Genomic DNA, 54,905 nt, shown 5'->3' with positions numbered 1-54,905 from the left:
CGGTATGGCTGGGTTTCAAGGGCGGCAAGGGCGTCGCGACTTATCTCGGCGTGCTGATCGGCCTTGCCTGGCAGGTGGCACTGATCTTCGCCATCGTCTGGCTAGTGATGGCATTCCTGTTCCGTTATTCCTCGCTGGCGGCGTTGACGGCAGCCGTCGTCGTGCCGATCGCCCTCTATCTCTTGAGCACGCCGCAGAATGCCGCCCTGTTCGTGGTGATGAGCATCATCGTTTTTATCAAGCACCGAGAAAACATTTCACGCCTGCGTGCCGGCACCGAGGGCAAGATCGGAGCTAGGGAGTGAGCGAGCCGGCTGCCGGGCCGCGCCTCAGCGACCGGCAGCGGCTGAGCTGGCTGCGGCTTATCCGCACCCAGAATGTCGGTCCCGCCTCCTTTCGCGACCTGATCAACCGCTTCGGTTCGGCCGAAGTGGCGCTCGAAATACTGCCGGAGCTGATGATTTCAGGCGGCGCCCGCCGAATCGCCCGAATTCCTTCCATTGCCGAAGCCGAGGCCGAATTGGAAACGGCCAGAAAGGCTGGCGCGCGCTTTGTCGGCATCGGCGAAACAGACTATCCGCCGCTGTTGCGCAACATGGACCATCCGCCGCCGCTGCTGGCGGTCAAGGGCAATGCCGCAGTGTTCCGGCTGCCGGGGGTCGCCATCGTTGGCGCCCGCAACGCATCGCTGGCCGGCATCAAGATGGCGCGCATGCTGGCGACGGATCTTGGCCGCGACGGCTATGCAATCGTCTCCGGCCTGGCGCGCGGCATCGACACCGCGGCGCATCAGGGCAGTCTTGCGACCGGCACAATCGGTGTGCTGGCCGGAGGCCTCGACCTGCCCTACCCGCCTGAAAATGCCGGGCTCTGCGAGGAAATTGCCGAGCGCGGCGCCATCATTTCGGAAATGCCGTTTGGCTGGCAGCCGCGCGCCCAGGATTTTCCGCGTCGCAACCGCCTTGTCGCGGGTGCGGCCCTTGGGCTGGTGGTGGTCGAGGCAGCGCAACGTTCGGGATCGTTGATCAGCGCCAGGCTTGCAGGCGAAATGGGCCGGCTGGTCTTCGCCGTGCCGGGCTCGCCGCTCGACCCACGCGCCGCCGGCACCAACGGCCTGCTCAAGGATGGCGCCACGCTGGTCACCGAGGCATCGGACATTTCCAGGGCGATCGCCCCGCTGACCGGCATGCGGGCGCCCGACGTGCCGCCATTCGAAGAGCCACCCGACTTCTCGGTCACACCGCCGCCCGGCGAAAGCGACCGCGCCCGCGTCATCGAGACGCTCGGCCCAACGCCCGTGCCGATCGACGAGATCATCCGCCACACCGCCTTGCACCCGGCCCAGGTCTTCATGGTGCTGCTGGAACTCGACCTCGCCGGCCGCCTCGAACGCCATGCCGGCGGACATGTATCGCTGGTATTTGGGGATTCTTCCATCTGACTCGAGACACCTTCGGTGCGACGCTGTTCGCATCCCGGAAAGAGAACTCGGTATCTATGCGATGGGCCAGAAAAACGCATCAACCCAATTTACAACTGACATGTTAGTGAGCTATCACTGCCTTCGAACATCCTTTCGGAGACGTCCCGGTGACATCACGCTTTGGCCTTTCAGCCGCACTCGCCACGCCTTTTGATGCCTCCGGGCAGATCGCCACCGCCCCCATGGTTGCCCAGGCCAGGCGTTGTCTGGCCGAGGGGTGCAGCAGCGTTACGCTTTTCGGCACCACCGGCGAAGGCGCGTCGGTGGGCGCCGTGGAGCGGCGATCGGTGACCGAAGCCATGCTGGCTGCCGGCATCTTGCCGCATCAGCTTGTTTCCGGCGTGCTGGTCGATGCGGCCGAAGATGCCGCCGAACAGGCACGGCATGCCTTGCAGCGCGGCGCCCGCAACATTCTGCTTGCGCCGCCGAGCTACTTCAAGAATGTCGGTGAGGACGGTCTTTTCGGCTGGTTTTCCGCCGTCTTCGCCGCGCTTGGCCCCCTCGCCCGCGGCGTGCTGCTCTATAACATTCCGTCGGTCACGATGGTGCAGCTCTCGCTTGGCCTGATCGGCCGTTTGCGCACCGCTTTTCCGGATGTCGTTGCAGGGGTCAAGGATTCCGGTGGAGACTGGAGCTACAGCGAGGCCCTACTCGGCGCTCATGGCGATCTGGTGATTCTGATCGGTGACGAGCGCCATCTGGCCCGGGCGGTGCGAATTGGTGCTCAAGGCGCGATCTCGGGCATGGCCAATTTCGTTACCGGCGAAATCCGCGCCATGGCCGAGGACGGGCGCGATGATACCCGCGTCGAGCGTTTCGTGCTCGAATTGCTCAAATACCCGGTCACGCCGGCGGTAAAAGTCATGGTGGCGCGCAAGACTGGCGACGAACGCTGGCTGGCGGTCCGCCCACCGCTGGAGCCGATCGCTTCGCAGGGGCGCCAACAGCTTGCCGCCGCCTATGACAGTCTGTTTGCCAGGGAATCGGCCTGACCGGCAAAGGAAATGCGCTGAAATGGAAGACGGCAGCGAACCGACCACCCTTAGGGAAAAAGCCTATGCCAGCTTCACGCGGCATTTACTGGCCCGCGATCTGCTGCCGGGCCAGTTCGTATCGCAGCGCGAGCTGGTTGCCTTCACCGGATTGCCGCTCGGCGCCATTCGCGAAATCGTGCCGCGTCTCGAGGCTGAAGGGCTTCTGACGACGATCCCGCAGCGCGGCATGCAGATCGCTCATATCGACATCAGCCTGATCCGCGAGGCTTTTCAGTTCCGCCTGTTCATGGAGCGCGAAGCGGTGGCGCTGTTCACCACCAGCGCCTCCGATGAGGAACTTGGCCGCCTGCGGCGCGAACATGAGGAAATGCTGGCGCAAGCCCTTTCGCAGGCGCCGACGCCCGAAATGGAAGCCAAGGCCCAAAGCATCGACTGGGCGATGCACGACACCTTCATCGATGCGCTGGGCAACGAGATCATCGCCAAGGCCTATCTGGTCAACTCGGTGAAGATCCGGCTGATCCATCAGGAGCGCTTCCGCATCGACGGGCGCGTCGTGCCGGTCATGCGCGAGCACCTCGCGGTCATCGAAGCCATGGAGAGCCGCGACCCGCAGAAGGCGGTCGAGGCGATCAGCCTGCACATCGACAAGGCGCGCCGGCTGGCGCTGCAAATCTGAGGAACCATGAGCCGCGCCGCGGTCGCGGCGCAATCGATAACGACAGCAACCGGGAGGAAGAAATGTCGTCCAATCTGTTCAACCCAACCAGGAGGCAACTCCTTCAAGGAACCGCGGCACTTGCCGCCGCCGGCATTGCGGGCGTCCGCCCGGGCTTTGCCGCCGGCGTCGACTGGAAGCGCTTCGCCGGCACGACGCTCGACGTCAATCTGGTCAAAAGCCCGCGCAGCGACACCCTCATAAAATATCTCGCCGAGTTCGAGGAACTGACCGGCATCAAGGTCAATGCCGAGGCGACGCCCGAGCAGCAGCAGCGCCAGAAGACGGTGATCGAGCTGAGCTCCGGCAAGCCGAGCTTCGACGTCGTTCATCTGAGCTACCATGTGCAGAAACGGCAGTTCGAAAAGGGCGGCTGGCTCGCCGACATATCAGGCTATCTTACCGATCCTACCCTTACCGATCCCGGGCTGGTCGAAAGCGATTTCGCCGATGCCGGCATGCTGTTCGCCAAGGATGGTCAGGGCGTGCTGCGTTCGCTGCCCTTCTCGGTCGACTACTGGATCCTCTACTGGAACAAGGAACTGTTCGAGGCCAAGGGGCTCAAATACCCTGAAACCTTCGAGCAGTTGGTGGCCGCAGCCGAGGCGCTGACCGACCCGTCGACCAACACCTACGGTTTCGTCGCCCGCGGCATCAAGAACGCCAACACGCCGGTGTGGACGTCGCTCATGCTCGGCTACGACATGACGCCACTCGATGGTCAGGGGAAGCTGCGCACGACGTCGCCCGAGGCGATCGAGGCCGCCGGCCTCTACCAGCGATTGATGACCAAGTCCGCGCCTCCAGGCGTCACCGGCTTCAACTGGGCCGAAGCACAGTCCGCCTTCCTGCAAGGCAAGATCGGCATGTGGTTCGACGGCGTCGGCTTTGCCCCGCCGATGGAAAATCCGGAAAAATCACGGGTGGTCGGCAAGGTCGGCTATGGCGTCATGCCCAAGGGTCCCAAGGCGCACGCCGCGGGCACCTTCGGCGACGGTATCGGCGTGACGGCCGCCAGCGAGAAGAAGGAGGCCGCCTATCTGTTCTGTCAGTGGGCAGTGTCGCCGGCCATGGGCGCGCGGCTGCTGCAGGCAGGCGCTGGCGTCCCGTTCCGCAAATCGGTGCTTGAAGATCCGAAGGTGCGCGAAGGCGTCACCATGCCGGCGAGCTGGCTCGATGCGGTGGTCGGCTCCGGCAATGTCAGCCGGCTGTCGCTGCCGGTCATCATCCCGGTCACCGAATTCCGCGACATCTATGGTGTCGCACTGACCAATTTGATCGCCGGCGCCGATCCGGCAGAGGAACTGAAGAAGGCCACCGAGCAGTTCCAGCCGGTCCTCGACAGGAGCGAGCAAGGCTGATGTCCGCCACCGCCCCAGAACGCACCGGGGTGACGACGCAAGCCATCGAAGGGAGCCAGACGATCCGGCTGGCTCCCAACTACTGGCCTTTCGTCGTTCCGGCGCTCGTCGTCGTCGGCGCAGTGATCGTCTTTCCCTGGGCCTTCACGCTGTGGATGAGCGTCAACCGCTGGACGCTCGGCCAGTCGCGGAGCTTTGCCGGGATGGAGAATTATCTACGGCTGGCGGTCGACCAACGCTTCTGGGAATCGCTGCTCCATACCTTGAGCTACACCTTCCTCTCGGTTGCCGCGCCGATGCTGCTTGGCACCATCGCCGCCCTGATCTTCGACGCCAGGTTTCCGCTGCGCGGCCTGTTGCGTGGTGTCTTCGTGATGCCGATGATGGCGACGCCCGTCGCCGTGGCGCTGGTCTGGACGATGATGTTCCATCCCCAGCTCGGCGTCCTCAACTACCTTTTGTCGCTGGTCGGCATCCCGGCGCAAGAATGGATATTCAACGCCAACACGGTCATTCCGTCGCTGGTCGCGGTCGAGACCTGGCAGTGGACGCCGCTGGTGATGCTGATCGTGCTGGGCGGCCTGGCGTCCGTGCCGCGCGAGCCCTTCGAGAGCGCCGAAATCGACGGCGCCAATGCCTGGCAGCAATTCAGTTATCTCACTCTGCCGATGATCGCGCCGTTCCTGATGATCGCGGTGATCATCCGCACCATCGATGCGCTGAAGAGTTTCGACATCATCTACGCCATGACCCAGGGCGGACCGGGCACGGCCTCGGAAACCATCAACATCTATCTCTACAACACCGCCTTCTCCTACTACGACATCGGCTATGGCTCGGCCATGGCCGTGGTGTTCTTCATCGTTATCGTCGCCCTGTCCTTCATCCTCTTGATGCTGCGCCAGCGCTCCCAATGGATCGGCGTGGAGGGCAAATAGATGAGTTCACGCCTGCTCAACCAGGTCGGGCTGTTTTTCGCGGCCCTGGTCTTCGTCTCGCCGGCGATCCTGTTCTTCCTCTGGATGATCTCGCTGTCGCTGAAATTCGAGATCGACAACGGCGCCTATCCGCCGATCCTGATCCCCGAACATCTCGCCTGGTCGAACTATGCAAAGGTGTTCGAGGAGAACAACTTCCTGCTCTATCTCTGGAATTCGGTTCTGGTGACCGGCACGGCGACACTGCTGGCGCTGCTGATCGGCGTACCGGCCGGCTATGGCATCGCTCGGCTCAAGGCCGAACGGTCGGCGGTCGTTATCATGATCGCCCGCATGACGCCGGGGCTTTCCTATCTCATTCCGCTGTTTCTGCTGTTCCAATGGGTCGGGATTCTCGGCACGCTGTGGCCGCAGATCATCATCCATCTGGTGGTGACGGTGCCGATCGTGGTCTGGGTGATGATCGGCTATTTCGAGACCACGCCGATGGAGCTGGAGGAAGCGGCCAACATCGACGGCGCCAGCTCCTGGCAGGTGTTCCGGCTGGTCGCCTTGCCCATCGCCAAGCCGGGCATCGTGGTCGCCTTCATCCTGTCCGTCATCTTCTCATGGAACAATTTCGTCTTCGGCGTGGTGCTCGCCAGCCGCGAGACGCGCACGCTGCCGGTCGCCGTCTACAACATGCTCTCCTACGAGCAGGTGAGCTGGGGGCCGCTCGCCGCCGCGGCACTAGTGGTGACGCTGCCGGTGCTGGTTCTGACCATGTTCGCTCAAAGGCAGATCGTCGCGGGACTGACCGCGGGTGCCGTCAAGGGCGGCTGAATGCTGCCCGACATCAAACTTTTTTCGAGGAAACCCAATGGCTTCGGTAACAATCAACAACGTGCAGAAGGCTTTCGGAACGGCCAAGATCATTCACGATGTCAGCGTCGATATCGCCGATGGCGAATTCGTCATCCTGGTCGGCCCGTCGGGCTGCGGAAAGTCGACGCTGCTGCGCATGATCGCCGGACTTGAAACGATCTCGGGCGGCAGGATCGCCATTGGCGATCGCATCGTCAACAATCTGCGGGCACGCGACCGCAACATCGCCATGGTGTTCCAGAATTACGCGCTTTATCCGCATATGACGGTGGCGGACAATATGGGCTTTGCCCTGAAGATCAAGAAAGCCGATCCGGCCGATACCGCCAGCCGCGTCGGCAGGGCCGCCAGCATTCTGGGCCTGGACAAGCTGCTCGACCGCTACCCGCGCCAGCTTTCCGGCGGCCAGCGCCAGCGCGTCGCCATGGGCCGCGCAATCGTGCGCGACCCGCAAGTCTTCCTGTTCGACGAGCCGCTGTCCAATCTCGACGCCAAATTGCGCGTCCAGATGCGCGGCGAGATCAAGGCGCTGCACCAGCGGCTGGGCACCACCACCATCTATGTCACGCACGATCAGATCGAAGCCATGACCATGGCCGACAAGATCGTCGTGCTGCATGACGGGCTTGTCGAGCAGATCGGCGCACCGCTCGATCTCTATGACCGTCCGGCCAATCTCTTCGTTGCCGGTTTCATCGGCTCTCCGGCCATGAACTTCATCACCGGCCGCATCGAGGAAGGCGTGTTCCGCAGCACCGGTGGACTGACCTTGCCTCTGCCGGAAGACATCAACTTGGCAAAAATTCCCGCGGGTGAACTCATCTACGGCATCCGTCCCGAACATATCCGAGCAACGACCTCCCGGGGTATTGCCGGCACGATCGTGCTTCTGGAAGCCACGGGTTCGGAAATCTTCGCACGGGTCGATTGCGCCGGCGAAGAAATCTCCTGCCTTTTCCGGGAACGGCTTGCGCTGAAGCAGGGCGAGCAGATGCGGATCGAGATCGATCGCGCCTGTGCTCACCTGTTCGATGCCAAGACCGGCCGGCGATTGTAGGGCAAAGGTCCGATATCCCCGCGCAAAGGTCTCAAGCAACGGGTTAGCTCTTGCCACTCGCGTCGCTTGGCAGCAGTCTCGGCTCAAAAGAGCCGCTCATCGGGTGGATGCCGGTGCGACAGGATTTTGCCATGACCCGCGATCAGATGCTCACCCACCTCCGCGCCGCCGGTGATGTCGCACGCGAGGCGGCGGCGCATGGGCACCATCCCTTCGGCGCCGTCCTGGTCGGGCCCGACGACCGCATCCTCATGCGCCAGGGCAATCTCGATACGGTGCGCCATGCCGAGACCGAGATCGCCCGGCGTGCCGCGGCGGCCTACGAGCCGGAGTTCCTGTGGCAATGCACGCTGGTCTCGACCTTTGAGCCGTGCGCGATGTGCGCTGGCACGATGTATTGGGCGAATATCGGGCGGTTGGTCTACGGGTGCGATGAGACCAAGATCCTTGCGCTGACCGGGGATCACCCTGAGAACCCGACGATGAGCCTCTCCTCGCGCACCGTGTTCGGCTCCGGCCAGAAAAAGATCGAGGTCTTTGGCCCCTTCCCCGAAATCGAGGACGAGTTGCACGAGCCGCACCGCGATTTCTGGAAGCGCTGACGCTTCGTGCCAGTCGGCAACCGGTCGATGGCAACAGCCGTCGGATCGATCGGAGCCGTAATGCTGCTGCCGTGCGCGTGGGAAAGTCTCCCCGCAGGCTATGGTGGATTTATTGCGATTTGGTGAGCGCGATGGGATTCGAACCCATGACCTACTGATTAAAAGTCAGTTGCTCTACCGGCTGAGCTACGCGCTCCCGCGGGCTCAAAAGCCGCCCTCGAAATTGCGCGGAACATAGGGAGAGTGCCTCGACCGGTCAACCGGAAAAAGAGGGTTCGTAAACATGGCTTCGCCCCGTCGCGGCACTCTCTCGCCGCATCAGCGGAGAGAGCAACTAAGGAGCTCAGTCGTTTTGCCCGCAGCGGCATCCTGTCCCCGGAACAATTGCATAGGCCACTCGTTTTTCCAGCACGGGGACGTCCGCTAACCCTTGAGGAGAAGAGCAATGAACAGAATCACAGTGGGTATGCTGGCAGCCACGCTCTCGGCCACATTCGTTACGGCGGAGGCGCTGCCCGTCAACGCCCAACCGAACTATGTGCCGCAATCCCAGGTCGCGGTGCCGGATGTGCAGACAGTCCAGTACCAGGAGTGGCGCAAGAACCGCTACAATCGCAGCTTTTCGCGTGACCGCAATTTTTCCCGCAATCGCGTGATCTATTGGAACGGCCATCGCGGCTATCGCGAATATCGCCCCGGCTATCGCCGCCACGGCGATTATTGGTTCCCGCTCGCGGCCTTCGCTACCGGCGCGCTGATCACCGGCGCCATCATCAACAACGAACGCAATCGCGTCTATGAGGGCAATTCGCATGTGCAGTGGTGCTACGATCACTATCGCAGCTACCGTGCTTCGGACAACACGTTCCAGCCGAATTATGGCCCGCGCCGTGAGTGCCGTTCGCCTTACTGATTGAGTGAGTGGGAGCGATAGCGCTCCATTGAAGACCCGTGCCAGAAGTGGCGCGGGCCTTTCTTTTCGGTCAGCCCGCCCAACTGATGCCCTTGATGATGTAATAACGCGCATCGCCTTCCGCGCTCGGTGATCGATATGCTCCAAGGGCATCGCAAATTCGAACCGCTACTGCGCTCAGTTCCCACCCAAGCACCTCCAAGTCATCATCCACATCCGTAACGTAAGTCTGGGTCAGTTCGTCGATGCTGTTCGTCTCGCCGAAGGATCGAACCCGCTTTGCACCGATCATGACATTGTCGGGCCAATTTGAATTTGCCCAAGCCCAGAGCCAACTCTGTGACTTAGCGCTCGTGGAACCGGCAATCTGGACCTCTGCGGTCACTTTGACATCCCCGTCTTTGGCAAACAAAAGCCTTCTGGTGGCTATGTCATAGTCATAGTGCCGAGGCGGAATTCCTTTTGCAACCGGTCATTCTTGGCATTCAGCTGTTCGATAGCCTCGTCGCGCCACGCAGGATACCAGTCTGGCTTCATCCCCTCGCCCCATCACTCATCACCTCACGGGTGCTTATTGCACGCTCAGCGTTCTGCGAACAGCATCGCGCCAGCCAGCAAGCTTGGCTATGCGCACGGAGCCATCCATGTCCGGCTGGAATCGTCGCTCCAGTGCCCAGCTTTTCGCGAACTTCTTGGCATCCGGCCACACACCTGCCTTCGAGCCAGCCAGCCATGCGGCGCCCAGCGCGGTCGTCTCGAGAATGGTCGGACGGTCGACCGGCGCATCGAGGATGTCGGCCAACCGCTGCATGGTCCAGTCCGACGCCACCATGCCGCCATCGACCCTGAGCACTGTCCTGGCTGAGGCGCCCTTCCAGTCCTTGCGCATGGCGTCGAGCAAATCGCGTGTCTGGTAGGCCACGGCTTCCAGCGCGGCGCGAGCGAACTCTGCCGGACCGGAATTGCGGGTCAGCCCGAAAATGGCGCCACGTGCTCCGGCGTCCCAATGCGGTGCGCCGAGACCGACGAATGCGGGCACCAGATAGACGTTTTGCGTCGCATCAGCCTCGGCCGCCAGTCTGCCGCTCTGCTCGGCCTTGCCGATCACCTTGATGCCATCGCGCAGCCATTGGACCGCAGCACCGGCAATGAAGATCGAGCCTTCGAGCGCATAGGTCGTCTTGCCGTTCAGCCGGTAGGCAATGGTGGTCAAAAGCCGGTTTTTCGAGCGCACCAGGTCGCTGCCGGTGTTGAGCAGCGCAAAACAGCCGGTGCCATAGGTGGATTTCATCATGCCCGGCTCGAAACAGGCTTGGCCGATGGTCGCGGCATGCTGGTCGCCGGCGACACCGAGGATTTTTATCTCGGCGCCAAAGAGGTTTTTTTCCGTGATTCCAAAATCATCGGCACAGTCTTTTACCTCGGGAAGCATTTTTGCCGGGATGTTGAGAATGGCCAGCAGCTCGTCGTCCCAGGCATTCTCAGCGATGTTGTAGACCAGCGTGCGCGAGGCGTTGGTGGCATCGGTGGCGTGGACCTTGCCGCCGGTCAGCCGCCAGATCAGAAAACTGTCGATGGTGCCGGCCAGCAATTCGCCCTGCTCGGCGCGCTTTCTGGCGCCCTTCACCTTGTCGAGCATCCAGGCGATCTTGGTGCCGGAGAAATAGGGATCGAGCAGCAGGCCGGTCTTGCGGGTGAACTTTTTCTCCAGCCCCTGCTTCTTGAGTTTCTGGCACAGCGGCGCGGTGCGCCGGTCCTGCCAGACGATGGCGTTGTGGATCGGCTTGCCGGTCGCCCTGTCCCAGATGACGACGGTTTCGCGCTGGTTGGTGATGCCAAGCGCAGCCACTTCGGAAGCATTCCGGCCGGCCTTCTTCAGCGCCGCCTTCACCGTCGCCACCACACTCGCCCAGATTTCCTCCGGATCATGCTCGACCCAGCCGGAGGCCGGATAATGCTGGGTGAATTCCTTCTGCCCGCTGCCCGCGACTGTCATCTTGTCGTCGAACAGGATCGCCCGGGTCGATGTCGTGCCCTGGTCGATTGCCAGCACAAAACCGCTCATTCCAGCGCCCTCCGCCTCGATGCAAAGAGGGGAGACGGCAACGAGCCGTCTCCCCCGATTTCACACGGGCGCGCGAACGCCCGCATAGACAATGCTACTTCTGCCAGCTCTTCACCAGTTCGTCGTAGTTGATGGTGATCGGCTTTTCCTTCTCGTTCTCGATCTTGAGCTGAGGAGCGAGATTGCCCTTTTTGACCGCGTCGGCGTTCCAATAGGCGAGGTCATGCTCTTCGGCCATCTTCGGGCCGATATCGCCCTGGACGCCCGACTTCTCGATACGGCTCATCACCTTTTCCTGCTCGCTGCAGAGCGAGTCCATCGCCTCCTGCGCCGTCTTGGCGCCCGACGATGCATCGCCGATCGCCTGCCACCAGAGCTGTGCCAGCTTCGGATAGTCCGGCACGTTGGTGCCGGTCGGCGACCACTGGACGCGCGCCGGCGAGCGGTAGAACTCGATCAGGCCGCCGAGCTTTGGAGCGCGCTCGGTGAAGCTCTTGTCGTGGATCGTGCTCTCGCGGATGAAGGTCAAGCCGACATGGCTTTTCTTCACGTCGACGGTCTTCGAGGTGACGAACTGCGCGTAAAGCCAGGCAGCCTTGGCGCGGTCGGTCGGGGTCGACTTCATCAGCGTCCAGGAACCCACGTCCTGATAGCCGAGCTTCATGCCGTCCTTCCAGTAGACGCCATGCGGTGACGGTGCCATGCGCCACTTGGGCGTACCGTCGTCGTTCAGCACTGCCTTTGCGCCGGCGTCGACCATCGAAGCCGTGAAGGCGGTGTACCAGAATATCTGCTGCGCGACCGCACCCTGAGCCGGCACCGGGCCGGATTCGGAGAAGGTCATGCCCTGGGCTTCGGCCGGAGCGTAGGCCTTCAGCCAGTCGAGGTACTTCTGGATCGAATAGACGGCCGCCGGGCCGTTGGTGTCGCCGCCGCGCGCCGTGCAGGAGCCGACGGGCCGCGAATTCTCGTCGACCTTGATGCCCCATTCGTCGACGGGCAGGCCGTTCGGGAGGCCTTTGTCGCCGTTGCCCGCCATCGACAGCCAGGCGTCGGTGAACCGCCAACCGAGCGACGGATCCTTCTTGCCGTAGTCCATGTGGCCATAGACCTTCTTGCCGTCGATCTCACGGCCGGTGAAGAACTCGGCGATGTCCTCATAGGCCGACCAGTTGACCGGAACGCCGAGGTCGTAGCCGTACTTGGCCTTGAAGTCGGCCTTGTTCTTCTCGTCGTTGAACCAGTCGTAACGGAACCAGTAGAGGTTCGCGAACTGCTGGTCGGGAAGCTGGTAGAGCTTCTTGTCGGGCGCGGTCGTGAACGAGGTGCCGATGAAGTCCTTCAGGTCGAGGTTCGGATTGGTGACGTCCTTGCCGTCGCCCGCCATCCAGTCGGTCAGGTTGCGCACCTGCTGGTAGCGCCAGTGGGTGCCGATCAGGTCGGAATCGTTGACCCAGCCGTCATAAAGGTTCTGGCCGGTCTGCATCTGGGTCTGGATCTTCTCGACGACGTCGCCTTCCTGGATGACGTCATGCGTGATCTTGATGCCGGTGATGGCGGTAAAGGCCGGCGCCAGCACTTGCGATTCATACTGGTGCGTGGCGATGGTTTCCGAAACGACCTTGATGTCCATGCCGGCGAAAGGCTTCGCGGCATCGATGAACCACTGCATTTCGGCTTCCTGGCCGGCGCGGTCGAGCGTCGAAAGCGGACCGATTTCCTTGTCCAGGAAGGCTTTCGCCTCGTCCATACCGGCATAGGCGTTGCCAACCCCGAGCAATAGGACAAGCGCAGTCGTTGATGTTAAAAATTGCCGTCGCATTGTGTTTCCTCCACTGTTTTAAGGTTTCAAGTGCGATCTGGAGCGGCCGCCGGCACGCGGTCGCTCCAACAGTTTCCCCCTCTATACGTAGCGGAACACGCCAACGGCGTAGACCACGGAGAGAGCGAGAGCCCACCACAGGTTGGGTCCGACAAGACCCAACCAAGCGAGATGGATAAAGGCGCTGCCAAGCAGCGACAGGAAAAGACGGTCGCCACGCGTCGTCTCGAAGCGCAGGAGGCCGATGCGCGGATTGCCGCCCGGCGAGGCATATTCCCACGCCGCCATGCCGCACAGCAGCAGAAAGATTGTCCCGAAAAAGGCCGCCGTCGGCCAGGTCCATGCCATCCAGGTAAGGTCGAAATTCATCAGTGCTTCTCCATCACCGTACGCTTCACAAAGTCACCGCTTTCGGCAGAGTAAGCGACAAAATTCATCAAGCCGGAGAGATGCATAAATGCGTGCCATGCGATGGCATCGCTGTTTGAGCCTTTAACCTCTGCCCGCAAATCGTTGAGATCGTCGTAGACGTCTCCCATCACGAGGCTCGGAGGGCTGAGGTTGAATGCGTCAGCGAAATAGACCTTCCAGTACTGACTTTGCTTGACGTCGATATGGTCGACGCCTTGAGCTTCGAGACGATCAAACAAGCTGCTCGCGAAATCGCGCAGTTCGGAGATTTTGATAACCGCTTCCGCCATCAAACCCTCCCCAGGGCAAAGCCCTTGGCGATGTAGTTGCGCACGAACCAGATGACCAGCGCGCCGGGGATCAGCGTCAGCACACCGGCGGCGGCGAGCAGGCCCCAGTCCATGCCGGCGGCCGAAACCGTACGCGTCATGGTGGCGGCGATCGGCTTGGCGTCGGTCGTGGTCAGCGTGCGGGCGATCAACAATTCCACCCACGAGAACATGAAGCAGAAGAAACAGGCGACGCCGATGCCGCTCGCGATCAGCGGCATGAAGATCCTGACGAAGAAGCGCGGGAACGAATAGCCGTCGATATAGGCGGTCTCGTCGATTTCCTTCGGCACGCCCGACATGAAGCCTTCGAGGATCCACACCGCTAATGGCACGTTGAACAGGCAATGCGCCAGCGCGACGGCGATGTGGGTGTCGATCAGGCCGAAGGCCGAATAGAGCTGGAAGAAGGGCAGCGCGAACACCGCCGGCGGCGCCATGCGATTGGTCAGCAGCCAGAAAAACAGGTGCTTGTCGCCGAGGAAGCGGTAGCGCGAGAAGGCGTAGGCCGCCGGCAGCGCCGCAGCCACCGAGATCACCATGTTCATCACCACATAGGTGATCGAGTTGACGTAGCCCGAGTACCAGGACGCATCGGTGAAGATGGTGACGTAATTGGCGATCGTCGGTGCATGCGGATAGAGCGTCAGCGAGGAGACGATCTCGGCATTGGTCTTGAAGCTCATATTGATGAGCCAGTAGATCGGCAGCAAAAGCACGATGATGTAGACCGTCGGCACGATCCACCACCAGCGCGATTCCTCGCCGCGGCGGCGCATCAGCCGCGCGATCTGGTCCTGCGACATAGCACTGGCGAGCCCTTCCGAAGCCGTCGTTTCGCTCACTCTGTCCTGCCTCGTCGTTCTTTCGTTGGCGCCGCCCATCTCAGCGCTCCGCGTCGTAATTGGTCATCACGGTGTAAAACACCCATGACAGCAGAAGGACGATGAGGAAGTAGACCAGCGACATGGCCGCGGCCGGACCGAGGTCGAACTGGCCGAGCGCCGTCTTGACCAGGTCGATCGACAGGAATGTCGTCGAGTTACCCGGTCCGCCGCCCGTCACTACGAAAGGCTCGGTGTAGATCATGAAGCTGTCCATGAAGCGCAGCAGCACGGCGATCAGCAGCACCCGGTTCATCTTCGGCAGCTGGATGTAGCGGAACACCGCCCAGCGCGAGGCACCGTCGATCTTGGCCGCCTGATAGAAGGCATCCGGAATGGAGACCAGGCCGGCATAGCAGAGCAGCACGACGAGGCTGGTCCAGTGCCAGACGTCCATGATGATGACGGTGACCCAGGCATCGAACGAATCCTGCACGTAGTTGTAGTCGATGCCGAGCGCATTGACGTAATAGCCGAGCAATCCGATGTCGTTGCGCCCGAAAACCTGCCAGATAGTGCCGACGACGTTCCACGGGATCAGCAGCGGCAGTGCCATCAGCACCAGGCAGACCGGCACACCCCAGCCCTTTTTCGGCATGTTGAGGGCTATGAAGATGCCGAGCGGCACTTCGATGGCAAGGATAATGAAGGAGAAGATCAGGTTGCGGACCATCGCTTCCCAGAAGCGGCTGGAAGAGAGCAGTTCCTCGAACCACTCGGTGCCGGCCCAGAAGAAGACGTTGTTGCCGAAAGTGTCCTGCACCGAATAGTTGACGACCGTCATCAGCGGGATGACCGCCGAGAATGCCACCAGCACCAGCACTGGCAGCACCAGGAACCAGGCCTTGTTGTTCCAGGTTTTTTCCATCTATGCCCCCATCTCGACGCGAGCCATCTCAACCAGCCAGGAATCGGCATAAATGTTGATGCCGGCCGGGTCGAACCGCACCTTCGGATCGGCGGGTACGGCTTCGTCCTCGCCGATCACGGCAGCGATGTCGCGGCCTTCAAGCTTCGCGCGCACCACCTTGTGGCGGCCGAGATCCTCGATCTTGCTGACCTGTACGGCCATGCCGTCACGGCCGAGCCGGACATATTCGGGACGAATGCCAAGCTCTATGGCGCCGGTGGCTGCCTTGGGTGCGCCTGGCAGTTCGATCCGCTGGGCCCCAAGCATCGCCGTCTTGCCCTCGATCGCCACCGGCATGACGTTCATGCCCGGCGAGCCGATGAAATAACCGACAAACGTATGGCGCGGTCGCTCGAACAATTCCGCCGGCGTGCCGATCTGCACGATGCCGCCATCGTACATGACCACGACCTGGTCGGCGAAGGTCAGCGCCTCGGTCTGGTCGTGCGTCACGTAGACCATGGTGTAGCCAAAGCGGCGATGCAACTGTTTCAGTTGCGAGCGCAACACCCACTTCATGTGCGGATCAATGACGGTCAGCGGCTCGTCGAACAGGATGGCGTTGACATCCGAGCGCACCAGTCCGCGGCCGAGCGATATCTTCTGCTTCTGGTCGGCGGTCAGCCCCCTCGCCTTCTTCTTCGCCCAGGACGCAAGATCGATCATTTCCAGCGTCTCGCGCACCTTGCGGTCGACATCGGCTTCCGGCACGCCGCGATTGCGCAGTGGGAAGGCCAGATTGTCGTAAACGGTCATCGTGTCGTAGATGACCGGGAACTGGAACACCTGCGCGATGTTGCGCTCTTGCGTCGACAAGTTGGTCACGTCCTTGCCGTCGAACAGCAACCGGCCATGCGAGGGATGAAGCAGGCCCGAAATGATGTTGAGCAGCGAGGTTTTGCCGCAGCCCGAAGGCCCGAGCAGCGCATAGGCGCCACCATCCTCGAAGATGTGATGCACTTCCTTGAGCGCAAAATCGGCATCCGTGCGCGGGCTCGGCAGGTAGGAGTGGCGGATGTGATTGACGTCGATGCGCGCCATATCGCTCTCCTATGCCGCCAGCTTTGGCGCGCTTACGGCGCTGCCTTGCCCGTCGAAGACCATGATGTGGCGCGGGTCGATGAACACGTCGATCGCGGCGTCAATCTCGAAATCGAGGATACCGTGGCTCAGCATAACCCAGCGCGCATCGGCGAAGTCGAGATGAATGAAGCTCTCCGACCCGGTGATCTCGGTGATGGTGACCTTCGCACGCACCGGCACGGCCAACGGATTGGGCCGATCGAGTGAAAGATGGTGCGGCTGGAAGCCAACCGTATAGTTCGCATCGGCAATGCCGACGAGTTCGGCGGGCACCGGCAGCTTGACGCCGCCTTCGAGCAAAAAGTCCGGACCCTTCTTGGCCAGCACGATGGTGTTGAGCGGCGGGTCGGCGAAAGTCCTGGCCGTCACCAGGTCGACCGGCTTGCGGAACACGTCGATTGTCGGGCCGAACTGGGTGATGCGTCCTTCGGAAAGTGTCGCCGTATTGCCGCCGAGCAGCAGCGCTTCGTGCGGCTCGGTCGTGGCATAGACGAAGATGGTGCCGGTGGCGGCAAAAATCCTCGGCAGTTCGGCGCGCAGCTCTTCGCGCAATTTGTAGTCGAGATTGGCAAGCGGCTCGTCAAGCAGCACCAGGCTGGCATTCTTGACGATGGCACGCGCCAGTGCGGTGCGCTGCTGCTGGCCCCCGGACAGGCTGAGCGGCGTGCGGTCGAGATAAGGTGTCAGCTTGAGAAGTGCGGCGGCATTGCGCACTTCCTTGTCAATCTTCGCCTGTTCGGTGCCAGCCACCCTGAGCGGCGACGCGATGTTCTCGTAGACGGTCATCGCCGGATAGTTGATGAACTGCTGGTAGACCATGGCGATCTTGCGCTGCTGCACCGGCACGCCGGTGACATTTTGACCGTCGAACCAGATCGAACCGGAGGCCGGCACATCGAGGCCGGCCATCAGCCGCATCAGGCTGGTCTTGCCGGAAAGCGTGGGGCCGAGCAGTACGTTGAGCGAGCCATGCTGGAGCGTCAGCGACACGTCGCGGATATGCTCGACCGCACCAACCGTCTTGGTGACGTTCCTTAGTTCCAGCATGACGCCTCCTCCCAGGCTTTCTGCATCAGCTCAAACCCTCTTCATTCCGCAGCCGCGACATGTCGCCGGCTTATGCCGTGCATGAATTCATCGAGCACCGCTACCTGCTCGCGGCTGAGATACAGACCGCGCTTGGTCCGGCGCCACAATACATCTTCAGCGGTGACAGCCCATTCGTTTTGAACGAGATAGCGCACCTCAGCCTCAAAAAGATCGGCGCCGAAGTTGCGGCCCAGATCGGCATTCGATTTGGCCAACCCCAACAGCATCCTTGCGCGGGTGCCGTAGAGCCTGGTCAGTCGCCGGGCCAGGCGCGCGTCGAGGAACGGATAGGCGGTTTTCAGCTTCGCCACTTCGGCATCGAAACCGGTGGCCGGGAAATCGCCGCCCGGCAATGGCGCGTTTGCCGTCCATGGCTTGCCGCGCTTGCCGAGAAAACCCTCGATCTTTTCCAGCATCGATTCCGACAACCGGCGATAGGTGGTGATCTTGCCGCCAAAGGCGTTGATAATCGGGGCAGCGCCCTCGCCGCCATCGGCCTTGAGCACATAGTCGCGCGTCGCTTCCTGGGCCTTGGAGGCGCCATCATCATAGAGCGGACGCACGGCCGAATAGGTCCAGACGATGTCCGAGCGCTTGACCGGTTGCGCAAAATATTCGCTTGCCGCGGCACAGAGGTAGTCGATCTCGGTGTCGCTGATCTTCACGTCGTGCGGATCGCCGGGGTAATCCTGGTCCGTGGTGCCGATCAGGGTGAACTCGTCCTCGTAAGGAATGGCGAAAATGATGCGACCATCCCTGTTCTGGAAGAAATAGGCGCGCGGATCGTCGAATTTCTTGGCGATGACGATATGGCTGCCTTGCACGAGGCGGACATTGTGCACATCGTTGAGCCCAACGACGCCTGACAGCACATGATCGACCCAGGGGCCGGCGGCATTGACCAGCAGGCGCGCCTTGATCTCTTCGGTCTTGCCGGTCTGCAGGTCCTCGATCTGAACCGTCCACAAACCGCCTTCGCGGCGCGCGCCGACCACTTTCGTGCGGGTGCGGACCGTTGCGCCACGATCGGCGGCATCACGCGCGTTCAGCGCCACCAGCCGTGCATCATTGACCCAGCCATCCGAATATTCGAAGGCCTTCTTGAACAATGGTTTCAAAGGCTTGCCGGCCGGATCCCTGGCCATGTCAAGCGTCCTGGTCGCCGGCAGCAATTTGCGCCCGCCAATGTGATCGTAGAGAAACAGACCCAGCCTGATCAGCCAGGCCGGGCGCAGGCCTTTGGCATAGGGCAGCACGAAGCGCATCGGCCAGATGATGTGCGGCGCGTTCTTCCACAGAACCTCGCGCTCCATCAGCGCCTCGCGCACCAGGCGGAATTCGTAGAATTCGAGGTAGCGCAGGCCGCCATGGATCAATTTGGTCGAGCCTGAGGAGGTTCCGCTGGCGAGGTCGTTCATCTCGGCGAGGAAGACGGAAAAGCCACGCCCGACAGCATCGCGGGCAATGCCGCAGCCATTGATGCCGCCGCCTATGACGAAAATGTCACGGATCGGAGATGCTTCCACAAATTCCTCCAACGATTTCGCATTGCACCATTTTTGGCCTTTTACGAAACCGTGTCGGGATTATTTCGAAATCATAACGAATGTCAAACGAAATATCACGAGCGTGTGATGCCAAGCCGAAATCGCCTAGGCGAGCGAGGTCTCGATCAGTTGAACCTCGGCCTCCTGGCAGATTTTGCGCACCGACGGGATGTCGCAACGGTCGGTGATGAAGGTGTTGACCTGCGACAGGTGGCCGATGCGCACCGGTGCGGTTCGCTCGAATTTGGTCTGGTCGGAAACCAGGATGACATGCCTTGCATTGGCGATGATCGCCTGCGCCACTTTGACCTCGCGGAAATCGAAGTCGAGCAAGGCGCCGTCATGGTCGATCGCCGAGGCGCCGATCACCGCATAGTCGACCTTGAACTGCCTGATGAAGTCGACCGCCGCTTCGCCGACGACGCCGCCATCGGAACCGCGCACGACGCCACCCGCAATCACAACCTCAATCGACGGATATATCCGCATCCTGTTGGCAACATTGATGTTATTGGTGATGACCATGAGGCCGTTATGATCGAGCAGCGCCTTGCTGACCGACTCTGTCGTGGTGCCGATGTTGATGAACAGCGAGGCGTTGTCGGGAATCAGCCTGGCTGCCGCCCGGCCGATCGCCTCCTTCTCGTCGGCGGCGATCTTGCGCCTGGCCTCATACTCCATGTTCTCGATGCCGGACGGGAACAACGCGCCGCCATGGATGCGCGAAAGCAGCCGCTGGTCGCACAGGTCGTTGAGATCCTTGCGTATGGTCTGCGGCGTCACATTGAAATGTGTGGCCAGATCCTCGACCAGCACCCGACCATGATCCTTGGCCATCTGGATGATTTCGGCATGGCGTGGCGACAAATACATAGGACAACCTCCCGTTTTCGTTTTTCTTGTATATAGTCGAAAACGAAACCAATGAAAAGGCATAAGCCGGCTAATGAAACACACATGATTGCAAAGGCAAACGCCCGCGCAATTCCGGCCGAACCAGATCAGGCCATACTCCGCGCGATTTCCGTGACGACGGTGAAAGCCATATCGACATCGGCGGCGGTCGCTTCGAATTGGCCGACCTGGAAACGGATTGCTATCCGCCCATCGACCCTCGTCTGCGTCAGGTAGATGCGGCCACCGTCGTTGATCGCATTCACAAGCCGCAGATTATGCGCGTCCGCATCAGCATCGGTTACCGCGTTGTGCCGGAACGAGAACAGGGACAGCATCGGTTCGCTGGCGATCTCGAAGTCCGGCTCGCTTGCCAGCCGCGCGGCAAGCCCTTCGCTCCACACGACATGGTTGCGGATCATCGTTCGCAAGCTTTCCAGGCCATGAGCACGCAACAGGAACCACAATTTCAGCGCACGGAAGCGCCGGCCGAGCGGCACCGACCATTCGGAATAGTTGATGATGCCGTCGCGGCCATGCGTCTTCAGATAATCCGGCTTGATGGCCAGCGTCCTGACATGGCTTTCCGGGTCGCGCAGGAACTGGATCGAGCAGTCGAACTGCGCGCCCAGCCATTTGTGCGGGTTGAAGACAATGGAATCCGCCTGCTCGACACCAGCCCAGAAATGCCGGTACTCCGGGCAGATCATCGCTGAGCCGGCCCAGGCAGCATCGACATGCAGATAAAGCCCGTGCCGATGCGCCACCGCGGCGACGCCAAGGATATCATCCGTGCCGCCAGTGCTGGTGCCGCCGACGCAAGCGATGATGCCCGCCGGCAGCATACCGGCCTCACGGTCGGCGACGATTGCCGCCTCGAGCGCTGCCGTGTCCATGGCGCGAAAACGGCCGCCGACAGGAATGCGCACGAGATTGTCCTCTCCGATGCCGGAAATCCAGATCGCCCGATCGATGGAGGTGTGCACCTGATCGGAGGAATAGATGCGCAGCCGCGCCTGCCCCGCCAACCCTTGTTTGTTGCCTTGCCAGTCCAACGCCCGTTCGCGCATGGTCAGCACCGCGGCCAGGGTCGCCGACGAGGCTGAATCCTGGATCACCCCGGAAAACCCTTCCGGCAGGCCGAGCGCCTGGCGCATCCAGTCGACGGTGCGTGTTTCGAGCTCGGTTGCCGCTGGCGACGTCTGCCAAAGCATGCATTGCGCGGCCATCGCCGAAACTAGATATTCCGCTACCACCGAAACAGGCGCCGCATTGGCCGGGAAGTATGCAAAGAAGCGCGGATGCTGCCAATGCGTCATGCCAGGCAAAATCTTCTCTTCGAAGTCGGCGAAGATCCGGTCCATCGGTTCGGCGTCTTCCGGCGGCGAAGCCTCTATGCTTCTAAAGATGTCGCCGGGCTCGACCAGTGGCCGCACCGGCCGCTCGCGCAGCGTGTTTCGGTAGTCGGCGCCCCAGTCGGCGGCGCGCCGCGACCACTGCCGGAAATCATCACTGTTCATTGTATCTCCCTTGGAGTGGACATTTCCTCTGCGGCGCGACGGTAGAATTGCCTTGGTGTGTTCGTCCAGCGGCCTGATCACAAACTGCGTCGTCGCCAGATCGCCAGCACGACGACGCACGCGCTCGCCAGGCTCCCGGACATTGATCTTCTTGAGGGTCGAAATCGGACCAGCAGCGGCGGCATCGCTTCACAGTCGTGCAGTTCCCCACCAACGGCCGGAATGAAGACCTGATTCTATTCTACGTCGAGAACCAGGAAATGGCAGATCGACAGTTGGGCCAACTGGAGATCAGATTCTCAACTTTCTAAATCAGATCGCTTGTCCCCACGGTCATTTCCCATTCGCCTCCGGCAGCTTCCAACCAGAACATCCAGCCTCTCCGGAGGTTATTGACTTGCGCTGGCGCGTGAACTTAAATCGATCAAAAAATAACTACGACCTATTGTCGTAAATGGGGGCTTTCAATTTGGTGTGGTTGAGATGGATCTATAAGAGATATCCCAGAGGGGCCTCTTTATTTGAACTTTTGTTTTTAATTGGATTGCTCGTCACTTATCTATGGATAGTACCGCTCTGGTTTTGGAGCATATATCGTCTAAATATCGCAGTTCCGGACAGCGTATCGGCATTCTTCTACGAGATTTGGCTAGAAAAGAACTTTATACGATCATTTCTGATCGCTTCAATTGTATGCTTTATTCTGGCAAGCATCTACATACGACGTACTTCGCCGCGAGAAATGGGTCTTACTACTAGAAACATTTGGATCTCAGGACGCGACTGCATATATTTAGTTCTCATTATCTGTATATGCGCAATCGCCATCATGGCCATATCAAATAACTATTTATCAATAGATGGATATCTATCAAAGCAGAAAATAACTGGCAGGACTTTATTATCAGACATTTTTGTAGCCATCCTGTCTGGCACGGCTCAGCAATTTCTTCTGCAGAGCTTTATTCTGCAACGAACGCTAGCAATATTTAGAAACAAGCCGACAGCGATTCTTTGCTCATCATTTGTATTTTGCCTTATCCACGCGCCAAACATAATACTGATGGTCGCCACCATGATTTTCGGCACCGCGTGTAGTTTTCTGTTCATTAGGAATAGAAATATCTTCACCATTGGAATTATGCATGGTGTAGTCCAACAGGCCTTAAGGATATTTCTTGCGTCAATCATTTTGTCTGGATCTTACCTCGACGGTAGAGGATATTTTACATTCGATCTGAGCGTAGGGCCTCCTAAAGGATACCCGGCATACCTGGCTGAATTGGAGTACAAAGGAAGCCTCCCTCTGGCGCAGAGTGCTGCCGGAGGCGTAATTATCATCCCGGTTTTGGTAGCAAACAAGAGCACGAAGACGTGGTCTTCAACTGATAAAGACTATCTGGTGTCGGTTGGTTATCGCCTCATCGACCAAAGCGGAGATGTGATATCAGCAGACAATCCTTTAACGCCCTTCGACACACCAATTGAGCCCGGGAAGTCCGAGACCGTCGAGATCACGTTGAACGCGCCCTTGAAGGGTGGAGACTACTATTTGGAAGTCGATATCGTGCGCTCTAATTCAGATTCGGAAGCAATAACATGGTTTAGACGCAAAGGTTCAAAAACGATACTCATACCTATTTCTGTGCGTTAAATCGCTTCGAGCAAGACGCGCCCGACGCAGGTGTACCTGGTAGGAAGGAACAGAGGCGCGTCTTCGCTATCCAGGGAATTCCGGCAGGCTGGCAAAAGCCGTCTTCAGCGCATTCGACCAGCCGTCCGAGATCGTGCGATAGTACTGATCGTCCTGACCGAACCGCTTCTTCAACCCGACCGTGAAGGCGTCCTTCTCAAGGAAGAGCAGGTCGAGCGGCAAGCCGACCGACAGGTTCGACTTCAACGTCGAATCGAACGACACCAGCAGCAGCTTCACCGTCTCGGCAAGGCTCATCGACTTTTCATAGGCGCGGATGATGATGGGCTTGCCGTATTTGGTCTCGCCGATCTGGAAGAACGGCGTGTCATCGGTCGATTCAATGAAATTGCCTTCGGGGTAGATCATGAACAGGCGCGGTTCGCTGCCCTTGATCTGGCCGCCGAGGATGAAGGAGGCATTAAAGTAGGAATCTGCCTTTTCGCCCGCAGGCGACGAATTGGCGATGACCTCCTTGACTGTATCGCCGACCAGCCGCACCGTCTGATACATTGATGGCGTCTCCAGCAGCGTGGCGTGACGATCGGCAACGGCCTTGGTGCGTTCGTCAAGCAGGCTGACCACGGCCTGCGTCGTCGCCAGGTTGCCCGCCGACATCAGCACGATGACGCGCTCTCCCGGCTGCTCCCAGACATGCATCTTTCGGAAGGTGGAAATCGAATCCATGCCGGCATTGGTGCGCGTGTCGGACATGAACACGAGCCCGCGATCGATCTTCAGGCCAACGCAATAAGTCATGGAATCTCCCTAGAGCAATTCCAGAAAAAGTGTAAGGCGGTTTTCCGCCCGGAATTGCTCCAAACAAAACAAGTGGAGTGGTTCATCGTTTTCGTGAAACGACGAACCGCCCCACCGGCAATCTTGCGAAGGATTACTGCTCCACCGTGACGGTGACGGCAAGCTGTTCTTCCGCCTGTCCCAGCCGAATTCCCGACACCGGCGTAGCGTCGCGGTAATCGCGTCCCGTCGCCACCTTTACATAACGCTCGTCAGGCGAAATGCCATTGGCGGCATCGAAGGCAACCCAGCCGAGGCCCGAAACATGCGCTTCGGCCCAGGCATGGCTTGCGGCCTGCTCGACCGTCGCATCCAGCATCAGATAGCCGCTGACATAGCGGGCTGGAAAGCCCATGGCGCGCGCCGCGGCGGCAAAGATATGGGTGTGATCCTGGCAGACACCGGTTTTGAGCGCCAAGGCTTCCTCCGCGGGCGTCGTCGCATTGGTAGTGCCGGACGTGTAGGCGACGCGCTCGCCGATGACTGCCATCAGCCGGTGCAGCCTTTCGATGTCAGTGCCCTTGCCGATCGATGCGGCGAGTTCGCGAACACCGCTGCCGATCGCCGTCAATGGCGTTTCATGGCTGTACAGCCAGAGCGGCGTGAAGCCTTGGTGTGGTCCGGAGACGCCTGCCGTGTCGCGCGTCACCACTTCGCCTGATGCTTCCACCGTGATGAAGTCGCGCTCACCCTCGACGCTCAGCAGCCTTGTGTCATTGCCGAAATGGTCCACAAAGCGAACCTCTTCGCGCGCGCCTTCGATGGTCAGAGCCCAGGACAGAACGGTCTGCGTCGATCCGCTGACCGGAAGCAGCCGCAAGCGCTGCAACAGATAGTGCACCGGTGCATCGTAGCGGTATTCGGTCCGGTGGGTGATCTTCAGCCGCATGCGCTATGTCCCGCCTGTGAGCATGATCTTGTCCCACTTTTCGGAGTCATGCTCAATTGAACCGGTAGTCCTGCGCGATCTCGTCGCCAAGCCTGGTGTTGTCGCGAATGAAATTGGCCAGGAATTCATGCAGGCCCGCGTCGAATATGTCCTTGATCGATCCTGCTCTAAGCATGGCCTGCGTCTTGTCCGCCGTCGCGTGGCAGGCATGGCGCTCGCCATAGTCGTCGCCGAGGAACTTCAGATGTTCGGACAGGAAGCGATAGCAGAAGGTCAGAGAACGCGGCATGCGGACATTGAGGATCAGATAGTCGGCAATGTTGGTCGGTTTGTAGTCGGCATCATAGACCCAGCGATAGGAGCGATGCGCCGACACCGAACGCAGGATCGATTCCCACTGGTAGTTGTCGAGCGTCGAGCCGACCCAGGAGATCGACGGCAAGAGCACGTAGTATTTCACGTCGAGGATGCGCGCCGTGTTGTCGGCGCGCTCGACATAGGTGCCGAGCTGCGAGAAATCGAAGATCTCGTTGCGCAGCATGGTGCCATAGAACGAGCCGCGGATCAGCGCCGTCTCGCGCTTGATGGCGTCGAGCACGCTGGGTAGGTCGCGCTCGTCGATCGGCCTTGCCAGCATCCGCTTCAGCGCCATCCAGGCTTCGTTGATGCTTTCCCAGGTCTCGCGCGTCAGCGCGGTGCGCACCATGCGGGCATTGTTGCGGGCCGTTTCGATCGAAGACATTGTGCTGGAGGGATTCGACGTGTCGCGCAAAAGAAAGTCGGCGACATTGGCGGCGGTATAGTCAGAATATTTCTGGCTGAAGGTGATGTCGGAACCGGCGCTGAGCAGCACCGAATTCCACTCTTCCGACGCGCTCTGGGTGCGGGTCAGCGCCATGCGCAGACCCGCATCGACCAGCCGCGCCATATTCTCCGCCCGCTCTATGTAGCGGTTCATCCAGTAAAGCCCGTTGGCGGTGCGGCCGAGAAGCATGTCAACGTGCCCCGATTTTGAGCGAATAGCGAATAGCGAGTAGCGAATAGCGGAATATCGGCTTCATGACTTTTGTTGCAGACTCCTGATCATGGAACGCAGCATTTTCCCGATCTCATCGGCTTTGCTAAGCAAACGCACCACCTCCGCCTCAACCATTAACCCTACTTTTTCAGACAAGATCAGGTGTGTTTCCAACTCTTTGAGAGATCCCTGCGCCATGCGCAGAAACTGAATGAATGATCCTGTATTTTCTCGCCCATGTCCTTCGGCGATGTTCGCGGCAATTGATACGGACGACCGCCGCATCTGAGAGGTCATCCCGTAGATTTCGCCGGTTGGGAAGGCTTTCGTTACGGAATAACAATCTACAGCCAACTCGACGGCTGCCTTCCAGACAATTAAGTCCCTGTAAGAATTGATCGCCGTCTTGCTGCCCTCCTTCCCCCTATTCGCTATTCACTATTCGCCATTCGCTCTAATCATCCAGCACCCACGTATCCTTCGTCCCGCCGCCTTGCGAGGAGTTGACGACCAGCGAGCCTTCCTTCAGCGCGACGCGGGTTAGCCCGCCGGGGACGATCTGGATGCGGTCGGAGACCAGCACGTAGGGCCTGAGATCGACGTGGCGCGGCGCCAGCCCTTTTTCCGTCAGGATCGGGCATGTCGACAGCGCCAGTGTCGGTTGAGCGATGTAATTGGAGGGTTTGGCCGCGAGCTTCTTGGCAAACGTCTCGCATTCTTTCTTGGTCGCCGCCGGCCCAACCAGCATGCCGTAGCCGCCGGACCCATGGACTTCCTTGATCACCAGCTCGTCGATGTGTTCGAGCACATATTTCAGGCTGTCGGGCTCCGAGCAGCGCCATGTTGGAATGTTGCCGAGGATCGCCTTGCGGCCGGTATAGAATTCGATGATCTCGGGCATGTAGGAATAGATCGCCTTGTCGTCGGCGATACCGGTGCCCGGCGCATTGGCGATGGTGATGTTGCCGGCACGATAGACATCCATGATGCCGGGTATGCCAAGTGTAGAGTCAGGGCGGAAGGTCAGCGGGTCGAGGAACGAATCGTCGACTCGACGGTACAGCACATCGATCTGCTTGTAGCCTTCTGTCGTGCGCATCGCGACATGGCCGTCGACGACCCGCAGATCCTGGCCTTCGACCAGTTGCACGCCCATCTGGTCGGCCAGGAAGGCGTGCTCGAAATAGGCGGAGTTGAAGCTGCCGGGCGTCAACACCGCAATTGTCGGCGCGCCCTTGGTGCTCTGCGGCCGCACTGCCGCCAGCGACTGGCGCAGAAGCTGCGGGTAGTTCTCCACAGGCCGCACCTTGATTTTCTGGAACAGCTCGGGGAACAGCTGCATCATCGTCTCGCGGTTCTCCAGCATGTAGGAGACGCCCGACGGCGTGCGCGCATTGTCCTCCAGCACATAGAATTCGTCCTCTGAGATGCGGACGATGTCGACGCCGATAATGTGAGTGTAGACGCCGGCCGGCGGCCTGACCCCGATCATTTCCGGCAGGAATGCTTCGTTCCTGGCGATCAGTTCCCTTGGGACGCGCCCGGCGCGCAGGATTTCCTGGCGATGGTAGATGTCGTCGAGGAACGCGTTCAGCGCCTGCACGCGCTGCTCGATGCCTTGCGTGAGACGCCGCCACTCATTGCCCGAAATGATGCGGGGAACGATGTCGAAAGGGATCAGCCGTTCGGAGGCTTCCTGCTCGCCATAGACGGCGAAGGTGATGCCGGTCTTGCGGAAGACGCGTTCGGCGTCCTGCATCTTCTCGGTAAGCCTGGCCGGATCCTGCTCCTTCAGCCAGCGATCATAAGCCGAATACGGTCTTCTCAATCCGGAAACTTCCGGAAGCATTTCATCGAACGCTGCCAATCGCATACTCCCCTGTGACACCATTTCACTGGCGTCGCCGGAGAAAATCAAGCGCAATCGGTGATTTGGGAGATACGCACGATCAGTATGTTGCGGCTGCCTAAAATTGAGGCAGCTGAAATACAAAGGTAATCAGGCTTTGCCTCGTGTCCGGGCAAGTGGTTTTCCAGCTAGAAAGCGCGGAACGTGACGACGGTGAATGTGTCTTTGATGCCGGGGAGAATCTGCACCTTCTCGTTGACGAAATGACCGACGTCTTCCTCGTCGTCGACATAGAATTTGGCGAGCAGATCGTAGTTGCCGGCGGTGGAGTAGATTTCCGAAGCGATCTCGGCATCGGCAAGCGCGCTGGCAACCTCATAGGATTTGCCCAGTTCGCATTTGATCTGCACGAAAAATGCCTTCATGGCTTCGTCCCGCTAAACATCCAAGTCCAAGCGGCCCTTCTGGCAGACTGGAGGCGGGCTTTCAAGCGCTGGAATCCGTACCCAGCCCGCCTGGGCTCGGGCTGCGGTTCCCGCAGCTCCGCCACCGACATGCCGCGTCTAACCGGGCGAGATGAATATTCACCAATCGCTGAAACCGGGATGCACCGCCAAGCGTATGCTATGATGCGTCTTCGGACAGCACGTTTTGAGGGAAGATATTTCGCGAGCCAACGGAGACAGGCCATGCGCCGCGCCTTTTTCGCATTCGCAGTCATTCCATTCATCTTGGTGTCGTCGGCGTTTGCCGGCGACGCTGAGATCAAGGCAGCGCAGTCCGTCATCGACGGCCAGTTGAAGGCTCTCATCGCCAATGACGGCGCCACCGCCTACAGTTTCGCCGCACCGAACGTGAAACGGATTTTTCCGACCGTCGACGCCTTCATGAACATGGTGACCAACGGCTATCCGCCGGTGCGCAAGCCGCAAACCTACTCTTTCGGCAAGGTCGAGGAGACGGCTCCGGGTTCGATCGTCCAGCAGGTGCTTATCGTCGGACCCGACGGCAAGGACTACGAGGCTGTCTACACCTTGCAGCAGCAGCCCGACGGCACCTTCCAGATCACCGGCTGCAGCCTGCGCGCCTCGAATTCACTCAGCACCTGAGGCTTCACAGCAACGGGATATCGCCCTTTGCCCAGCCTTCTGCGATCTCTGCCGAGCGCGCTTCGAACGCGCCGGCCCCAATCGAGGTGCGAATGTCCTGCATCAGCTTCTGATAGTAGGAAAGATTATTCCATGTCAGAAGCATCGCCCCAAGCGCCTCCTGCGAGCGCACCAGATGGTGCAGATAGGCACGCGAATAGTCCCGGGCGGCAGGGCAATCGCTCTCCTCGTCCAATGGACGCGGGTCGTCGGCATGGCGGGCATTGCGCAAATTGACCTTGCCGCGCCTTGTATAGGCAAGGCCATGGCGGCCGGCCCGTGTCGGCATCACGCAATCGAACATGTCGATACCTCGCGCCACGGATTTCAGGATATCGTCAGGCGTGCCGACGCCCATCAAATAGCGCGGCTTGTCATCAGGCAGTTCCGGACAGGTGATGTCGAGCATCTCGAGCATCACCGCTTGCGGTTCGCCGACGGCAAGGCCGCCGACAGCGTAGCCCTTCAGTCCCATCGCGCTCAGCGACTGCGCCGATCGCACCCTGAGTGCCGCATTGTCGCCACCTTGCACGATGCCGAACATCGCCTTGCCCGGCTGGTCGCCGAACGCCGTCTTGCAGCGCTCGGCCCAGCGCAGCGACAGCTCCATGGCGCGCTCGATCTCCTTCATCTGGGCCGGCAGAGCCGTGCATTCGTCGAGCTGCATCTGGATATCCGAATCGAGCAGCCCCTGGATCTCGATCGAACGCTCCGGCGACATCTCATAGGCGGCGCCATCGATATGCGAGCGGAAGGTGACGCCCCTTTCGGTCAATTTTCTCAGCTTCGACAGCGACATCACCTGGAAACCGCCGCTGTCAGTCAGGATCGGATGAGGCCAGCGCGCGAACTCGTGCAAGCCGCCGAGCCGCGCCACACGCTCGGCGCCGGGCCGCAGCATCAGATGATAGGTGTTGCCCAGGATGATGTCGGCACCGACACCGCGCACCTGGTCCATATACATGGTTTTGACAGTGCCGCCGGTGCCGACCGGCATGAACGCCGGCGTGCGGATTTCACCGCGCGGCATGTCGATCACGCCGCGCCGTGCTCTGCCGTCAGTCGCCAGAACCTTGAAGCTGAACGGCTTAGCCATTGAATTCCTTGTCATGGACCGGTGCGCCGGGTGCCTGCCTGTCGAGAGACTGCCGGTAGTGGATGCAGCCGCGCATGAATTTGGGCCAGGGCGGCACGGCGATCGCCGGTTCGATCCTCTCCGGCAACAGCGACCATAAATCGGGGTGATGCCAGCACAGATCATGCCCTGTTGCATCGCGGTGGGCACGAATGCCGGCGCGCAGTTTTTTCACTTCCGCAATCAGGGCGTCGCGGTCCAGGTTCTTGAGGTCATCGTCCATCGCTCGTCTCCGCTCGATAAAGCAGGCTTGAGTCGCCATAGGAATAGAACCTGTAACGGTTCTCGATGGCATGCTCATAGGCCGCACGCATCGTATCAAGTCCGCTGAAGGCCGAAACCAGCATGAACAGCGTCGAGCGCGGCAGATGGAAATTGGTCATCAGCAAGTCGGCAGTGCGAAAGCGATAGCCGGGCGTGATGAAGATGTCGGTTGGGCCGGACCAGGCAGCCATGGCACCGTTCTCACGCATAGCACTCTCCAGCAGGCGCAGCGAGGTTGTGCCTACGGCGACGATGCGTCCGCCCCTCGCCTTCGCTGCGTTCAACGCGTCGGCGGTTTCTGCGCTGACTGAACCCGTCTCGGCATGCATCTTGTGGTCGGCGGTATCGTCCGCCTTCACCGGCAGGAACGTACCGGCGCCGACATGCAAGGTGACGAAGCGGCGTTCGATGCCCTTGGCGTCAAGCGCTGCAAAAAGCTCCGGCGTGAAATGCAGGCCCGCTGTCGGTGCCGCGACGGCACCTTCCTCGCGGGCATAGATGGTCTGGTAGTCGGCCCGGTCGCGTTCGTCGTCATCGCGCTTCGAGGCAATATAGGGCGGCAGCGGAATGTGGCCGACCGCGTGCAGCGCCTCATCGAGGAAAGGCCCTGACAGATCGAAGCCAAGCAGCGCCTCGCCGCCCTCGCCTTTCTCGATCACCGTAGCGTCAAGCTGGCCGAGAAAACAGGAATTGCCGTCATGGCCGAAATGAATGCGGTCACCGGCAGCAATGCGCTTGCCCGGCCGCATGAAGGCCAGCCAGCGGTCGGGTGCCATGCGCATGTGCAGCGTGGCCTCTACCTGTGCCGCCGCCTCGCCGCGCCGCCTGATGCCTTTGAGCTGCGCCGGAATGACCTTGGTATCGTTGAACACCAGCACGTCGCCGGCCCTGAGCAAGGATGGCAGGTCACTAACCGTGCGGTCGTCGAGCCCCTCGCCTGGCTTCACGACCAGCATCTTGGCGCTGTCGCGCGGCTCTGCCGGACGAAGCGCGATGCGCTCCTCCGGCAAATCGAAATCAAAGAGGTCGACGCGCATCAATAGAGCCGGACGAGCAGCGCTCCGGCCAGCAGCAGCACCGCGCCGGCAACGCGGCCGAGCGAGATTTCACGCACCGCGACGCCGAGGAAGCCGACGCGGTCGATGAGCATGCCGGCCAGCAACTGGCCGGCCACCAGAAACGCCATCAGCGCGGCGGCGCCGATGCGCGGTGTCAGGATCGTCGACAGCGTCACATAGAAGCCGCCGAGCATTCCGCCTGCGACGAACAGCCAGGGCGCCGGCGCTTTCCATTCGAGCGAGATGCCTTGCAGCTTCACCACCGCGAGGGAGATGACGCCAAGCACGATCGCGCCCGATAGAAACGAAAACGCCGCCGCCGCGACCGGAAGCCCGAGATCGCGCGCCAGTTGCGAATTGATTGGCGCCTGAATGGCAATGAAGGCGCCGGACAGGATGCCGAGAAGCGACCATACGACGCCCATCATTATCGATTACCCTTACTTGACGTCGGCCGCGACCTTCAGCGACACGATCTTGTCGGGATCCTGCACCGGCTCGCCGCGCTTGATTTTGTCGACATTGTCCATGCCTTCGATGACCTGGCCCCAGACCGTGTACTGGCGGTTGAGGAAGGCGGCATCGTCGAAGCAGATGAAGAACTGCGAATTGGCCGAGTTCGGATTCTGCGAACGGGCCATCGAGCAGGTGCCGCGGCCATGGTTGGCGTTTGAGAATTCGGCCTTCAGGTCCGGCTTCTCCGAGCCACCGATGCCCGCGCGGGATGGAGCAAATGTCGGTTTGGTCGAATTGCCGAACTTGACGTCGCCGGTCTGCGCCATGAAGCCCTCGATGACGCGGTGGAAGACCACCCCATCATAAGCGCCTTCGCGGGCCAGTTCCTTGATGCGGGCGACATGGCCGGGCGCCAGGTCGGGGAAAAGTTCGATGACCACATTGCCCTTGGTCGTTTCCATGATGAGCGCGTTCTCGCGATCTTTGATTTCGGCCATGTCAGATATCCTTTTGAAAAAACACAATTATTTGTCGGCAGCGATGCGCACTTTGATCATCCGGTCAGGATCGGTGACCGTGCCATTGTCCGCTTCGTCGCCCTTCTTGATGTTGTCCACCAGCTCCATGCCGCTGACGACATTGCCGACGATGGTGTACTGGCCATCAAGTGGCGGCGCCGGTGCGAACATGATGAAGAACTGCGAATTGGCGGAGTTGGGGTCCTGCGAGCGGGCCATGCCGACCACGCCGCGTTTGAAGCGTTCGGTCTGCGAGAATTCAGCCGGCAGATCGGCCAGATCGGAACCGCCGGTGCCGACGGCCTCGGCGCTGAAACCCTTCTTCATGTTGCCGAACTTGACGTCGCCGGTCTGCGCCATGAAACCATCGATGACGCGGTGGAAGGCGACATTGTCATAGGCGCCCTGGCGCACCAGCGTCTTGATTTGGGCAACGTTCTTGGGTGCGAGGTCGGGCCGAAGAGCAACGGTCACATCGCCGTCCTTCAGCGTGATGATCATGGTGTTTTCCGGGTCGGCGGCGAAAGCCGAGACCGATGCGGTCACGAGGCCGGCAAACACGACGAGGAACGAGGCGAGCTTCTTCAGCTGCATGGTTTTCTCCGAGAAACTTATTTTGCGAATTTGGCGGTGAGCGCACCGGCAACCGCCGCCGGCACGAAGGGGCGAATGTCGCCTCCCATCGAGGCAATCTGGCGGACAAGTGTGGCGGTAATGGTGCGCACGGAGGGGCTGGCGGGCAGAAAAACCGTCTGCAGTTGAGGCGCCATGGTCTCGTTCATGCCGGCCATCTGCATCTCGTAGTCGAGATCGGTACCGTCGCGCAGGCCGCGGATCATGATCGACGCGCCCTGCTTCCTGGCAGCGTCGATGACCAGACCGTCGAAGGCGACGACCTTGATGCGGGTGCTGTCGCGGCCGAATTCCGCTTTCGTCGCCGTCTCGATAAGCTTCACCCGTTCCTCGAATGAAAACAGCGGCTGCTTGCCCGGATGAATGCCGATCGCCGCATAAACGACATCGGCCACGGCCAGCGACGCCTTCAGCACGTCGAGATGGCCATTGGTCAGCGGGTCGAAAGAGCCGGCATAGAGGGCGATGCGTTCAGTCATGGCTGGTGCTTCTAGCGAGCCTCTCTCGCAAAGGCAAATCCGATTGGCGCGCCGGCCGTGAACCTTTTCCGGCACATGGACGACAGATGAACACGCTGATCACGGAGCCTTCACGCAGCGTTCACTAGGTTGCGCCTTAATAAGATGAAACCAAACTCCCACCTATCCGTTGTAAGGCGCAGGAGACACGCACATGCTGATCTACATGCTCGCCATCGCAATGACCGTCGCCATGCTGATCGCCACCCTACTTGGGCTGCATCATGAGGCACAACGCGTCCGCGTCAAGGCTAACACCAAACGCTTCGAAGGCTTCGGCCCCCGCAAGCCGTATCGTCACCACTAAGTCGGTCCAGACTTGCTGCCACGCCGGCCGATGGGCCGGCGTTGCTATGTCAAAATCGAACTCTGGATGCCGTGCTTACTCCGCACCTTCGGGACCGGCATCAGGCGCAGGAGGAGTGGCCTCGGTACCGACTTCAACGATCTCTTCCTCGTCCGATTGCGGCTCAGAGATCCGCTCGACCGAAACCACCCTTTCACCCTCGGCCGTATTGAAGATGGTCACCCCCTTGGTGGCGCGGCTGGCGAAACGGATGCCGTTGACCGGCACCCGGATGACGGTGCCGCCGTCCGATACCAGCATGATCTGATCGTCATTGCCGACCGGGAAGGTCGCGACCAGCCGGCCGATCTCGGCTACCTTGGAAACATCGGTGGCGCGAATGCCCTTGCCGCCGCGTCCGGTCAGCCGGAAATCGTAGGACGAAGAGCGCTTGCCGTAGCCATATTCCGTCACCGTCAGCACGTACTTCTCATGTGCCTTGAGGAATTCGTAGCGCTCGTCGGAAAGCTCCGTCTCCTCGCCGACCTCTTCGTTGGTCAGCGCGATCTCTTCCTCTTCGCCAGCAGCGATGCCGGCGGCAAGCCGCCGTTCGGCCGCCGCCCGCTTCAGATAGGCGGCGCGCTCGGCCGGCGGCGCATCGACGTTCTCGATCACCGCCATGGAAATCACCCTGTCGGTTTTGGCCATCGCGATACCACGCACGCCGACCGAATTGCGGCTCTGGAAGACGCGCACGTCGCCGACCGAGAAGCGGATGCACTGGCCGGAACTGGCGGTCAAAAGCACGTCGTCATTGTCGGTGCAGGTCTCGACGCCGAGGATTTCGTCGCCCTCCTCCTCCAGCTTCATGGCGATCTTGCCGTTGCGGTTGACCTGGACGAAGTCGGAAAGCTTGTTGCGGCGCACGGTGCCGCGCGTGGTGGCGAACATCACGTCGAGCTCGCCCCAGCTGGTCTCGTCCTCGGGCAGCGGCATGATGGTGGTGATGCGTTCCCCCTGCTCCAGGGGCAGCATGTTGATCAGCGCCTTGCCGCGCGACTGCGGGTTGCCGATCGGCAGCCGCCAGACTTTTTCCTTGTAGACGATGCCGCGCGAGGAGAAGAACAGCACTGGCGTATGCGTGTTGGCGACGAACAGCCGGGTGACGAAATCCTCTTCCTTGGTCGACATGCCGGAGCGGCCCTTGCCGCCGCGGCGTTGAGCCCGGTAGAGCGACAGCGGCACGCGCTTGATGTAGCCGGAATGGCTCACCGTCACGACCATGTCCTCGCGCTGGATCAGGTCCTCGTCTTCCATGTCCGAACCGCCTTCGGAGAGTTCGGTGCGGCGCGGCGTGCCGAACTCGTCGCGCACGGCGGCAAGCTCGTCCTTGACGATCTGCTGGACACGCGCTCGGGAAGACAAAATGTCCAGATAATCAATGATTTCGGCGCCGATCGTGTTCAACTCGTCGGCGATTTCGTCGCGGCCGAGCGCCGTCAGACGCTGCAGGCGCAGTTCGAGGATGGCGCGCGCCTGCTCCTCGGACAGGTTGTAGGTGCCGTCTTCGTTGATGCGATGGCGCGGATCGTCGATCAGGAGGATCAGCGATTCGACGTCGCCGGACGGCCAGCGCCGTTCCATCAACTGCTCGCGCGCCGTCTGCGGATCCGGCGCGGTGCGGATCAGCTTGATGACCTCGTCGATGTTGGCGACGGCGATGGCGAGACCGACCAGCACATGGGCGCGGTCGCGCGCCTTGCGCAGCAGGAATTTCGTCCGCCTTGTGATCACCTCCTCGCGGAAGGCGACGAACGCCTTCAGCATATCGGTCAGGTTCATCACTTCCGGCTTGCCGCCGTTCAGCGCCACCATATTGGCGCCGAAGGAGGTCTGCAGCGGCGTGAAGCGATAGAGCTGGTTGAGGATGACGTCGGCAACGGCGTCGCGCTTCAGCTCGATGACGACCCGGTAGCCCTGGCGGTCGCTCTCGTCGCGAATGTCGGAAATGCCTTCGATGCGCTTGTCGCGCACCAGTTCCGCCATCTTCTCGATCATCGACGACTTGTTCACCTGGTAGGGAACTTCGGTGATGATGATCGACTCGCGGTCATTGCCGCGCTGTTCGATGTTGACCTTGCCGCGCATGACGATGGAGCCGCGGCCGGTCGCATAGGCGCTGTAGATGCCGGAACGGCCAAGCACGATGCCGCCGGTCGGGAAATCCGGTCCCGGAATGATCTCCATCAGCGCCGGCAGATCGATCGCCGGATTGTCGATGATGGCAATCGCTCCGTTGCAGACCTCGCCGAGGTTGTGCGGCGGGATGTTGGTTGCCATGCCGACGGCTATGCCGCCCGAGCCGTTGACAAGAAGATTGGGAAACCGTGCAGGCAGAACCTTCGGTTCGCTGCCCGACGCATCGTAGGTGTCCTGGAAATCGACGGTGTCCTTGTCGATATCCTCCAAAAGCTCGTGCGCGACCTTGGTCAGCCGCGCTTCCGTGTAGCGCATCGCCGCCGGCGGATCGCCGTCGATGGAGCCGAAATTGCCCTGTCCGTCGATCAGCGGCACGCGCAACGACCAGTCCTGCGCCATGCGCACCAAGGCGTCATAGATGGAAGCGTCGCCATGCGGATGGTATTTACCCATCACGTCGGCGACAGGACGCGCCGACTTCACATATTTGCGGTTCCAGTGGTAGCCGCTCTCATGGGCGGCGAAGAGAATGCGGCGATGCACCGGCTTCAGGCCGTCGCGCACGTCGGGCAGCGCACGGCTGACGATCACGCTCATGGCGTAATCGAGATAGGAGCGCTGCATCTCCTCGACGATGGATATCGGCTCGATGCCGGTTGGGCCGCCGTCGGCGCCGCGCGGTGTCTTCTGGTCGGTCAAATCGGATCACAATCTAATCAGGAATCACTCGGTGCTTATATAGGAAGCAAGGCCGAAACTCCAACATGTCAGGCACTTTTCCAGTGTCATTTTTGGTGGTAATTTCAAAAGGATACCACTGATTGCGACGATATGGCCAAGGCGGTTTCTCCACCACCGAGGCAAAAGCCCGCAATCGACCGTTTTCCCTGCGCGAAAGCCCCGAGCGCAATGAATTGGACCCGTGGCTGCCTTTGCGAGCACTGAGCGGGTGGGCGCGGATTTCACGAGACCGGAGCGACCCGCATGTCGCGAAATGCACCACGGCAGGCGCGATAGTGACCCGGCGTTTCGCCCATGACACGCCGAAACCGCCGGTTGAACGTCGACAGATCGTTGAAGCCGGCCTCGAAGGCGATCGCAGAGACCGCATCATCCGACATGCGCAGCCGCACCGCAGCTCTGTGCAGCCGGGTCTTGAGCAGGAACTGATAGGGCGTCATGCCCGCGACCTGCCGGAAGACACGCAGGAAATGATAGGGGCTGGTCGCCGTCTCGTCGGCAAGCGCTGAAAGCGAGACCGGGCTGTCGGCATCGAGTTCGATCCGCCGCACCGCCTCGGCAACCCGTTTCTGATCGCGGCGGCTTGGCGTGCGCCTGACAGGCGTCGGGCCGCAGACTTTTGCCACGGCGGCACCGGCAATGCGCAGCCCGAGTTCCTCGAAGGCGTCGGTGTCGGCCATCTCGCGAGCGGTTTCCGCCTCGGCGAGCAAGGACGCCAAGACCGGCAAAGGTGGCAGGCGGGGCGCCTCGAAGGCCAGCTTCCGGGCGCCCGGCACGCCGGCCGCGATCCGTTCCATATAGACCGGTCCGAAATGGAACGAGAGGCAACGATCGCCGCTGCCGTGCTCGTGCCCGCATTCGTAGCACGTGCCGGGATTGCCGAGCAGGAACGCGCCGGGCGCCAGCATCGCCGTGCCTTGTTGGGCGCGATAGCGGAACGTGCCGCTGGTGACCGCGGCGACACAGAAATCCCGATGTGCTTCCTCGAACGGCCTATCACCAGCGCTGGCCGTGCAAATCACATCCGATACCTGCCAGCCAGGTCCGGATGCGAGTGAGCGTGTGGTCGCTGTCATGACCGAAATATAGCAATTTTTCCCAAGCCTAGAACCCCGTCACCGCCTACTCCTCCGGTCTCCTGACAAGAAGAGACCGGAGCCATGTTCGACCAATCCTCGTTTGCCGAAGCCTTGCACAGTCCCGGACCAGCAGAAGGGCTTGCCGAAAAACTGAACCTTTACGGCCGCTTCGTCGGCGCCTGGATGTTCGATGCCTCGCGCCATCTTGATGACGGCACGGTGCTGACCGGGCGCGGCGAGGTGCACTTCGGCTGGGTACTGGAAGACCGCGCGATTCAGGATGTCTGGATCCTGCCCGCACGTGACGCCGGTCCCTCGCCGTCGCTCGGCAAATGGACGTTCTATGGCACGACGTTGCGCCTGCACGACCCGACTGCCGACGCCTGGCACATTTTCTGGAGCGACCCGCGCAACCAGTATTATAGCCGCCAGCTCGGCCGCGCCGAGGGCGATACGATCGTGCAAGTGGGCGCCGATGGCACCGGATCCTCTGTGCGCTGGAGCTTTTCGCGGATCACCGAAGACAGCTTCCGCTGGCTTGGCGAGCGCTCGCACGACAATGGCGCGACATGGCGGCTGGAAGTCGAGTTCCGGGCGCACAGAATGGAATGAAAGCGTCGCGATCGTTCACGCCCCCTCTGTCCCGCCGGCATCGAAGTTCTTGATACGCGAACGACCTTTTCGCTGACGGTTCCCACCGACCGGGCTTTGCTCTACCACTATCATGGTGCGGGCACGGCCCGGCGGGAGGGTCAGAAATGCCGAATTTCGACAGTCTGTTCAACGCCTTCGTGACCATTCTCGTGACCATCGATCCGCCTGGGCTGGCACCGCTGTTCCTCGCCGTGACACGCGGCATGAACCGCGAGGAGCGCCAGCAGGTTTCCGTCCGCGCCTCGATCATCGGCTTCCTGGTGATGGCGCTGTTTGCGGTTGCCGGCGCCTCCATCCTGTCGGTGTTCGGCATCACGCTGCCGGCCTTCCGGGTCGCCGGCGGTTTTCTGCTGTTCTTCATCGCTTTCGAAATGGTGTTCGAGCGACGGCAGGACCGCAAAGAGAAGATCGGCGACGTTGCCATCACCAAGGACATGATCCACAACATCGCCGCCTTCCCGCTGGCGATCCCGTTGATCGCCGGCCCGGGCGCGATTTCAGCAACCGTGCTGCTCTCCGGTTCCTTTCAGGGATTTGCCGCGCAGGCTGCGCTGGTCGGCATAATCTTCGTCTGCCTCGCCATCACCTACCTTGTGTTCGTGCTGTCGGAGCGCATCGACCGCATCCTCGGCCAGACCGGGCGTTCGATCCTCACCCGCCTGCTTGGCGTCATCCTGGCGGCACTTGCCGTCCAGTTCGTCGCCGACGGCATCAAGGCGTTGATGGCAGGCTGAGCCGCGTCCCTACTGCCTACTGCCAACTGCCTACTGCCTACTGCCTACTCACGCCCGTATCGATCACTTCGAAGTCGTGTGTGATCGTAGCGGTCTTGGCCAGCATAGCGGAGGCAGAGCAGTATTTCTCGATCGAAAGATCGATCGCCCGCTTGACCTTGTCGCTGGAAAGAGCCCGACCCTTGACCACGAAATGCATATGGATGCGGGTGAAAACCCTGGGCTCGGTTTCGGCTCGGTGGGCGTCTAGTTCGACGATGCAATCCTCGACCGCTTCGCGGCCTTTCTCGAGAATATGGACGACATCATAGGCCGAACAGCCGCCGGTCCCGATCAGCACCAGTTCCATCGGGCTCGGGCCCGGCGTCCTGCCTTCCGGCCCGGGCGCGGTTCCTAGTACGACCTTGTGGCCGCTACCGGACTCGCCGACGAAGGTGCGCTCCTCGACCCATTTTACGCGTGCTTTCACCTGACATTTCCTTCCACTCGAGTTCATCCGCCTCAAGAATTAAATCGGATCACGGGCCGGCTCGCGCGACGCCAAAGACGACGTCGTGCATGACCCTGCCCGGCAACAGGGTGAAGATGCCGGCGCCAATCAACGCGAAGACGTAAAGCGAAATCATGACCTTGCGATGCTTGGCGACGCGCTGATTATGGGCGTGCCACACGGCCAGCGGCACGGTGACCAGCACCAGGATCGACAGGAAATGGATAGGACCGAAAGGGCCGATGAGGCGGATCTGATGAATCCAGAAACTCGAGACCGCGATGACCAGCATCAGCGCGGCCCAGACATAGCCCGCGATGCGGTGGCGCGGGGTTCCCTTCGGCAGCATCAGCTGCGTGGCCCCTATCGCCAATGCGGCGAAGGCTGCAAAGGCATGCCAGGGTATAGGAGATGGCGCGGCAAGCAGCGGGTCCAGCGACATTGCCCTCTCCGTTGGTTGCTTTCTTTACGATCGATTTGTCGTCAGAACGGGATTTCGTCATCCAGTTCGCGCGACGAACCGCCACCGCCGCCGCTCTTGGCACCGCCGCCACCGCGATTGAAGCCTTCGCTCGGGCTGGACTGGCCGAAATCGGAACCACGGCTGCTGCCACCACCGGCATAGCCGCCGACCTGTCCGCCCTCACCCTGCCCGCGTGCGTCGAGCATCTGCAGCTCACCACGGAACTTCTGTAGCACGACTTCCGTCGTGTACTTGTCGGCGCCGGTCTGGTCCTGCCATTTGCGCGTCTGCAGCTGGCCCTCGACGTAAACCTTCATGCCCTTCTTCAGATACTGCTCCGCCACCTTGGCGATGCCCTCATTGAAGATGACGACGTTGTGCCACTCGGTTTTTTCCTTGCGCTCGCCGGAATTCTTGTCGCGCCAGCTTTCCGACGTCGCGATGCGGATGTTGACGACCGGTTCGCCCGAGTTCAGCCGGCGGATTTCAGGATCCGCACCGAGATTGCCGACCAGAATGACCTTGTTGACGCTACCCGCCATGATATTTCTCCGCTCATCCGAACCAATTTTTGTCGCAGCACCTTACAGGCTGCCGACGTCAGCCGCCTGCTAAGGCTGCCTTTTCCCACAAGGTTTTTGTTCTCTTTTCGTTCTATTGTATGTACGACGTTCTGTCAATGTTTGTCAGCAAGACGTAGTGTCCCGGTCCGAGATTTTCCATGAAATCGGGAATGGATCGGGACGACCAAATGAAGTTCGTGGCCCATGAGGACCAGCAGCGCGAGCAATGGCGAGCAGGTGTGGAAACGCGTATGCATGTGTCAGCCAGCAACGGTGCATCGCAACTTTGCATATTCGAACAATGGGTCGAACCCACGGTCGGTGCCCCAACGCATTGGCATCCCGTAGAGGAAGTGCTGACCGTCATCGCCGGCAGGGCCGAGATGTGGATCGACGATGAGCACCGCGTCCTGACACCGGGCCAGTCTCTGGTCGTTCCCGCAAACAGGAAACATGGGTTCAAGAACGTCGGCACCGGAACGCTTCATATTCACGCCGTGCTCGCATCGCCGATCTTCGAGGCGACGTTTGATGGACCTGTTGGGGCAGTGAGGCGCTGGCTTCCGGCAGTCTCGTGAAAACAGCGCTTGCCAAATCAATAAGTGTAGACTTATGCTTTGGCCATGATCGAAGCAGAGATTTTCCGGGCCCTGGCCGACCCGACGCGCCGAGCCGTCTTTGAGCGGCTCGCCTCTGGCGAAATGACGGTATCGGAATTGCGCACCGGCATGACGGTGTCGCAACCGGCGGTATCGCAGCATCTGGCGGTGCTGCGCGGCGCCGGCCTGGTGGTCGAGCGCCGCGCCGGCCGCAACGCCTATTACCGCGCCGACCCGCAAGGGCTCGCCCCCTTGCTCTCCTGGATCGAACGCTACCGGACCTTCTGGCCGGAACGCATCGAAAGACTGAAGGCGGTTTTGAAGGACATGGACCAATGAAAAACGTTCGATCGATGAAGGCCGATAGCCATCGCGAGATCTCTCCCGATGCGATCGAATTCGAGTATGACCTTGCCGAGCCGCCGGAAAAGGTATGGCGGGCTCTGACCGTGCCGGAGTTGCTCGCCGCCTGGATGATGCCGAACGACATCAGGCCGCAGACCGGCAATCGTTTTGCCTTCGCCGGGCCGGACGCAGCGATCGAATGCGAAATTCTCGACGCCGAGCCGGAGAAGCTGCTGCGCTATTCCTGGCGGGAGCAGCCAGGCGACGCCGCGCGACAGGATAGCCTCGACAGCGCATTGGACAGCATTGTCACCTTCACACTTGCCCCTACAGTTTCCGGCGGCACCCATCTGCGCATTGTCCATGACGGCTTCGCCCGCAAGGCAATGCCCGCGGTCGCCATGGCGGGCGCCAACTGCCGGCTTTCACTCGACGCAACCGATTCACGCAAGCCAATCGCCGCAAACACGCCTCGCCTCTTGTTGCGTGCAGCCTGAACAGGACAATGGAGAGAAGATCATGAGCGGTGTTGCCAGTCTGGTGCCGATGGTCATCGAGCAATCGAGCCGCGGCGAACGCGCCTTCGACATCTTTTCGCGGCTGTTGCGCGAACGCATTGTCTTCATCAATGGCGAGATCAACGACGACATCTCTGCGCTGGTCTGCGCACAGTTGCTGTCGCTGGAATCGGACAATCCCGACAAGGAGATCTCGCTCTATATCAACTCGCCGGGCGGCGTGGTGACCAGCGGCTTCGCCATCTACGACACGATGCAATACATCAGTTGCCCGGTCTCGACCGTGTGCATGGGCTTTGCCGCCTCGATGGCCTCGTTCCTGCTGATGGCAGGAACGGCCGGGCGTCGTATCTCACTGCCGAACGCCACCATCCTGCTGCATCAGCCGCTTGGCGGCTTCCAGGGTCAGGCCTCCGACATCCAGCGCCATGCCGAGCGCATCGTCCAGACGAAACGGCACATGGCCGAACTCTATGCGCAGCATTGCGGCCGCACCTATGAAGAGGTCGAACGCACGCTGGACCGCGACCACTTCATGACCGCCCGCGAGGCCCGGGCCTGGGGCATCGTCGACCATGTCTTCGACACGCGAAAAAAGGCGGCATAAAAGTGGGCCGGATCGCATTCCCGCCGGCGCTCAAGTTGTCGCCCAAAGTGGCCCGGTTTTGGGAGAATGACATGCATAAAGACAAAGGGCTAAAACGCGTCGCCTGAATCCGTTCTCGAAACACGACACGCTTTGGAAGATTGACGATGTCGGTCTGGTCCCGTCGACGGCATGCCACTATCATCCTGGGATGATCGACACTCATCCGCCCAGAACATTGCACCGTGTGATCGCCATTGTAGCGCTCGCGTGTCTCTCGAGCGGGTCGGCGTTCGCAGACGATAGTTCGGCGCAGGCGCAAAAAAGGGCCCTGCCCGGCGTGGCCGGCGATTATCGCATCGCCAAACCGGCTCCCGAGCCCGAACCCGACGACGCATTTCCCGGCAACGGCAACGGCCAGTTCAAGATCGGTGACACGGATGTCAGGATTTCAGGCAGCATCACCGTCGATGTCGGAGCCGGCTCAATCCGGCAGCCGCGCCACTGATAGTGGTGTCGGCGTGCTGCGCTGCCATATCGCCAACAAGACAATCCGCACATAAATGGCCCCGCCGTGCTTTGCGCAAACGGACGGGGCCTTTTTGGATCTCAAATCCAACTTCTACCGGGGGCGTACTGCCGGCATTTGATTTCGGATGCAACGCGGCGTCAGCCGACGATCCGACTGCAGTCTCTGATTTTTACGGAGTATGGCAGGTCACGGTTTGTCGGGTGGCGAAAACGCTAGACCCTGGCACTTATGCCTGCCGCGGCTCCAGTAACAACTGGAACCCTGGGGGACGATCCGGTGGCGTCATAGCTCCGCTCCTTTGTCCATTCCAACGTTGTCGTCTCGAAGCACAAATCGCTAATGCCTGCGGCGTCTCGCAGGCCGCCTCCGGGCGGCGAGACCATCGAAAGACGGCCGGCTTCGTTGACTGCCGGAGTCTGCCCCCGTGTGTCGGGGACGTCAACCGGCAATAGACAGATACCGAAAAATGTGATCGCCCGGAGATTACGCACAGGTCAGTTTTTGCACAGCTTTGTCAGGAGCGTGTTCGGTCTTTGTTCTTTCCGCTTGCCCGTTTACGCGAAAGACGGTTAAACGCTTTTGTTGGGAATTGTGGCGTCTCTCGACGCGGCGGCAAAACTACCTACATAGGGGATGGCTGGGAAACTCGCCATTCCAGGAAATTCCAGATTCTGAGGCGGCGACCGGCGATGGCCGACCATAAATATCTTTCCATTCGCGGGGCGCGCGAACACAATCTGAAGAATGTCGATCTCGACCTGCCGCGTGACAGCCTGATTGTCATGACCGGCCTGTCGGGTTCCGGCAAATCCTCGCTTGCTTTCGACACCATCTATGCCGAAGGGCAGCGCCGCTATGTCGAGAGCCTGTCGGCCTATGCCCGGCAATTCCTCGAAATGATGCAGAAGCCGGACGTCGACCAGATCGACGGCCTGTCGCCTGCCATCTCGATCGAGCAGAAGACCACCTCGAAGAACCCGCGTTCGACGGTCGGTACCGTCACCGAGATCTACGACTACATGCGCCTGTTGTTTGCGCGCGTCGGCATCCCCTATTCGCCGGCCACCGGCCTGCCGATCGAGAGCCAGACGGTTTCGCAGATGGTCGACCGCGTGCTGGCGGTCGAGGAAGGCACCCGTCTGTTCATCCTTGCGCCGATGGTGCGCGGCCGCAAGGGCGAGTACCGCAAGGAACTGCTGGAGTTGCAGAAAAAGGGCTTTCAACGCGTGAAGGTCGACGGCGTCTTCTATGAAATCGCCGACGTGCCGGCGCTGGACAAGAAGTACAAGCATGACCTCGACGTCGTCGTCGACCGCATCGTCGTGCGCGGCGATCTGGCGACACGGCTTGCCGACTCCATCGAAACCGCTTTGAAGCTGGCCGATGGGTTGGCGGTCGCCGAATTCGCCGACAAGCCGCTCGACGCCAGCCAGACCGGCGAGGATTCGGTCAACAAGTCGAAGAACGAGACGCATGAGCGCATCCTGTTCTCGGAAAAATTTGCTTGTCCGGTGTCCGGCTTCACCATTCCGGAAATCGAACCGCGCCTGTTCTCGTTCAACAATCCGTTCGGCGCCTGCCCGACCTGCGACGGTCTCGGTAGCCAGCGCGCCATCGACGGCAATTTGATAGTGCCGGACGAAAACATCTCGCTGCGCGACGGCGCCGTCAGCCCATGGGCGAAGTCGACCTCGCCCTATTACGCGCAGACGCTGGAAGCGCTTGGCAAGGCCTATGGCTTCAAGCTCGGCGACAAGTTCAAGGACCTGACCGAAGAGGCAAAGGAAGCCATCCTGCGCGGCACCGGCGAGCGCGAGATCACCTTCCAGTACGACGACGGTCTGCGCTCCTACAAGACCACGAAAACTTTCGAAGGCGTCATTCCCAATCTCGAGCGGCGCTGGAAAGAGACCGAATCCGCCTGGATGCGCGAGGAGATCGAGCGCTTCATGTCGGCCACACCTTGCCCGGCTTGCAAAGGTTATCGGCTGAAGCCCGAGTCGCTGGCGGTGAAGATCGCCGGCAAGCACATCGGCGAAGTCACCGAGCTTTCCATCCGCAAGGCCGACCGGTGGTTCACCGACCTGCCCGCCTCGCTGAACGACAAGCAGAACGAGATCGCGGTGCGTGTGCTCAAGGAAATCCGCGAGCGGCTACGTTTCCTCAACGATGTCGGGCTCGACTATCTGACCCTGTCGCGCAATTCCGGCACGCTGTCGGGCGGCGAGAGCCAGCGCATCCGGCTGGCGTCGCAGATCGGCTCCGGCCTCACCGGCGTGCTTTACGTGCTGGACGAGCCGTCGATCGGCCTGCATCAGCGCGACAATGCCCGCCTGCTCGACACGCTCAAGCACCTGCGCGATATCGGCAACACGGTGATCGTCGTCGAGCATGACGAGGACGCCATCCTGCATGCCGACTACGTCGTCGATATGGGCCCGGCCGCCGGCATCCATGGCGGCGAGATCATCGCCCAGGGCACGCCGCAGCAAGTCATGGCCAACCCCAATTCGATCACCGGCAAATATCTGTCGGGCGCGCTCGAAGTGGCGACGCCTGACGTGCGCCGCGAAGCGAAGAAGAACCGGCGCCTCAAGATCGTCGGCGCTCGCGGCAACAATCTGAAGAATGTCACCGCGGAAATCCCGCTCGGCACGTTCACCGCCGTCACCGGCGTCTCGGGCGGCGGCAAGTCGACCTTCCTGATCGAGACGCTGTTCAAGGCCGCCTCGCGCCGCATCATGGGCTCGCGCGAACACCCGGCCGATCATGACCGCATCGAGGGCCTGGAATTTCTCGACAAGGTCATCGACATCGACCAGTCGCCCATTGGCAGAACCCCGCGCAGCAATCCGGCCACCTACACCGGCGCCTTCACACCGATCCGCGACTGGTTCGCCGGCCTTCCAGAAGCCAAGGCGCGCGGCTATCAGCCGGGACGCTTCTCGTTCAACGTCAAGGGCGGGCGCTGCGAAGCCTGCCAGGGCGACGGCGTCATCAAGATCGAGATGCACTTCCTGCCCGACGTCTACGTCACCTGCGACGTCTGCCACGGCAAGCGCTACAACAGAGAGACGCTCGATGTGCTGTTCAAGGGCAAGTCGATCGCCGACGTGCTCGACATGACCGTCGAGGAAGGCGTCGATTTCTTCGCCGCGGTGCCGGGCGTGCGCGACAAGCTCGATACGCTGAAGCAGGTCGGCCTCGGCTATATCCATATCGGCCAGCAGGCAACGACGCTGTCCGGCGGCGAGGCGCAGCGCATCAAGCTCGCCAAGGAACTGTCGCGCAAGGCAACCGGCAAGACGCTCTACATCCTGGACGAGCCGACCACCGGCCTGCACTTCCACGACGTCGCCAAACTGTTGGAAGTGCTGCACGAGCTGGTCGACCAAGGCAACACGGTGGTCGTCATCGAGCACAATCTCGAAGTGATCAAGACCGCGGACTGGGTGCTCGACCTCGGCCCCGAAGGTGGCGATGGCGGCGGCGAACTGGTCGCCTCCGGCACGCCGGAAGCAATCGTGCGCGAGAAGCGCAGCTACACCGGTCAGTTCCTCAAGGAGCTGCTGGAGCGACGCCCCGGAGGCAAGCGCGAAGCCGCGGAGTGATGATCGGACCGGCGGCACGTGGGGGAGCTTTTGAATGACAATCAGAAGAGCGCTGGCCGGTGATCTCCAAACTGTCGTGTCGCTGACCGAAGCCGCCTATGCTCCCTACACCGCATTGTTCGGCGCGCCGCCGATCCCGGTCACCGAGGACTACGCTCCGCGCATCGAGCGCGGTGAGGTCTGGCTGCTGGAGAGCGGCGGCGAGCTTGCCGGAGTGCTCACGCTGGAGCGGCATGACGATCACGCGATGATCTTTTCCGTCGCCGTGGCCCCGGCCTTCCAAGGCAAGGGCCTCGGCGTCGCCCTGCTCAAACACGCCGACGAACAGACGCGCCTCTGGGGCTTGCCCGAGGTGCGGCTCTACACCAACGCCAGGATGGAGCGGAACATCGCGCTCTATCTGGCCTATGGTTTCCATGAAACGGGTCGCAGGCCCAATCCCTACCGGCCAGGCTGGGTGCTCGTCGACATGGCAAAGCCAGTCGATGAAGCGGCCTGATTTTTCTTCACTGGCCAGATTTCTTCACTGGGAGGATGACAATGAGCACATCGGGAACAATCCGCGCCGGCATGGGCGGCTGGACCTTCGAGCCCTGGGATACGTCCTTTTATCCCGACAAGCTTTCCAAGGCCAAGCAGCTGAACTACGCCAGCCGGCAGGTGCCGACCATCGAGGTCAATGGCACCTACTATTCCAGCTTCAAGGAACCGACCTTCGTCAAATGGGCCAGCGAAGCGCCGGACGGTTTCGTCTACGCGCTGAAGGGCAATCGCTTCGTCACCAACCGCCGCATGCTCGGCGAGGCCGGCGAATCGATAATGCGCTTCCTCGGCTCAGGCGTGACCGCGCTCGGTGAAAAGCTTGGGCCGATCCTGTGGCAGTTCGCGCCGACCAAGAAATTCGATCCGGATGACTTCGAAGCCTTCCTGAAACTGCTGCCGGAAAAACAGGACGGCGTTGCGCTGCGCCACGCGCTTGAAGTACGCAACGATAGCTTTATCGTGCCGGAATTCGTGGCGCTGGCGCGCAGACACAAGGCGGCGATCGTCTATGCCGATCATGCCAAGTATCCCGACATCGCCGACGTTACAGCCGATTTCGTCTATGCACGGCTGCAGACCGGCAGCGACGACAATCCCGATTGCTACACGTCGAAGGGTCTCGATGAATGGGCCGCGCGTGCAAAGACCTGGGCGGAGGGCAAGCAGCCGGCCGACCTGCGGCGTGCCGATCCCGGTACCGATGCACCAGTCCAGCCGCGCGACGTGTTCGTCTACTTCATCACCGAGGGCAAGGTGCGCGCGCCGTTCGGCGCCATGGCATTGATGAAGCGAGTGAATTAGAGCGGCGAACCTCCATCAGGCGCCTTAGATTGTTGTTGGAACCTGCCCGGCGCATTGATCGTTTTATCCTGGCAGATGGCGACGTTTGCGACATCGCGAACGCTGAGCCAACGATCCCGCAAGTTCCTGCATCGGAAGCAGGGACTTGAAAAAGGGCAACGACAAATGGCTATCATCCTCCTCGGAGCATTGCTTACTGTCGCTGGCGTTGTGTACATGGCAGGCGCCGTCCTTTGGCGCGGGAGGCTTAGCGATCCTGCGCCTGTCGTTCCGGATCGCCCGATGCCACACCTCGCAACACCAGGACCGACGCTCGAGCCACGCCGGCGGGGGCTCAGTTTCCTCGGCCTGTCGCAGAATTGGCCAGGCCTGTTGATGATGGGCATTGGCCTGGCGCTGCTGTTGTTGTCGGCGCTCTTCTGATACTCTGCGGAATCTCGACATCTTCACTGATATCGTAACCTTATCGATACTTCCTTGCTGCATGAATCCAGTTGGGCGCAGAGTTGCTCCAGCGCGGGCAAGGAAGAGGGCATGTCACTCGACTACAACTCACTGCTGCTCGCTGTCGGCTTTTCCGCCGCCTGCCTCAGCCTGACGTTGTTCGGCATCTGGCTTACAGCGCGTTCGGAGAAATTCTTGCTGACCTGGGCGGCCAGCGTGCTGCTGGTTGTCGGCGACGTCTTCACCTACAAAGCCTATATCGACAAGCCCGGACCGATGCTCGGCGTCGCCTCATTTACGCTGCTGCTGCTCGGCTTCTCGACCATGCTCGGCGCCGCCCACCAGTTCACCACGGGCCGCTCTCCGCTGCCGCGCATCGCGCTCGGCGCCAACATCTCGCTGGCCCTAGCCCTGCCGCCGATGGTGCTCGGCTATGACGGACTGGGGTTCATGCTGGAGAATTTTTTTGCCGCGCTGCTGCTCTTCGCCACCGCTCTCGAATACTGGAAGGGCCGTGCCGAATCCCCTGCCCCGATCATCGGGGTCGCGGCGCTCTATTCGATCACCGCCGTATCCTTCGTGCTGTGCGCCATGGTTCTGGCATCGGACGGCAAGCTTGTGCTCGGCCATGCGCCGAGCAACTGGGCCGAGGACCTCAGCCTGGTCATCGTCATCGCCTGCATGACCGGTATCGGCTCCCTTTCGCTGGCACTCAACCAGGGGCGCCTGGCACAGTATCACCGCCGCAACGCGCTGACCGATCCGCTGACCGGCCTTCTCAATCGCCGAGCCCTTTTCGACATGCACGGCGATGCGCCCGTCGGCGCCTTCACGGCCGTGGTGGTGTTCGACCTCGACGGCTTCAAGGCCATCAACGACGAATTCGGCCATGCCGCCGGCGATGAAGTGCTGAGGGTGTTCGCCAGGGATCTCGCCGGCAATCTTCGCCCGGCCGATGTCGCTGCGCGCATGGGCGGCGAGGAATTCGCGCTGGTGCTGAAGCGGACCTTGCCCGAAACGGTGGAAGCCACCGCCGAATCCATCCGGGCAGCTTTCGCCGCGCGTCGCATCGAAACCGAGACAGGCTCGCTGATTTGCACGGTCAGTGCCGGATTTGCTTTCGGCACCAAAGAGGGCCTCAGCTTCGACAAGGTGCTCAGCGCCGCCGACAAGGCGCTCTACGCCGCCAAGCGCGGCGGCCGCAACCGCGTCACCGCCTCGGCATTACGGCGCGTGGGTTAGACCACGCGCATCTATGCCATGGCGACGGCCCGGAGAGATTGCGGCTCTTATGCCGCCATGACGATTTCATTGAAAGCGTCCAGGTCGACATAGAAGACCTTGGTGATCTCCTCGATCAGGTCGTCATGGCCGTAGCCTTGGGACTTCAAGATGTTGATGGCGGTGATGATATCGACGCGCTCGGTAAGCCGCCGCTTCTGGTAGTCCTCGACATAACGTTCCATGGCTGTCCCTTGGCCTGTGTGCCCAAACGCGTTTGAACGACAGAGATCGCAGGAGAGAAGCTAGGAAGCCTTGCTTGCGTGAAACTTGCCCGGTGCTAGCCACGCCCTCGATCTGCGATGAACCAGACTGATACGGAAGCGGCCGACTCACAAAAGCCCCGGAAAAGACTAGCACGCAGCTTGTGGCGCACCAGTGACGCAGATGGCTGGATCGGAGAAATATTGGACTTGCCAAGGACTTCGGATCGTCAACTGAAGTCCAGCGACGATTCTACACCGTCAGGAACTTGCGTACATCAGCACGGTCTAAATCTTCCGCCGGGCCGGTATGGACGATCAGGCCACGGTCCATGATGTTGACCTCGTCGGCGAGTTCGCGGCAGAAATCGAGATATTGTTCGACCAAAAGCACGGCGATGCCGGCCTGGTCGCGCAGATAGCGGATGGCACGGCCGATATCCTTGATGATCGACGGCTGTATGCCTTCGGTCGGCTCATCGAGCACCAGCAGTTTCGGCCGCATCACCAGCGCCCTGCCGATGGCGAGTTGCTGCTGCTGGCCGCCGGAAAGGTCGCCGCCACGCCGGCCGAGCATCTGCTTGAGCACCGGGAACAATTCGAAGACATGCGCGGGAATGTTGCGGTCGGCCCGCTTCAGGGGCGCGAAGCCCGATTCGAGATTTTCCCGCACGGTGAGCAGCGGAAAGATCTCCCTGCCCTGCGGCACGAATGCGATGCCCGACCGGGCGCGGTCATACGCCGCGCTCCGGTCGAGCGCCTTCCCCTCGAAGGCAACGCTTCCGCTCGTCAGCCGGTGGTGGCCGACGATCGATCTCATCAAACTGGTCTTGCCGACGCCGTTGCGGCCGAGCACGCAGGTGATCTTGCCCGCGCCCGCCTTCAGCGACACGCCGCGCAGCGCCTGGGCGGCGCCGTAGTGCAACGTGGCATTGGAAACTTCGAGCATGTCAGCGCCTTCTCCAGAACCTGAGAAACGACAGATCGAAGCGATGGAATTGAACCCGCCAGACCATGCTCATCTCCCCAGATAGACTTCGACGACTCGCTCGTCGGCCGACACGAAATCGAGTGTGCCTTCCGACAGCACCGAGCCCTCGTGCAGGCAGGTGACCTTGACGCCGAGTTCGCGCACGAAATGCATGTCGTGCTCGACGACAATGACCGAATGATCGCGCGCAATATCCTTGAGCAGGCGCGCGGTTTCCTCGGTCTCTGCATCGGTCATGCCGGCGACCGGTTCGTCGACCAGAAGCAGCTTCGGATCCTGCGCCAGCAGCATGCCGATCTCGAGCCACTGCTTCTGTCCATGGCTGAGATTGGCTGCCAGGTCGTTCCGCTTGTCGCCAAGCCGGATGATGCCGAGGATGTCGTCGATCTGCCTCGTCTCTCGGGCCGAGCGGCGATGGAACAGCGCCGGGAAGATCGAGCGCGGACCCTTCAGCGCCAGCATAAGGTTTTCCTCGATCGTGTGGCTTTCGAAGACAGTCGGCTTCTGGAATTTGCGACCGATGCCCATCATGGCGATCTCGGCCTCGTCATGCTTGGTGAGATCCACCTCTCCGTCGAAGAACACCTCGCCCTCGTCGGGCCGCGTCTTGCCGGTGACGATGTCCATCATCGTCGTCTTGCCGGCCCCGTTGGGGCCGATGATGGCCCGCATATCGCCCTTGTCGAGCACCAGCGACAGGTTGTTGATGGCACGGAAACCGTCGAAGGAAACCGAGACGCCGTCGAGATAGAGGATCGTGTTCGACTTTGACATGATCGCTCACTCCGCCGGCTGCGGCTCGGGGCTGGTCGCGGACCAGTCACCGGGCTTTCTCGCTTCGCTACGAACAATCTTTGCCGGCAGTGGGACGTCGGCATCGGTGCCGGCTTCCTCGGCAATCGAGGCTGCCCGCAGCGCCTTGGCATTGCCACGCCAGGAATCCCACATGCCGACGATGCCCTTGGGCAGCAAAAGCGTGACGGCGACGAATAGCCCGCCCAAGGCAAACAGCCAGAACTCCGGCAGCACGCCGGTGAACCAGGATTTTCCGGCATTGACCAGCAAAGCCCCGATGATCGGTCCGACAATGGTGCCGCGCCCGCCGACAGCGGCCCAAACGACGACCTCGATCGAATTGGCCGGCTCGAATTCCCCCGGATTGATGATGCCGACCTGCGGCACGTAGAGCGCACCCGCAATGCCGGCCATGACAGCCGACACGGTGAAGGCGAACAGCTTAACGTTCTCCGCCCGCCAGCCGAGGAAGCGCGTGCGGCTCTCGGCGTCGCGCACCGCCATCAAGAGCTTGCCGTATTTGGAGCCGACGATCGTCCAGGTGACGAAAACGGCGAGTGCGAGCGTCACCGCGCTGGCCGCGAATAGCGCCGAACGCGTCGCGTCGGCTTGCACGTTGAAGCCCAGAATATCCTTGAAATCGGTCAGCCCGTTGTTGCCGCCGAAACCCATGTCGTTGCGGAAGAACGCGAGCAGCAGCGCATAGGTCATCGCCTGGGTGATAATGGAGAGATAGACGCCGGTGACACGGCTGCGGAAGGCAAACCAGCCGAAGACGAAGGCGAGCAGGCCCGGCACCGCCAGCACCATGAGGCCGGCGAACCAGAAATGATCGAACCCAGTCCAGAACCACGGCAATTCCTTGTAGTTCAGGAACACCATGAAATCGGGCAGGATCGGGTTGCCATAGACGCCGCGCGAGCCGATCTGGCGCATCAGATACATGCCCATCGCGTAGCCGCCGAGCGCGAAGAAGGCGCCGTGACCGAGCGAAAGGATGCCGCAATAGCCCCAGACAAGGTCGAGCGCCAAGGCGAGCAGCGCGTAGCAGAGATATTTGCCGGTCAGCGCCACGATATAGGACGGGATGTAGAACGCGCTCGTCGGCGAGACCGCCAGATTAAGCAGCGGCACGATGACAGCCACCGCCAGCAGGATGAGAATCGTGATGGCAATGCGGCGATCCGCGCCGGCGGCGAAGAAGCGTCCTGAGATCATGCCTCCACCGCCCTGCCCTTGAGCGCGAACAGGCCGCGCGGGCGCTTCTGGATGAACAGGATGATGAGGACCAGCACGACGATCTTGCCGAGCACGGCGCCGGCATAGGGCTCAAGGAATTTGTTGACGATGCCGAGCGAGAACGCGCCGACCAGCGTGCCCCACAGATTGCCGACGCCGCCGAAGACGACGACCATGAAGCTGTCAATGATGTAGCCACGGCCAAGATTGGGCGAGACATTGTCGATCTGGCTGAGCGCCACACCGGCGATGCCGGCAATGCCTGACCCCAAGGCAAAAGTCAGCGCGTCGACCCACGGTGTCCTGATGCCCATCGAGGCGGCCATGCGCCGGTTGGCGGTGACCGCGCGCATCTGCAGGCCCCAGGGCGTGCGCTTCATGACATAGAGCAGTACCGCGAAAACGGTGAGCGCGAAAACCAGGATCCACAGGCGGTTCCAGGTGATCGCAAGCTGGCCGAGATTGACCGAGCCCGACATCCAGGAGGGGTTACCGACCTCCTGGTTTGTCGGCCCGAAGATCGAGCGTACCGCCTGCTGCAGGATCAGCGAGACGCCCCAAGTCGCCAGCAGTGTCTCCAACGGCCGCCCATAAAGGAAACGGATGATGCCGCGCTCGATGATCAGACCAACCAGAGCCGAGACGAGGAAGGCGAGCGGCAGTGCAATGACCAGCGACCAGTCGAACAGGTCCGGAAAAGACGTACGGATCAACTGCTGGACGACGAAGGTCGTGTAGGCGCCCAGCATGACCATCTCGCCATGCGCCATGTTGATGACGCCCATGACGCCAAAGGTGATGGCAAGCCCGATTGCCGCCAGCAGCAGCACCGAGCCAAGCGAAATGCCGTACCAGATGTTCTGGCCCGCATCCCAGAAGGCCAGTGTCGAGTTGATGGTGGCGATCGCGGCTGTCGCCGCTTGCTTGACCGCATCCGGGGAATTCGCCTCGACCGAAGTCAGCAATGAAACCGCATCACGGTCGCCCCGTGCACCGATGAGTGCAATTGCGGCGAGCTTGTCCGCGTCTGGCCGGTCGGAGACCAGGACGGAGGCCGCACGAGCCTGTTCGAGCAGAGCCTTGACGTTGGCCACGGTCTCACTGGCGATCGCGGTGTCGAGCGGCTCGATGTTTGCGGCATCGGGTGTCTTGAACATGGTGTCGGCGGCGGCAATGCGGACAGTCGGATCCTTGGCGCCAAGCGTCAGCGTGCCCAGCGCATCGCGGATGACGCGGCGCAGCGTATTGTTGACCTTGATCTTGGTGATTTCGTCCTTGGCCGCTTCGCCCGACGCTTCGCCGCTCAGCGGATCGAAAAGCTGGACGCTCTCGCCTGCTTCCTTGCCGGCAAACACCAGGGCATCGGCCTTGCGGACATAAAGATTGCCGTCGGCGAGTGCCGCAAGCGGCCGCTCCACCGCCGGGTCGCCGGTGCCTGCCAATTCGTGGACGACGGCTCCTGTCTCCGAAAAGCCCTTGGCCGTCGCGAATTTGGCGATGATGCCGCGCAGATCGGCCTCGCCTGCGCCCGATGACGACAGCATCGCCAGCAGGAACAACAGCGTCAGGCCCGCGCGGATCAAGGTCATCGGCTTCTGTTAGCCCCTTGGAGGTTTGAATTGGGCGTGCGGGCGGCGGGGGGAGCCGGACCGGCGCGCCCGGGGGGGAAAAATAAACCCCGGGGAAGGACAAAAAGGGCCCGCCCGGGGGGGGGAGATTGATTATTTTTAGCCCCCCATTAAGGTG

Annotated in this window: 60 protein-coding genes and 1 tRNA gene (1 of these 61 running past the window's edge); 25 read left to right on the top strand and 36 right to left on the bottom strand. The window is 61.1% G+C overall.

Annotated features, from left to right (window positions below):
- From plsY to NKJ89_RS24175, 9 genes are all read left to right on the top strand, one after another.
- Positions 1 to 305, top strand: partial view of a glycerol-3-phosphate 1-O-acyltransferase PlsY gene (plsY, locus tag NKJ89_RS24215; RefSeq protein ID WP_352606198.1) — the 3' portion only. It extends 283 nt beyond the left edge of the window; only the last 305 of its 588 coding nucleotides appear in the window; its start codon lies off the left edge, out of view; the stop codon is at positions 303 to 305.
- Entirely contained in the window at positions 302 to 1,441 is a 1,140-nt protein-coding gene (gene dprA, locus NKJ89_RS24210; RefSeq protein ID WP_352606196.1) for a DNA-processing protein DprA, read from the top strand. The genes plsY and dprA overlap by 4 nt, the downstream gene beginning before the upstream one ends.
- A 149-nt stretch (positions 1,442 to 1,590) precedes the next feature.
- A complete protein-coding gene (locus NKJ89_RS24205; RefSeq protein ID WP_352606194.1) occupies positions 1,591 to 2,475 on the top strand; it encodes a dihydrodipicolinate synthase family protein in 885 nt (294 codons plus the stop codon).
- A 22-nt stretch (positions 2,476 to 2,497) separates the two neighbouring features.
- Entirely contained in the window at positions 2,498 to 3,157 is a 660-nt protein-coding gene (locus tag NKJ89_RS24200; RefSeq protein WP_352606192.1) for a GntR family transcriptional regulator, read from the top strand.
- 62 nt (positions 3,158 to 3,219) lie between these two features.
- Complete coding sequence (locus tag NKJ89_RS24195; RefSeq protein WP_352606190.1) at positions 3,220 to 4,557, top strand: ABC transporter substrate-binding protein; 1,338 nt, start codon at positions 3,220 to 3,222, stop codon at positions 4,555 to 4,557.
- Positions 4,557 to 5,495 carry a carbohydrate ABC transporter permease gene (locus NKJ89_RS24190; protein ID WP_352606188.1) on the top strand — a complete coding sequence of 313 codons (939 nt, stop codon included), beginning with the start codon at positions 4,557 to 4,559 and terminating at the stop codon, positions 5,493 to 5,495. The genes NKJ89_RS24195 and NKJ89_RS24190 overlap by 1 nt, the downstream gene beginning before the upstream one ends.
- Positions 5,496 to 6,317 (top strand): carbohydrate ABC transporter permease, encoded by an 822-nt coding sequence (locus tag NKJ89_RS24185; RefSeq protein ID WP_023759290.1) that lies wholly within the window; start codon positions 5,496 to 5,498, stop codon positions 6,315 to 6,317.
- Between the two features lie 37 nt (positions 6,318 to 6,354).
- Positions 6,355 to 7,416 carry an ABC transporter ATP-binding protein gene (locus NKJ89_RS24180; RefSeq protein ID WP_352606186.1) on the top strand — a complete coding sequence of 354 codons (1,062 nt, stop codon included), beginning with the start codon at positions 6,355 to 6,357 and terminating at the stop codon, positions 7,414 to 7,416.
- Positions 7,417 to 7,547: 131 nt separating this feature from the next.
- Positions 7,548 to 8,018 (top strand): nucleoside deaminase, encoded by a 471-nt coding sequence (locus tag NKJ89_RS24175; RefSeq protein ID WP_352606184.1) that lies wholly within the window; start codon positions 7,548 to 7,550, stop codon positions 8,016 to 8,018.
- Positions 8,019 to 8,138: 120 nt separating this feature from the next.
- Here the strand turns inward: NKJ89_RS24175 and NKJ89_RS24170 are convergent.
- A tRNA-Lys gene (locus tag NKJ89_RS24170) sits at positions 8,139 to 8,214 on the bottom strand.
- Between the two features lie 249 nt (positions 8,215 to 8,463).
- Between NKJ89_RS24170 and NKJ89_RS24165 the strand changes: the two genes are divergently transcribed.
- On the top strand, positions 8,464 to 8,931 hold the full coding sequence (locus NKJ89_RS24165) for a BA14K family protein (RefSeq protein WP_352606182.1): 468 nt from the start codon (positions 8,464 to 8,466) through the stop codon (positions 8,929 to 8,931).
- A 70-nt stretch (positions 8,932 to 9,001) separates the two neighbouring features.
- On the opposite strand, the gene NKJ89_RS24160 is transcribed toward NKJ89_RS24165, so the two are convergent.
- From NKJ89_RS24160 to NKJ89_RS24105, 12 genes are all read right to left on the bottom strand, one after another.
- Positions 9,002 to 9,343, bottom strand: coding sequence for a DUF6882 domain-containing protein (locus tag NKJ89_RS24160; protein WP_352606180.1), 342 nt, complete (start codon positions 9,341 to 9,343; stop codon positions 9,002 to 9,004).
- Positions 9,344 to 9,502: 159 nt separating this feature from the next.
- Complete coding sequence (gene glpK / locus NKJ89_RS24155) at positions 9,503 to 10,996, bottom strand: glycerol kinase GlpK (protein WP_352606178.1); 1,494 nt, start codon at positions 10,994 to 10,996, stop codon at positions 9,503 to 9,505.
- A gap of 94 nt (positions 10,997 to 11,090) precedes the next feature.
- Entirely contained in the window at positions 11,091 to 12,818 is a 1,728-nt protein-coding gene (locus NKJ89_RS24150; protein ID WP_352606176.1) for an ABC transporter substrate-binding protein, read from the bottom strand.
- A gap of 81 nt (positions 12,819 to 12,899) precedes the next feature.
- Positions 12,900 to 13,187, bottom strand: coding sequence for a DUF2160 domain-containing protein (locus NKJ89_RS24145; protein ID WP_352606174.1), 288 nt, complete (start codon positions 13,185 to 13,187; stop codon positions 12,900 to 12,902).
- Positions 13,187 to 13,519, bottom strand: a complete 333-nt coding sequence (locus NKJ89_RS24140) for a hypothetical protein (protein WP_352606172.1) — start codon at positions 13,517 to 13,519, stop codon at positions 13,187 to 13,189. The genes NKJ89_RS24145 and NKJ89_RS24140 overlap by 1 nt, the downstream gene beginning before the upstream one ends.
- Positions 13,519 to 14,442: a carbohydrate ABC transporter permease gene (locus NKJ89_RS24135; RefSeq protein WP_023759297.1), complete on the bottom strand. Its 924-nt coding sequence runs from the start codon at positions 14,440 to 14,442 to the stop codon at positions 13,519 to 13,521. The genes NKJ89_RS24140 and NKJ89_RS24135 overlap by 1 nt, the downstream gene beginning before the upstream one ends.
- A 1-nt stretch (position 14,443) precedes the next feature.
- Positions 14,444 to 15,310, bottom strand: coding sequence for a carbohydrate ABC transporter permease (locus NKJ89_RS24130; protein ID WP_023759298.1), 867 nt, complete (start codon positions 15,308 to 15,310; stop codon positions 14,444 to 14,446).
- Entirely contained in the window at positions 15,311 to 16,393 is a 1,083-nt protein-coding gene (locus NKJ89_RS24125) for an ABC transporter ATP-binding protein (protein WP_352606170.1), read from the bottom strand. It lies immediately after the preceding gene.
- A 9-nt stretch (positions 16,394 to 16,402) separates the two neighbouring features.
- Positions 16,403 to 17,482, bottom strand: coding sequence for an ABC transporter ATP-binding protein (locus NKJ89_RS24120; protein ID WP_352606168.1), 1,080 nt, complete (start codon positions 17,480 to 17,482; stop codon positions 16,403 to 16,405).
- Positions 17,483 to 17,523: 41 nt separating this feature from the next.
- Positions 17,524 to 19,050 (bottom strand): glycerol-3-phosphate dehydrogenase, encoded by a 1,527-nt coding sequence (gene glpD, locus NKJ89_RS24115; RefSeq protein WP_352606166.1) that lies wholly within the window; start codon positions 19,048 to 19,050, stop codon positions 17,524 to 17,526.
- Positions 19,051 to 19,176: 126 nt separating this feature from the next.
- Complete coding sequence (locus NKJ89_RS24110; RefSeq protein ID WP_352606164.1) at positions 19,177 to 19,944, bottom strand: DeoR/GlpR family DNA-binding transcription regulator; 768 nt, start codon at positions 19,942 to 19,944, stop codon at positions 19,177 to 19,179.
- A 128-nt stretch (positions 19,945 to 20,072) separates the two neighbouring features.
- A complete protein-coding gene (locus tag NKJ89_RS24105) occupies positions 20,073 to 21,485 on the bottom strand; it encodes a pyridoxal phosphate-dependent decarboxylase family protein (RefSeq protein WP_352606162.1) in 1,413 nt (470 codons plus the stop codon).
- Between the two features lie 829 nt (positions 21,486 to 22,314).
- On the opposite strand from NKJ89_RS24105, the gene NKJ89_RS24100 reads away from it, so the two are divergent.
- Entirely contained in the window at positions 22,315 to 23,139 is an 825-nt protein-coding gene (locus NKJ89_RS24100) for a CPBP family intramembrane glutamic endopeptidase (protein WP_352606160.1), read from the top strand.
- A 66-nt stretch (positions 23,140 to 23,205) separates the two neighbouring features.
- Here the strand turns inward: NKJ89_RS24100 and NKJ89_RS24095 are convergent, their stop codons facing one another.
- From NKJ89_RS24095 to NKJ89_RS24070, 6 genes are all read right to left on the bottom strand, one after another.
- Entirely contained in the window at positions 23,206 to 23,937 is a 732-nt protein-coding gene (locus NKJ89_RS24095) for a proteasome-type protease (protein WP_023759306.1), read from the bottom strand.
- A 133-nt stretch (positions 23,938 to 24,070) separates the two neighbouring features.
- Complete coding sequence (locus tag NKJ89_RS24090) at positions 24,071 to 24,865, bottom strand: transglutaminase family protein (protein WP_023759307.1); 795 nt, start codon at positions 24,863 to 24,865, stop codon at positions 24,071 to 24,073.
- Positions 24,866 to 24,917: 52 nt separating this feature from the next.
- Positions 24,918 to 25,859 (bottom strand): alpha-E domain-containing protein, encoded by a 942-nt coding sequence (locus tag NKJ89_RS24085; RefSeq protein WP_023759308.1) that lies wholly within the window; start codon positions 25,857 to 25,859, stop codon positions 24,918 to 24,920.
- A 63-nt stretch (positions 25,860 to 25,922) separates the two neighbouring features.
- Positions 25,923 to 26,282: a four helix bundle protein gene (locus NKJ89_RS24080; RefSeq protein ID WP_352606250.1), complete on the bottom strand. Its 360-nt coding sequence runs from the start codon at positions 26,280 to 26,282 to the stop codon at positions 25,923 to 25,925.
- Positions 26,283 to 26,337: 55 nt separating this feature from the next.
- Positions 26,338 to 27,750 carry a circularly permuted type 2 ATP-grasp protein gene (locus tag NKJ89_RS24075; protein ID WP_023759310.1) on the bottom strand — a complete coding sequence of 471 codons (1,413 nt, stop codon included), beginning with the start codon at positions 27,748 to 27,750 and terminating at the stop codon, positions 26,338 to 26,340.
- 170 nt (positions 27,751 to 27,920) lie between these two features.
- Positions 27,921 to 28,157 carry an Lrp/AsnC family transcriptional regulator gene (locus NKJ89_RS24070; protein ID WP_010909609.1) on the bottom strand — a complete coding sequence of 79 codons (237 nt, stop codon included), beginning with the start codon at positions 28,155 to 28,157 and terminating at the stop codon, positions 27,921 to 27,923.
- Between the two features lie 264 nt (positions 28,158 to 28,421).
- Here NKJ89_RS24070 and NKJ89_RS24065 point away from each other — a divergent pair, with 264 nt between their 5' ends.
- Positions 28,422 to 28,841: a DUF4864 domain-containing protein gene (locus tag NKJ89_RS24065; protein ID WP_023759311.1), complete on the top strand. Its 420-nt coding sequence runs from the start codon at positions 28,422 to 28,424 to the stop codon at positions 28,839 to 28,841.
- A gap of 4 nt (positions 28,842 to 28,845) precedes the next feature.
- Here the strand turns inward: NKJ89_RS24065 and tgt are convergent, their stop codons facing one another.
- Genes tgt through coaD form a run of 7 tightly spaced genes read right to left on the bottom strand, consistent with a single transcriptional unit; the run spans position 28,846 to position 33,423 of the window.
- On the bottom strand, positions 28,846 to 29,976 hold the full coding sequence (gene tgt, locus NKJ89_RS24060) for a tRNA guanosine(34) transglycosylase Tgt (protein ID WP_352606158.1): 1,131 nt from the start codon (positions 29,974 to 29,976) through the stop codon (positions 28,846 to 28,848).
- Positions 29,969 to 30,238 carry a hypothetical protein gene (locus tag NKJ89_RS24055; protein ID WP_352606156.1) on the bottom strand — a complete coding sequence of 90 codons (270 nt, stop codon included), beginning with the start codon at positions 30,236 to 30,238 and terminating at the stop codon, positions 29,969 to 29,971. Before NKJ89_RS24055 ends, tgt begins: the two co-directional genes overlap by 8 nt.
- On the bottom strand, positions 30,228 to 31,316 hold the full coding sequence (gene queA / locus NKJ89_RS24050; protein ID WP_352606154.1) for a tRNA preQ1(34) S-adenosylmethionine ribosyltransferase-isomerase QueA: 1,089 nt from the start codon (positions 31,314 to 31,316) through the stop codon (positions 30,228 to 30,230). Before queA ends, NKJ89_RS24055 begins: the two co-directional genes overlap by 11 nt.
- A complete protein-coding gene (locus tag NKJ89_RS24045; RefSeq protein ID WP_023759315.1) occupies positions 31,316 to 31,765 on the bottom strand; it encodes a DMT family transporter in 450 nt (149 codons plus the stop codon). Before NKJ89_RS24045 ends, queA begins: the two co-directional genes overlap by 1 nt.
- A gap of 12 nt (positions 31,766 to 31,777) precedes the next feature.
- Positions 31,778 to 32,290, bottom strand: coding sequence for a peptidylprolyl isomerase (locus tag NKJ89_RS24040; protein WP_352606152.1), 513 nt, complete (start codon positions 32,288 to 32,290; stop codon positions 31,778 to 31,780).
- A 27-nt stretch (positions 32,291 to 32,317) separates the two neighbouring features.
- On the bottom strand, positions 32,318 to 32,905 hold the full coding sequence (locus NKJ89_RS24035) for a peptidylprolyl isomerase (RefSeq protein WP_352606150.1): 588 nt from the start codon (positions 32,903 to 32,905) through the stop codon (positions 32,318 to 32,320).
- 17 nt (positions 32,906 to 32,922) lie between these two features.
- Positions 32,923 to 33,423 carry a pantetheine-phosphate adenylyltransferase gene (gene coaD / locus NKJ89_RS24030; RefSeq protein ID WP_023759318.1) on the bottom strand — a complete coding sequence of 167 codons (501 nt, stop codon included), beginning with the start codon at positions 33,421 to 33,423 and terminating at the stop codon, positions 32,923 to 32,925.
- Between the two features lie 193 nt (positions 33,424 to 33,616).
- Between coaD and NKJ89_RS24025 the strand changes: the two genes are divergently transcribed.
- Positions 33,617 to 33,769 (top strand): hypothetical protein, encoded by a 153-nt coding sequence (locus NKJ89_RS24025; RefSeq protein ID WP_023759319.1) that lies wholly within the window; start codon positions 33,617 to 33,619, stop codon positions 33,767 to 33,769.
- 75 nt (positions 33,770 to 33,844) lie between these two features.
- Here NKJ89_RS24025 and gyrA read toward each other — a convergent pair whose 3' ends face one another.
- On the bottom strand, positions 33,845 to 36,646 hold the full coding sequence (gene gyrA, locus NKJ89_RS24020; protein ID WP_352606148.1) for a DNA gyrase subunit A: 2,802 nt from the start codon (positions 36,644 to 36,646) through the stop codon (positions 33,845 to 33,847).
- Positions 36,647 to 36,909: 263 nt separating this feature from the next.
- Positions 36,910 to 37,764 carry a helix-turn-helix transcriptional regulator gene (locus NKJ89_RS24015; RefSeq protein WP_352606146.1) on the bottom strand — a complete coding sequence of 285 codons (855 nt, stop codon included), beginning with the start codon at positions 37,762 to 37,764 and terminating at the stop codon, positions 36,910 to 36,912.
- Positions 37,765 to 37,848: 84 nt separating this feature from the next.
- On the opposite strand from NKJ89_RS24015, the gene NKJ89_RS24010 reads away from it, so the two are divergent.
- Both NKJ89_RS24010 and NKJ89_RS24005 read left to right on the top strand, forming a co-directional pair.
- Positions 37,849 to 38,379, top strand: coding sequence for a hypothetical protein (locus NKJ89_RS24010; RefSeq protein ID WP_352606145.1), 531 nt, complete (start codon positions 37,849 to 37,851; stop codon positions 38,377 to 38,379).
- Positions 38,380 to 38,525: 146 nt separating this feature from the next.
- Entirely contained in the window at positions 38,526 to 39,155 is a 630-nt protein-coding gene (locus tag NKJ89_RS24005; RefSeq protein WP_023759323.1) for a MarC family protein, read from the top strand.
- Positions 39,156 to 39,192: 37 nt separating this feature from the next.
- Here NKJ89_RS24005 and NKJ89_RS24000 read toward each other — a convergent pair whose 3' ends face one another.
- The 3 genes from NKJ89_RS24000 to NKJ89_RS23990 are packed head-to-tail and all read right to left on the bottom strand — an operon-like array spanning position 39,193 to position 40,650.
- Positions 39,193 to 39,624 (bottom strand): OsmC family protein, encoded by a 432-nt coding sequence (locus tag NKJ89_RS24000; RefSeq protein ID WP_352606143.1) that lies wholly within the window; start codon positions 39,622 to 39,624, stop codon positions 39,193 to 39,195.
- 49 nt (positions 39,625 to 39,673) lie between these two features.
- Positions 39,674 to 40,087 carry a DUF2306 domain-containing protein gene (locus tag NKJ89_RS23995; protein ID WP_352606141.1) on the bottom strand — a complete coding sequence of 138 codons (414 nt, stop codon included), beginning with the start codon at positions 40,085 to 40,087 and terminating at the stop codon, positions 39,674 to 39,676.
- Between the two features lie 41 nt (positions 40,088 to 40,128).
- Positions 40,129 to 40,650, bottom strand: coding sequence for a single-stranded DNA-binding protein (locus NKJ89_RS23990; RefSeq protein WP_024503512.1), 522 nt, complete (start codon positions 40,648 to 40,650; stop codon positions 40,129 to 40,131).
- A 179-nt stretch (positions 40,651 to 40,829) separates the two neighbouring features.
- Here NKJ89_RS23990 and NKJ89_RS23985 point away from each other — a divergent pair, with 179 nt between their 5' ends.
- The 10 genes from NKJ89_RS23985 to NKJ89_RS23940 all read left to right on the top strand — a co-directional run bounded on the left by NKJ89_RS23985 (position 40,830) and on the right by NKJ89_RS23940 (position 49,892).
- The gene (locus NKJ89_RS23985) at positions 40,830 to 41,249 is read left to right on the top strand and encodes a cupin domain-containing protein (protein WP_352606139.1); all 420 of its coding nucleotides are present in this window, start codon (positions 40,830 to 40,832) and stop codon (positions 41,247 to 41,249) included.
- A gap of 45 nt (positions 41,250 to 41,294) precedes the next feature.
- Positions 41,295 to 41,609 (top strand): ArsR/SmtB family transcription factor, encoded by a 315-nt coding sequence (locus tag NKJ89_RS23980; protein ID WP_023759327.1) that lies wholly within the window; start codon positions 41,295 to 41,297, stop codon positions 41,607 to 41,609.
- Positions 41,606 to 42,112: an SRPBCC family protein gene (locus NKJ89_RS23975; RefSeq protein ID WP_352606137.1), complete on the top strand. Its 507-nt coding sequence runs from the start codon at positions 41,606 to 41,608 to the stop codon at positions 42,110 to 42,112. The genes NKJ89_RS23980 and NKJ89_RS23975 overlap by 4 nt, the downstream gene beginning before the upstream one ends.
- A 22-nt stretch (positions 42,113 to 42,134) precedes the next feature.
- Positions 42,135 to 42,740 (top strand): ATP-dependent Clp protease proteolytic subunit, encoded by a 606-nt coding sequence (locus tag NKJ89_RS23970; protein ID WP_023759329.1) that lies wholly within the window; start codon positions 42,135 to 42,137, stop codon positions 42,738 to 42,740.
- 190 nt (positions 42,741 to 42,930) lie between these two features.
- Positions 42,931 to 43,227 (top strand): hypothetical protein, encoded by a 297-nt coding sequence (locus NKJ89_RS23965; protein ID WP_352606135.1) that lies wholly within the window; start codon positions 42,931 to 42,933, stop codon positions 43,225 to 43,227.
- 713 nt (positions 43,228 to 43,940) lie between these two features.
- Positions 43,941 to 46,862: an excinuclease ABC subunit UvrA gene (gene uvrA, locus NKJ89_RS23960; RefSeq protein ID WP_352606133.1), complete on the top strand. Its 2,922-nt coding sequence runs from the start codon at positions 43,941 to 43,943 to the stop codon at positions 46,860 to 46,862.
- 34 nt (positions 46,863 to 46,896) lie between these two features.
- Positions 46,897 to 47,361 (top strand): GNAT family N-acetyltransferase, encoded by a 465-nt coding sequence (locus NKJ89_RS23955; RefSeq protein WP_352606131.1) that lies wholly within the window; start codon positions 46,897 to 46,899, stop codon positions 47,359 to 47,361.
- A 41-nt stretch (positions 47,362 to 47,402) separates the two neighbouring features.
- The gene (locus NKJ89_RS23950) at positions 47,403 to 48,206 is read left to right on the top strand and encodes a DUF72 domain-containing protein (protein WP_352606129.1); all 804 of its coding nucleotides are present in this window, start codon (positions 47,403 to 47,405) and stop codon (positions 48,204 to 48,206) included.
- A 282-nt stretch (positions 48,207 to 48,488) separates the two neighbouring features.
- On the top strand, positions 48,489 to 48,629 hold the full coding sequence (locus tag NKJ89_RS23945) for a hypothetical protein (RefSeq protein ID WP_245266605.1): 141 nt from the start codon (positions 48,489 to 48,491) through the stop codon (positions 48,627 to 48,629).
- 111 nt (positions 48,630 to 48,740) lie between these two features.
- Entirely contained in the window at positions 48,741 to 49,892 is a 1,152-nt protein-coding gene (locus NKJ89_RS23940) for a GGDEF domain-containing protein (RefSeq protein WP_352606127.1), read from the top strand.
- 47 nt (positions 49,893 to 49,939) lie between these two features.
- Here the strand turns inward: NKJ89_RS23940 and NKJ89_RS23935 are convergent, their stop codons facing one another.
- The 5 genes from NKJ89_RS23935 to urtB form a co-directional block, all read right to left on the bottom strand.
- Entirely contained in the window at positions 49,940 to 50,116 is a 177-nt protein-coding gene (locus NKJ89_RS23935; RefSeq protein ID WP_023759335.1) for a hypothetical protein, read from the bottom strand.
- 271 nt (positions 50,117 to 50,387) lie between these two features.
- Positions 50,388 to 51,083: an urea ABC transporter ATP-binding subunit UrtE gene (gene urtE, locus NKJ89_RS23930; RefSeq protein WP_109669216.1), complete on the bottom strand. Its 696-nt coding sequence runs from the start codon at positions 51,081 to 51,083 to the stop codon at positions 50,388 to 50,390.
- 69 nt (positions 51,084 to 51,152) lie between these two features.
- Positions 51,153 to 51,899 (bottom strand): urea ABC transporter ATP-binding protein UrtD, encoded by a 747-nt coding sequence (urtD, locus tag NKJ89_RS23925; RefSeq protein WP_352606125.1) that lies wholly within the window; start codon positions 51,897 to 51,899, stop codon positions 51,153 to 51,155.
- A gap of 6 nt (positions 51,900 to 51,905) precedes the next feature.
- Positions 51,906 to 53,138 (bottom strand): urea ABC transporter permease subunit UrtC, encoded by a 1,233-nt coding sequence (urtC, locus tag NKJ89_RS23920; RefSeq protein WP_352606123.1) that lies wholly within the window; start codon positions 53,136 to 53,138, stop codon positions 51,906 to 51,908.
- Complete coding sequence (urtB, locus tag NKJ89_RS23915; RefSeq protein ID WP_352606121.1) at positions 53,135 to 54,748, bottom strand: urea ABC transporter permease subunit UrtB; 1,614 nt, start codon at positions 54,746 to 54,748, stop codon at positions 53,135 to 53,137. Before urtB ends, urtC begins: the two co-directional genes overlap by 4 nt.
- Positions 54,749 to 54,905: the final 157 nt, after the last annotated feature.

The organism is Mesorhizobium sp. M0047 (genome assembly GCF_040323315.1).
Classification (GTDB): domain Bacteria; phylum Pseudomonadota; class Alphaproteobacteria; order Rhizobiales; family Rhizobiaceae; genus Mesorhizobium.
The sequence above is the reverse complement of the archived record's forward strand: the minus strand, read 5'-3'. Positions and strand labels throughout refer to the sequence as shown.

What these genes read in the sequence shown, in the direction of transcription:
- NKJ89_RS24200 (WP_352606192.1), top strand. Translation starts at nt 2,498, where the DNA reads ATGGAAGACGGCAGCGAACCGACCACCCTTAGGGAAAAAGCCTATGCC.
- NKJ89_RS24195 (WP_352606190.1), top strand. Translation starts at nt 3,220, where the DNA reads ATGTCGTCCAATCTGTTCAACCCAACCAGGAGGCAACTCCTTCAAGGA.
- NKJ89_RS24190 (WP_352606188.1), top strand. Translation starts at nt 4,557, where the DNA reads ATGTCCGCCACCGCCCCAGAACGCACCGGGGTGACGACGCAAGCCATC.
- NKJ89_RS24185 (WP_023759290.1), top strand. Translation starts at nt 5,496, where the DNA reads ATGAGTTCACGCCTGCTCAACCAGGTCGGGCTGTTTTTCGCGGCCCTG.
- NKJ89_RS24180 (WP_352606186.1), top strand. Translation starts at nt 6,355, where the DNA reads ATGGCTTCGGTAACAATCAACAACGTGCAGAAGGCTTTCGGAACGGCC.
- NKJ89_RS24175 (WP_352606184.1), top strand. Translation starts at nt 7,548, where the DNA reads ATGACCCGCGATCAGATGCTCACCCACCTCCGCGCCGCCGGTGATGTC.
- NKJ89_RS24165 (WP_352606182.1), top strand. Translation starts at nt 8,464, where the DNA reads ATGAACAGAATCACAGTGGGTATGCTGGCAGCCACGCTCTCGGCCACA.
- glpK (WP_352606178.1), bottom strand. Translation starts at nt 10,996, where the DNA reads ATGAGCGGTTTTGTGCTGGCAATCGACCAGGGCACGACATCGACCCGG.
- NKJ89_RS24150 (WP_352606176.1), bottom strand. Translation starts at nt 12,818, where the DNA reads ATGCGACGGCAATTTTTAACATCAACGACTGCGCTTGTCCTATTGCTC.
- NKJ89_RS24145 (WP_352606174.1), bottom strand. Translation starts at nt 13,187, where the DNA reads ATGAATTTCGACCTTACCTGGATGGCATGGACCTGGCCGACGGCGGCC.
- NKJ89_RS24140 (WP_352606172.1), bottom strand. Translation starts at nt 13,519, where the DNA reads ATGGCGGAAGCGGTTATCAAAATCTCCGAACTGCGCGATTTCGCGAGC.
- NKJ89_RS24135 (WP_023759297.1), bottom strand. Translation starts at nt 14,442, where the DNA reads ATGGGCGGCGCCAACGAAAGAACGACGAGGCAGGACAGAGTGAGCGAA.
- NKJ89_RS24130 (WP_023759298.1), bottom strand. Translation starts at nt 15,310, where the DNA reads ATGGAAAAAACCTGGAACAACAAGGCCTGGTTCCTGGTGCTGCCAGTG.
- NKJ89_RS24125 (WP_352606170.1), bottom strand. Translation starts at nt 16,393, where the DNA reads ATGGCGCGCATCGACGTCAATCACATCCGCCACTCCTACCTGCCGAGC.
- NKJ89_RS24120 (WP_352606168.1), bottom strand. Translation starts at nt 17,482, where the DNA reads ATGCTGGAACTAAGGAACGTCACCAAGACGGTTGGTGCGGTCGAGCAT.
- NKJ89_RS24110 (WP_352606164.1), bottom strand. Translation starts at nt 19,944, where the DNA reads ATGTATTTGTCGCCACGCCATGCCGAAATCATCCAGATGGCCAAGGAT.
- NKJ89_RS24105 (WP_352606162.1), bottom strand. Translation starts at nt 21,485, where the DNA reads ATGAACAGTGATGATTTCCGGCAGTGGTCGCGGCGCGCCGCCGACTGG.
- NKJ89_RS24100 (WP_352606160.1), top strand. Translation starts at nt 22,315, where the DNA reads ATGGCCATATCAAATAACTATTTATCAATAGATGGATATCTATCAAAG.
- NKJ89_RS24095 (WP_023759306.1), bottom strand. Translation starts at nt 23,937, where the DNA reads ATGACTTATTGCGTTGGCCTGAAGATCGATCGCGGGCTCGTGTTCATG.
- NKJ89_RS24090 (WP_023759307.1), bottom strand. Translation starts at nt 24,865, where the DNA reads ATGCGGCTGAAGATCACCCACCGGACCGAATACCGCTACGATGCACCG.
- NKJ89_RS24085 (WP_023759308.1), bottom strand. Translation starts at nt 25,859, where the DNA reads ATGCTTCTCGGCCGCACCGCCAACGGGCTTTACTGGATGAACCGCTAC.
- NKJ89_RS24070 (WP_010909609.1), bottom strand. Translation starts at nt 28,157, where the DNA reads ATGAAGGCATTTTTCGTGCAGATCAAATGCGAACTGGGCAAATCCTAT.
- NKJ89_RS24065 (WP_023759311.1), top strand. Translation starts at nt 28,422, where the DNA reads ATGCGCCGCGCCTTTTTCGCATTCGCAGTCATTCCATTCATCTTGGTG.
- tgt (WP_352606158.1), bottom strand. Translation starts at nt 29,976, where the DNA reads ATGGCTAAGCCGTTCAGCTTCAAGGTTCTGGCGACTGACGGCAGAGCA.
- NKJ89_RS24055 (WP_352606156.1), bottom strand. Translation starts at nt 30,238, where the DNA reads ATGGACGATGACCTCAAGAACCTGGACCGCGACGCCCTGATTGCGGAA.
- queA (WP_352606154.1), bottom strand. Translation starts at nt 31,316, where the DNA reads ATGCGCGTCGACCTCTTTGATTTCGATTTGCCGGAGGAGCGCATCGCG.
- NKJ89_RS24045 (WP_023759315.1), bottom strand. Translation starts at nt 31,765, where the DNA reads ATGATGGGCGTCGTATGGTCGCTTCTCGGCATCCTGTCCGGCGCCTTC.
- NKJ89_RS24040 (WP_352606152.1), bottom strand. Translation starts at nt 32,290, where the DNA reads ATGGCCGAAATCAAAGATCGCGAGAACGCGCTCATCATGGAAACGACC.
- NKJ89_RS24035 (WP_352606150.1), bottom strand. Translation starts at nt 32,905, where the DNA reads ATGCAGCTGAAGAAGCTCGCCTCGTTCCTCGTCGTGTTTGCCGGCCTC.
- coaD (WP_023759318.1), bottom strand. Translation starts at nt 33,423, where the DNA reads ATGACTGAACGCATCGCCCTCTATGCCGGCTCTTTCGACCCGCTGACC.
- NKJ89_RS24025 (WP_023759319.1), top strand. Translation starts at nt 33,617, where the DNA reads ATGCTGATCTACATGCTCGCCATCGCAATGACCGTCGCCATGCTGATC.
- NKJ89_RS24015 (WP_352606146.1), bottom strand. Translation starts at nt 37,764, where the DNA reads ATGACAGCGACCACACGCTCACTCGCATCCGGACCTGGCTGGCAGGTA.
- NKJ89_RS24010 (WP_352606145.1), top strand. Translation starts at nt 37,849, where the DNA reads ATGTTCGACCAATCCTCGTTTGCCGAAGCCTTGCACAGTCCCGGACCA.
- NKJ89_RS24005 (WP_023759323.1), top strand. Translation starts at nt 38,526, where the DNA reads ATGCCGAATTTCGACAGTCTGTTCAACGCCTTCGTGACCATTCTCGTG.
- NKJ89_RS23995 (WP_352606141.1), bottom strand. Translation starts at nt 40,087, where the DNA reads ATGTCGCTGGACCCGCTGCTTGCCGCGCCATCTCCTATACCCTGGCAT.
- NKJ89_RS23990 (WP_024503512.1), bottom strand. Translation starts at nt 40,650, where the DNA reads ATGGCGGGTAGCGTCAACAAGGTCATTCTGGTCGGCAATCTCGGTGCG.
- NKJ89_RS23985 (WP_352606139.1), top strand. Translation starts at nt 40,830, where the DNA reads ATGAAATCGGGAATGGATCGGGACGACCAAATGAAGTTCGTGGCCCAT.
- NKJ89_RS23980 (WP_023759327.1), top strand. Translation starts at nt 41,295, where the DNA reads ATGATCGAAGCAGAGATTTTCCGGGCCCTGGCCGACCCGACGCGCCGA.
- NKJ89_RS23975 (WP_352606137.1), top strand. Translation starts at nt 41,606, where the DNA reads ATGAAAAACGTTCGATCGATGAAGGCCGATAGCCATCGCGAGATCTCT.
- NKJ89_RS23970 (WP_023759329.1), top strand. Translation starts at nt 42,135, where the DNA reads ATGAGCGGTGTTGCCAGTCTGGTGCCGATGGTCATCGAGCAATCGAGC.
- NKJ89_RS23965 (WP_352606135.1), top strand. Translation starts at nt 42,931, where the DNA reads ATGATCGACACTCATCCGCCCAGAACATTGCACCGTGTGATCGCCATT.
- uvrA (WP_352606133.1), top strand. Translation starts at nt 43,941, where the DNA reads ATGGCCGACCATAAATATCTTTCCATTCGCGGGGCGCGCGAACACAAT.
- NKJ89_RS23955 (WP_352606131.1), top strand. Translation starts at nt 46,897, where the DNA reads ATGACAATCAGAAGAGCGCTGGCCGGTGATCTCCAAACTGTCGTGTCG.
- NKJ89_RS23950 (WP_352606129.1), top strand. Translation starts at nt 47,403, where the DNA reads ATGAGCACATCGGGAACAATCCGCGCCGGCATGGGCGGCTGGACCTTC.
- NKJ89_RS23945 (WP_245266605.1), top strand. Translation starts at nt 48,489, where the DNA reads ATGCCACACCTCGCAACACCAGGACCGACGCTCGAGCCACGCCGGCGG.
- NKJ89_RS23940 (WP_352606127.1), top strand. Translation starts at nt 48,741, where the DNA reads ATGTCACTCGACTACAACTCACTGCTGCTCGCTGTCGGCTTTTCCGCC.
- NKJ89_RS23935 (WP_023759335.1), bottom strand. Translation starts at nt 50,116, where the DNA reads ATGGAACGTTATGTCGAGGACTACCAGAAGCGGCGGCTTACCGAGCGC.
- urtE (WP_109669216.1), bottom strand. Translation starts at nt 51,083, where the DNA reads ATGCTCGAAGTTTCCAATGCCACGTTGCACTACGGCGCCGCCCAGGCG.
- urtD (WP_352606125.1), bottom strand. Translation starts at nt 51,899, where the DNA reads ATGTCAAAGTCGAACACGATCCTCTATCTCGACGGCGTCTCGGTTTCC.
- urtC (WP_352606123.1), bottom strand. Translation starts at nt 53,138, where the DNA reads ATGATCTCAGGACGCTTCTTCGCCGCCGGCGCGGATCGCCGCATTGCC.
- urtB (WP_352606121.1), bottom strand. Translation starts at nt 54,748, where the DNA reads ATGACCTTGATCCGCGCGGGCCTGACGCTGTTGTTCCTGCTGGCGATG.